The 57240-nt window shown below is 71.1% G+C and carries 54 protein-coding genes; 38 read left to right on the plus strand and 16 right to left on the minus strand.

Going from position 1 to position 57240, the window contains the following annotated elements; genetic code table 11:
* The 8 genes from infB to truB all read left to right on the plus strand — a co-directional run.
* On the plus strand, positions 1-2668 hold a 2668-nt coding region (gene infB, locus G6038_RS11910; RefSeq protein WP_165037872.1), incomplete at its 5' end, for a translation initiation factor IF-2.
* Between the two features lie 105 nt (positions 2669-2773).
* Entirely contained in the window at positions 2774-3064 is a 291-nt protein-coding gene (locus tag G6038_RS11915; protein WP_029543284.1) for a DUF503 domain-containing protein, read from the plus strand.
* Positions 3065-3123: 59 nt separating this feature from the next.
* Positions 3124-3582 (plus strand): 30S ribosome-binding factor RbfA, encoded by a 459-nt coding sequence (rbfA, locus tag G6038_RS11920; RefSeq protein WP_165037874.1) that lies wholly within the window; start codon positions 3124-3126, stop codon positions 3580-3582.
* 7 nt (positions 3583-3589) lie between these two features.
* A complete protein-coding gene (locus G6038_RS11925) occupies positions 3590-4573 on the plus strand; it encodes a bifunctional oligoribonuclease/PAP phosphatase NrnA (RefSeq protein WP_165037876.1) in 984 nt (327 codons plus the stop codon).
* Positions 4574-4659: 86 nt separating this feature from the next.
* The gene (locus tag G6038_RS11930; RefSeq protein WP_346772806.1) at positions 4660-5994 is read left to right on the plus strand and encodes an MATE family efflux transporter; all 1335 of its coding nucleotides are present in this window, start codon (positions 4660-4662) and stop codon (positions 5992-5994) included.
* The gene (locus G6038_RS11935) at positions 5991-7010 is read left to right on the plus strand and encodes a metallophosphoesterase (RefSeq protein WP_346772802.1); all 1020 of its coding nucleotides are present in this window, start codon (positions 5991-5993) and stop codon (positions 7008-7010) included. The genes G6038_RS11930 and G6038_RS11935 overlap by 4 nt, the downstream gene beginning before the upstream one ends.
* Positions 7007-7714: a 4'-phosphopantetheinyl transferase Npt gene (npt, locus tag G6038_RS11940; protein ID WP_165037880.1), complete on the plus strand. Its 708-nt coding sequence runs from the start codon at positions 7007-7009 to the stop codon at positions 7712-7714. The genes G6038_RS11935 and npt overlap by 4 nt, the downstream gene beginning before the upstream one ends.
* Positions 7715-7752: 38 nt before the next feature.
* On the plus strand, positions 7753-8661 hold the full coding sequence (gene truB, locus G6038_RS11945; RefSeq protein WP_165037881.1) for a tRNA pseudouridine(55) synthase TruB: 909 nt from the start codon (positions 7753-7755) through the stop codon (positions 8659-8661).
* Positions 8662-8721: 60 nt separating this feature from the next.
* On the opposite strand, the gene G6038_RS11950 is transcribed toward truB, so the two are convergent.
* From G6038_RS11950 to G6038_RS11965, 4 genes are read right to left on the minus strand one after another with little or no spacing between them, the layout of a single operon-like run.
* Positions 8722-9423, minus strand: coding sequence for a metal-dependent transcriptional regulator (locus G6038_RS11950; protein ID WP_346772803.1), 702 nt, complete (start codon positions 9421-9423; stop codon positions 8722-8724).
* A 9-nt stretch (positions 9424-9432) separates the two neighbouring features.
* Positions 9433-10320 (minus strand): metal ABC transporter permease, encoded by an 888-nt coding sequence (locus G6038_RS11955; RefSeq protein ID WP_165037883.1) that lies wholly within the window; start codon positions 10318-10320, stop codon positions 9433-9435.
* Positions 10317-11078, minus strand: a complete 762-nt coding sequence (locus G6038_RS11960) for a metal ABC transporter ATP-binding protein (protein WP_165037885.1) — start codon at positions 11076-11078, stop codon at positions 10317-10319. Before G6038_RS11960 ends, G6038_RS11955 begins: the two co-directional genes overlap by 4 nt.
* On the minus strand, positions 11075-11986 hold the full coding sequence (locus G6038_RS11965) for a metal ABC transporter substrate-binding protein (protein WP_165037887.1): 912 nt from the start codon (positions 11984-11986) through the stop codon (positions 11075-11077). The genes G6038_RS11960 and G6038_RS11965 overlap by 4 nt, the downstream gene beginning before the upstream one ends.
* A gap of 95 nt (positions 11987-12081) precedes the next feature.
* Between G6038_RS11965 and G6038_RS11970 the strand changes: the two genes are divergently transcribed.
* The 5 genes from G6038_RS11970 (at position 12082) to G6038_RS11990 (ending at position 18639) form a co-directional block, all read left to right on the plus strand.
* Positions 12082-13053 carry a bifunctional riboflavin kinase/FAD synthetase gene (locus G6038_RS11970; protein ID WP_165037888.1) on the plus strand — a complete coding sequence of 324 codons (972 nt, stop codon included), beginning with the start codon at positions 12082-12084 and terminating at the stop codon, positions 13051-13053.
* Between the two features lie 170 nt (positions 13054-13223).
* Positions 13224-13565, plus strand: coding sequence for a YciI family protein (locus tag G6038_RS11975; RefSeq protein ID WP_165037890.1), 342 nt, complete (start codon positions 13224-13226; stop codon positions 13563-13565).
* 591 nt (positions 13566-14156) lie between these two features.
* Positions 14157-15569 carry a WS/DGAT domain-containing protein gene (locus tag G6038_RS32070; RefSeq protein WP_165037892.1) on the plus strand — a complete coding sequence of 471 codons (1413 nt, stop codon included), beginning with the start codon at positions 14157-14159 and terminating at the stop codon, positions 15567-15569.
* A gap of 133 nt (positions 15570-15702) precedes the next feature.
* The gene (rpsO, locus tag G6038_RS11985; RefSeq protein ID WP_003935677.1) at positions 15703-15972 is read left to right on the plus strand and encodes a 30S ribosomal protein S15; all 270 of its coding nucleotides are present in this window, start codon (positions 15703-15705) and stop codon (positions 15970-15972) included.
* A gap of 369 nt (positions 15973-16341) precedes the next feature.
* Positions 16342-18639 (plus strand): polyribonucleotide nucleotidyltransferase, encoded by a 2298-nt coding sequence (locus tag G6038_RS11990; protein ID WP_165037894.1) that lies wholly within the window; start codon positions 16342-16344, stop codon positions 18637-18639.
* A gap of 90 nt (positions 18640-18729) precedes the next feature.
* Here G6038_RS11990 and G6038_RS11995 read toward each other — a convergent pair whose 3' ends face one another.
* The 3 genes from G6038_RS11995 to G6038_RS12005 all read right to left on the minus strand — a co-directional run bounded on the left by G6038_RS11995 (position 18730) and on the right by G6038_RS12005 (position 22021).
* Positions 18730-21456 (minus strand): LuxR C-terminal-related transcriptional regulator, encoded by a 2727-nt coding sequence (locus G6038_RS11995; protein ID WP_206024609.1) that lies wholly within the window; start codon positions 21454-21456, stop codon positions 18730-18732.
* Positions 21457-21547: 91 nt separating this feature from the next.
* Positions 21548-21736, minus strand: coding sequence for a hypothetical protein (locus G6038_RS12000; protein ID WP_165037896.1), 189 nt, complete (start codon positions 21734-21736; stop codon positions 21548-21550).
* 45 nt (positions 21737-21781) lie between these two features.
* A complete protein-coding gene (locus G6038_RS12005) occupies positions 21782-22021 on the minus strand; it encodes a hypothetical protein (RefSeq protein ID WP_165037898.1) in 240 nt (79 codons plus the stop codon).
* A gap of 257 nt (positions 22022-22278) precedes the next feature.
* Between G6038_RS12005 and G6038_RS12010 the strand changes: the two genes are divergently transcribed.
* The 9 genes from G6038_RS12010 (at position 22279) to G6038_RS12050 (ending at position 33752) form a co-directional block, all read left to right on the plus strand.
* Positions 22279-23493, plus strand: a complete 1215-nt coding sequence (locus G6038_RS12010) for a nitrate/nitrite transporter (protein ID WP_346772804.1) — start codon at positions 22279-22281, stop codon at positions 23491-23493.
* Between the two features lie 24 nt (positions 23494-23517).
* Positions 23518-27207 (plus strand): nitrate reductase subunit alpha, encoded by a 3690-nt coding sequence (locus G6038_RS12015; RefSeq protein ID WP_165037899.1) that lies wholly within the window; start codon positions 23518-23520, stop codon positions 27205-27207.
* A gap of 34 nt (positions 27208-27241) precedes the next feature.
* Positions 27242-28918, plus strand: a complete 1677-nt coding sequence (narH, locus tag G6038_RS12020; protein ID WP_165037901.1) for a nitrate reductase subunit beta — start codon at positions 27242-27244, stop codon at positions 28916-28918.
* A complete protein-coding gene (narJ, locus tag G6038_RS12025; protein WP_165037903.1) occupies positions 28915-29613 on the plus strand; it encodes a nitrate reductase molybdenum cofactor assembly chaperone in 699 nt (232 codons plus the stop codon). Before narH ends, narJ begins: the two co-directional genes overlap by 4 nt.
* A 2-nt stretch (positions 29614-29615) precedes the next feature.
* Complete coding sequence (gene narI / locus G6038_RS12030; RefSeq protein WP_165037905.1) at positions 29616-30347, plus strand: respiratory nitrate reductase subunit gamma; 732 nt, start codon at positions 29616-29618, stop codon at positions 30345-30347.
* A gap of 84 nt (positions 30348-30431) precedes the next feature.
* The gene (locus G6038_RS12035) at positions 30432-31799 is read left to right on the plus strand and encodes a pitrilysin family protein (protein ID WP_165037907.1); all 1368 of its coding nucleotides are present in this window, start codon (positions 30432-30434) and stop codon (positions 31797-31799) included.
* Between the two features lie 83 nt (positions 31800-31882).
* Positions 31883-32638 (plus strand): 4-hydroxy-tetrahydrodipicolinate reductase, encoded by a 756-nt coding sequence (gene dapB, locus G6038_RS12040; protein WP_346772805.1) that lies wholly within the window; start codon positions 31883-31885, stop codon positions 32636-32638.
* Positions 32635-33111, plus strand: coding sequence for a hypothetical protein (locus G6038_RS12045; RefSeq protein ID WP_165037909.1), 477 nt, complete (start codon positions 32635-32637; stop codon positions 33109-33111). The genes dapB and G6038_RS12045 overlap by 4 nt, the downstream gene beginning before the upstream one ends.
* Positions 33112-33269: 158 nt before the next feature.
* The gene (locus G6038_RS12050; protein WP_165037911.1) at positions 33270-33752 is read left to right on the plus strand and encodes an NAD(P)H-dependent oxidoreductase; all 483 of its coding nucleotides are present in this window, start codon (positions 33270-33272) and stop codon (positions 33750-33752) included.
* A gap of 37 nt (positions 33753-33789) precedes the next feature.
* Here the strand turns inward: G6038_RS12050 and G6038_RS12055 are convergent, their stop codons facing one another.
* The gene (locus tag G6038_RS12055) at positions 33790-34227 is read right to left on the minus strand and encodes an SRPBCC family protein (RefSeq protein ID WP_165037913.1); all 438 of its coding nucleotides are present in this window, start codon (positions 34225-34227) and stop codon (positions 33790-33792) included.
* A 60-nt stretch (positions 34228-34287) separates the two neighbouring features.
* The gene (locus G6038_RS12060; protein ID WP_165037915.1) at positions 34288-34815 is read right to left on the minus strand and encodes a toxin-antitoxin system HicB family antitoxin; all 528 of its coding nucleotides are present in this window, start codon (positions 34813-34815) and stop codon (positions 34288-34290) included.
* A 116-nt stretch (positions 34816-34931) separates the two neighbouring features.
* Between G6038_RS12060 and thyX the strand changes: the two genes are divergently transcribed.
* The 6 genes from thyX (at position 34932) to G6038_RS12090 (ending at position 43114) form a co-directional block, all read left to right on the plus strand.
* On the plus strand, positions 34932-35687 hold the full coding sequence (thyX, locus tag G6038_RS12065) for an FAD-dependent thymidylate synthase (protein WP_165037917.1): 756 nt from the start codon (positions 34932-34934) through the stop codon (positions 35685-35687).
* Between the two features lie 49 nt (positions 35688-35736).
* Positions 35737-36645 carry a 4-hydroxy-tetrahydrodipicolinate synthase gene (dapA, locus tag G6038_RS12070; RefSeq protein ID WP_165037919.1) on the plus strand — a complete coding sequence of 303 codons (909 nt, stop codon included), beginning with the start codon at positions 35737-35739 and terminating at the stop codon, positions 36643-36645.
* Positions 36642-38459, plus strand: a complete 1818-nt coding sequence (locus G6038_RS12075; RefSeq protein WP_165037921.1) for a ribonuclease J — start codon at positions 36642-36644, stop codon at positions 38457-38459. The genes dapA and G6038_RS12075 overlap by 4 nt, the downstream gene beginning before the upstream one ends.
* A gap of 76 nt (positions 38460-38535) precedes the next feature.
* Positions 38536-39159 (plus strand): TIGR03085 family metal-binding protein, encoded by a 624-nt coding sequence (locus tag G6038_RS12080; RefSeq protein ID WP_165037923.1) that lies wholly within the window; start codon positions 38536-38538, stop codon positions 39157-39159.
* A gap of 90 nt (positions 39160-39249) precedes the next feature.
* Entirely contained in the window at positions 39250-41916 is a 2667-nt protein-coding gene (locus tag G6038_RS12085) for a DNA translocase FtsK (RefSeq protein WP_206024610.1), read from the plus strand.
* Positions 41917-42127: 211 nt separating this feature from the next.
* The gene (locus G6038_RS12090; RefSeq protein WP_165037924.1) at positions 42128-43114 is read left to right on the plus strand and encodes a TerC family protein; all 987 of its coding nucleotides are present in this window, start codon (positions 42128-42130) and stop codon (positions 43112-43114) included.
* Positions 43115-43140: 26 nt separating this feature from the next.
* Here G6038_RS12090 and G6038_RS12095 read toward each other — a convergent pair whose 3' ends face one another.
* Both G6038_RS12095 and G6038_RS12100 read right to left on the minus strand, forming a co-directional pair.
* Positions 43141-43425: a YciI family protein gene (locus tag G6038_RS12095; RefSeq protein WP_165037926.1), complete on the minus strand. Its 285-nt coding sequence runs from the start codon at positions 43423-43425 to the stop codon at positions 43141-43143.
* A gap of 42 nt (positions 43426-43467) precedes the next feature.
* Positions 43468-43995, minus strand: a complete 528-nt coding sequence (locus G6038_RS12100) for an amino-acid N-acetyltransferase (protein WP_206024611.1) — start codon at positions 43993-43995, stop codon at positions 43468-43470.
* 132 nt (positions 43996-44127) lie between these two features.
* On the opposite strand from G6038_RS12100, the gene pgsA reads away from it, so the two are divergent.
* The 5 genes from pgsA to G6038_RS12125 all read left to right on the plus strand — a co-directional run bounded on the left by pgsA (position 44128) and on the right by G6038_RS12125 (position 47693).
* Positions 44128-44784, plus strand: a complete 657-nt coding sequence (gene pgsA, locus G6038_RS12105) for a CDP-diacylglycerol--glycerol-3-phosphate 3-phosphatidyltransferase (protein WP_165037928.1) — start codon at positions 44128-44130, stop codon at positions 44782-44784.
* Between the two features lie 4 nt (positions 44785-44788).
* Positions 44789-45289 (plus strand): CinA family protein, encoded by a 501-nt coding sequence (locus tag G6038_RS12110; protein WP_165037929.1) that lies wholly within the window; start codon positions 44789-44791, stop codon positions 45287-45289.
* A gap of 145 nt (positions 45290-45434) precedes the next feature.
* Positions 45435-45833 carry a helix-turn-helix transcriptional regulator gene (locus tag G6038_RS12115; protein ID WP_165037931.1) on the plus strand — a complete coding sequence of 133 codons (399 nt, stop codon included), beginning with the start codon at positions 45435-45437 and terminating at the stop codon, positions 45831-45833.
* 194 nt (positions 45834-46027) lie between these two features.
* The gene (locus G6038_RS12120; RefSeq protein ID WP_165037933.1) at positions 46028-46843 is read left to right on the plus strand and encodes a PspA/IM30 family protein; all 816 of its coding nucleotides are present in this window, start codon (positions 46028-46030) and stop codon (positions 46841-46843) included.
* A gap of 40 nt (positions 46844-46883) precedes the next feature.
* Complete coding sequence (locus G6038_RS12125; protein ID WP_165037935.1) at positions 46884-47693, plus strand: hypothetical protein; 810 nt, start codon at positions 46884-46886, stop codon at positions 47691-47693.
* Between the two features lie 15 nt (positions 47694-47708).
* On the opposite strand, the gene G6038_RS12130 is transcribed toward G6038_RS12125, so the two are convergent.
* Genes G6038_RS12130 through G6038_RS12140 form a run of 3 tightly spaced genes read right to left on the minus strand, consistent with a single transcriptional unit; the run spans position 47709 to position 49610 of the window.
* Complete coding sequence (locus G6038_RS12130; RefSeq protein ID WP_165037937.1) at positions 47709-48314, minus strand: energy-coupling factor transporter transmembrane protein EcfT; 606 nt, start codon at positions 48312-48314, stop codon at positions 47709-47711.
* Complete coding sequence (locus tag G6038_RS12135; RefSeq protein ID WP_165037939.1) at positions 48311-48991, minus strand: ABC transporter ATP-binding protein; 681 nt, start codon at positions 48989-48991, stop codon at positions 48311-48313. Before G6038_RS12135 ends, G6038_RS12130 begins: the two co-directional genes overlap by 4 nt.
* Before the next feature lie 22 nt (positions 48992-49013).
* Positions 49014-49610, minus strand: coding sequence for a biotin transporter BioY (locus G6038_RS12140; protein WP_165037941.1), 597 nt, complete (start codon positions 49608-49610; stop codon positions 49014-49016).
* Between the two features lie 217 nt (positions 49611-49827).
* Here G6038_RS12140 and G6038_RS12145 point away from each other — a divergent pair, with 217 nt between their 5' ends.
* Together G6038_RS12145 and G6038_RS12150 are read left to right on the plus strand one after the other, a co-directional pair.
* Positions 49828-50001 carry a hypothetical protein gene (locus G6038_RS12145; RefSeq protein WP_165037943.1) on the plus strand — a complete coding sequence of 58 codons (174 nt, stop codon included), beginning with the start codon at positions 49828-49830 and terminating at the stop codon, positions 49999-50001.
* A gap of 149 nt (positions 50002-50150) precedes the next feature.
* Positions 50151-50870: a PIG-L deacetylase family protein gene (locus G6038_RS12150; RefSeq protein WP_165037945.1), complete on the plus strand. Its 720-nt coding sequence runs from the start codon at positions 50151-50153 to the stop codon at positions 50868-50870.
* Here G6038_RS12150 and G6038_RS12155 read toward each other — a convergent pair.
* The gene (locus G6038_RS12155) at positions 50852-51757 is read right to left on the minus strand and encodes a diacylglycerol kinase (protein WP_165037947.1); all 906 of its coding nucleotides are present in this window, start codon (positions 51755-51757) and stop codon (positions 50852-50854) included. The genes G6038_RS12150 and G6038_RS12155 overlap by 19 nt on opposite strands.
* Positions 51754-53376 carry an FAD-binding oxidoreductase gene (locus G6038_RS12160; protein ID WP_165037949.1) on the minus strand — a complete coding sequence of 541 codons (1623 nt, stop codon included), beginning with the start codon at positions 53374-53376 and terminating at the stop codon, positions 51754-51756. The genes G6038_RS12155 and G6038_RS12160 overlap by 4 nt, the downstream gene beginning before the upstream one ends.
* Before the next feature lie 20 nt (positions 53377-53396).
* Between G6038_RS12160 and G6038_RS12165 the strand changes: the two genes are divergently transcribed.
* From G6038_RS12165 to G6038_RS12175, 3 genes are all read left to right on the plus strand, one after another.
* Entirely contained in the window at positions 53397-54014 is a 618-nt protein-coding gene (locus tag G6038_RS12165; protein WP_165037950.1) for a TetR/AcrR family transcriptional regulator, read from the plus strand.
* Positions 54011-55546 carry a glycerol-3-phosphate dehydrogenase/oxidase gene (locus G6038_RS12170; protein ID WP_165037952.1) on the plus strand — a complete coding sequence of 512 codons (1536 nt, stop codon included), beginning with the start codon at positions 54011-54013 and terminating at the stop codon, positions 55544-55546. The genes G6038_RS12165 and G6038_RS12170 overlap by 4 nt, the downstream gene beginning before the upstream one ends.
* An 83-nt stretch (positions 55547-55629) precedes the next feature.
* Entirely contained in the window at positions 55630-57171 is a 1542-nt protein-coding gene (locus G6038_RS12175) for a protein kinase (RefSeq protein ID WP_165037954.1), read from the plus strand.
* Positions 57172-57240: the final 69 nt, after the last annotated feature.

The raw sequence follows: 57240 nt of genomic DNA on the forward strand, positions 1-57240 counted from the left end.
GCCCGAGGCCGCAACCCCCGCGCCGAGCCCGGCTCCGGCTTCGCGCCCCGACGCACCCGGCCCCAAGCCCGGCGCTCCGCGCCCGGCTGCCCCGAAGCCGGCCACCCCGCAGGCTCCGGCCGCGCAGGCCGCTCCGCAGGCTCCGGCCGCTCCGCAGGCTCCCGCCGCCCCGCAGGCTCCGGCTCCGGCTCCGGCTCCGCAGGCTCCGAGCGCCGGCCCCAAGCCGGGCGGTCCCCGTCCCGGCCCGAAGCCGCCGCGCGTCGGCAACAATCCGTACTCGTCCGCACCCGCGGAGCGGCCCGCGCCGCGTCCCGGCGCGCCGCGTCCGGTTCCCGGTCAGGGTCGCCCCGCGGCCGGTCCCGGCGGTGCCCGTCCGGCTCCCGGTCAGGGTCGCCCCGCGGCCGGTCCCGGCGGTGCCCGTCCGGCTCCCGGTCAGGGTCGCCCCGCGGCCGGTCCCGGCGGTCCCCGTCCGGCTCCCGGCCAGGGCGGTCCCCGGCCGTCCCCCGGCTCGATGCCCCCGCGTCCGAATCCGGGCGCGATGCCGCAGCGTGCTGCGCGTCCCGGCCCGACCGGTCGTCCCGGGCGTCCCGGCGCACCCGGCGGACGTCCGGCCGGCGGTGGCGGTGGCGGCGGTTACCGCGGTGGCGGTGGCGGTGCTCCCGGCGCCGGTGCCGGCGCCGGTGCCGCCGGTGGTTTCCGCGGTCGTCCCGGTGGCGGTGGCGGCGGCGCCGGCCGTGGTGGCCGCGGCGGAACCGCGGGTGCCTTCGGTCGTCCCGGTGGCGCTCCGCGCCGTGGTCGCAAGTCGAAGCGGCAGAAGCGGCAGGAATACGATTCGATGCAGGCACCGTCGGTCGGCGGTGTGCGGCTGCCGCGCGGCAACGGCGAGACCATCCGTCTCGCCCGCGGCGCGTCGCTGTCCGACTTCGCGGAGAAGATCGACGCGAACCCGTCGGCCCTGGTCCAGGCGCTGTTCAACCTCGGTGAGATGGTCACGGCCACTCAGTCGGTGAACGACGAGACCCTCGAGCTGCTCGGCTCGGAGATGAACTACAACGTTCAGGTCGTCAGCCCCGAGGACGAGGACCGCGAGCTGCTCGAGTCGTTCGACATCACCTACGGCGAGGACGAGGGCACCGAGGAAGATCTCGTGCAGCGTCCGCCGGTGGTGACCGTCATGGGTCACGTCGACCACGGCAAGACCCGCCTGCTCGACACGATCCGCAAGGCCAACGTCCGCGAGGGCGAGGCCGGCGGCATCACCCAGCACATCGGTGCCTACCAGGTGATGACCCACCTCAACGGCGAAGACCGGCTGATCACCTTCATCGACACCCCGGGTCACGAGGCGTTCACCGCCATGCGTGCCCGCGGCGCGAAGTCGACCGACATCGCGATCCTCGTGGTCGCGGCCGACGACGGCGTCATGCCGCAGACGGTGGAGGCGATCAACCACGCGCAGGCCGCGGACGTGCCGATCGTGGTCGCGGTGAACAAGATCGACAAGGAGGGTGCGAACCCCCAGAAGATCCGCCAGCAGCTCACCGAGTACGGCCTGGTCACCGAGGAGTACGGCGGCGACACCATGTTCGTCGACATCTCGGCGAAGCAGGGCCTGAACATCGACCAGCTGCTCGAGGCCGTGCTGCTCACCGCGGACGCGTCCCTCGACCTGCGGGCCAACCCGGACATGGAGGCGCAGGGCGTCGCGATCGAGGCGCACCTCGACCGCGGCCGCGGCCCCGTGGCCACCGTCCTGGTGCAGCGCGGCACGCTGCGCGTCGGCGACTCGATCGTCGCGGGCGACGCGTACGGCCGTGTCCGCCGAATGGTGGACGAGCACGGCGACGACGTCCTCGAGGCGTTTCCGTCGCGTCCGGTCCAGGTCATCGGCTTCACCTCGGTGCCCGGCGCCGGTGACAACCTCGTCGTCGTCGAGGAGGACCGCATCGCACGGCAGATCGCGGACCGCCGCAATGCGCGCAAGCGCAACGCGCTGGCCGCCAAGAGCCGTAAGCGGATCAGCCTCGAGGACCTCGATGCCGCGCTCAAGGAGCACAACGAGCTCAACCTCATCCTCAAGGGCGACAACGCCGGTACGGTCGAAGCCCTCGAGGAGGCCCTCATGGGCATCGAGGTCGGCGACGAGGTGCGCCTGCGGGTCATCGACCGCGGTGTCGGTGGTGTCACCGAGACCAACGTCAACCTGGCCGCCGCGTCGAACGCTGTGATCATCGGCTTCAACGTCCGCGCCGAGGGCAAGGCCACCGAGCTCGCCAACCGCGAGGGCGTCGACATCCGCTACTACTCGATCATCTACCAGGCGATCGACGAGGTGGAGAAGGCCCTCAAGGGCATGCTCAAGCCGATCTACGAGGAGGTCGAGCTCGGCCGCGCCGAGATCCGGGCGATCTTCAAGTCGTCCAAGGTCGGCAACATCGCGGGCTGCATGGTCCAGTCGGGTGTCGTCAAGCGCAACGCGAAGGCCCGTCTGCTCCGCGACAACAACGTGGTCGCCGAGACGGTCACCATCTCGTCGCTGCGGCGCGAGAAGGACGATGTGACCGAGGTGCGGGAAGGCTTCGAGTGCGGTCTGACGGTCACCTACTCCGACATCAAGATCGGTGATGTGATCGAGGCGTACGAGCTGCGCGAGAAGCCGCGCGACTGACGCAGCCGGACACAACCGACGGCCTCGTCGGCGGCGGTGGGCGAGATGATCGCCCGCCGCCGTCGGCGTGCCGGAGGACCGGCACCGGACGACACCGGAGGGTGGATGTATCTCGGGGCACTGGAACTGGACGTCCTGCTCGGTGACGTGCGCTCGCTCAAGCAGAAGCGGTCCGTGATCCGGCCCGTGCTCGCCGAGCTGCGGCGGATGGCGGTCAGCGCCGCCGAGACCGGCGACCAGGACCTCTACCGTCGCGCCGAGATCGGCGTGGCGGTGGCCGCGTCGGCGGTGCCCTATCTCAACGAGGTGCTCGACACGTGCGAGCGGCTCGTCGCCGGCCGCCCGGAGTTGCAGCTGCTCTCCGTACGGCGAAGAATTTTCGGTCCGGAGGACTGACCGGACCGGGGGAACAACATGTGGTCGCCGCCGGCGGCCGGGGAGAGGAACCGACTGACATGGCCGATCCAGCACGGGCACGTCGACTGGCCAAGCGCATCGCCACGATCGTCGCCACGGCCATCGATCACGAGATCAAGGATCCGCGGCTGACGTTCGTCACCGTGACCGACGCGAAGGTCACCGCGGATCTGCACGACGCCACCGTCTACTACACCGTCCGCGGCGAGGACCTGGACACCGAACCCGACCTGGCCGCGGCCGCCGCAGGCCTGGAGAAGGCCAAGGGCGTGCTGCGCTCGAAGGTCGGCGCGGGCACCGGGGTGCGATTCACCCCCACCCTGACGTTCGTCACCGACACCGTGCCGGACACCGCCCGGCACATGGAGGAACTTCTCGAACGGGCACGTGCCGCCGACGAGGAACTCGCCAAGGCCCGCGAGGGCGCCGCTCCCGCCGGCGAGCCGGATCCCTACAAGGAACCACGGGCGCGTCCCGACGACGGTGACGACCTGTAGCGCACCGATGGCCGAGTCGATGCAGGCCGCCACGGCGGTCGATCTGCGCGACGCCGTCGCGCTCCTCGAGGACGCCACCTCGGTGACGATCCTCTGCCACGTCCAGCCCGACGCCGACACCTTCGCCAGCGGCCTGGCGCTCGGCACGGTGCTCGAGCGGCGCGGCATTCCGGTGCAGGTGGCGTTCGCGTCCCCGGCGGCCGTCCCCGCCTCGATGCGCGACCTGCCCGGCGGGCACCTGCGGGTGCCCGCCGGGCAGGTGCGCCGCGAGGTCGACCTGCTCGTCACCGTGGACTGCGGCACGGCCGGCCGGCTCGGGCATCTCGCGGACCGGCTGGCCGGAGCGAAGCGCACCCTGGTGATCGACCACCACCGCTCCAACACCCGGTTCGGCACCCACAACCTGATCGACGAGGCCGCCGAATCCACTACCGCCGTGCTCGCCGAGCTGTTCGACGAGTGGGGCGTGGAGATCGACGCGGACCTCGCCCACTGCTTGTACGCGGGGCTGGTCACCGACACCGGCTCGTTCCGGTGGGGACGCGCCGGGGGGCACCGTCTGGCCGAGCGCCTGCTGGCCACCGGCATCGACGGGGCCGCCATCACGCGACGGCTCCTCGACACGCATCCCTTCGGGTGGCTGCCGATGCTGGCGAAGGTGCTCGCGTCGGCGACGCTCGTGCCCGACGCCGCCGGCGGACGCGGACTCGTCCACGCGACGGTGTTGCGCGCCGATTCGGCGCACCTCGGCGCCGAGGAGGTCGAAAGCGTCATCGACATCGTCCGGACCACCGCCGAAGCGGAGGTCGCCGCCGTGTTCAAGGAGTGCGGCCCGGACGTGTGGACCGTGTCCCTGCGCTCGAAGAACGACATCGACGTCTCCGTCGCCGCCACCGCCCTCGGCGGCGGCGGGCATCGGTTCGCCTCCGGATACACCGCGTACGGCGACCGCGACCGGGTCGTCACGGCGCTGCGCGCAGCGCTGGACTGACGGTGCCGGCGCCACAGCCGCGGGACACCGCCGGCCCGGAACCGGACGCGCCCCCGCACGTCGTTCCCGAGGCCACCGCCCGGCGCATCCTCGGGCTCGCGGTGCCGGCCCTCGGGGTGCTCGCCGCCGAGCCGCTGTACCTCCTGTTCGACCTCGCCGTCGTCGGCCGGCTCGGCGCGCTCGCGCTCGCGGGCCTCGCCATCGGCGGCCTCGTCCTCGCCCAGGTCAGCACCCAGCTGACCTTTCTGTCCTACGGGACCACGGCCCGCGCCGCCCGCCTCCACGGCGCCGGCCGGCGCGACGCCGCCGTCGCCGAGGGCGTGCAGGCCACCTGGCTCGCGCTCGGTGTCGGTACCGCGATCCTGCTCGTCGGGCAGGTACTGGCGGATCCGGTGGCCGCGCTGATCGCCGGGGACCCGGACATCGCCGCCGCCGCGGTGTCGTGGCTGCGGGTCGCCCTGTTCGGCGCGCCGCTGATCCTCGTCGGGCTCGCCGGCAACGGCTGGATGCGAGGCGTGCAGGACACCGCCCGCCCGCTGCGGTACGTGCTCGCCGGGCTCGCGCTCTCGGCGGTGCTGTGCCCGCTGCTCGTGCACGGCCTGCTCGGCGCCCCCCGCTGGGAACTCGCCGGTTCCGCCGTCGCCAACGTCGCCGGACAGGGCCTCTCCGCGGCCCTGTTCGTCGGGGCACTGCTCCGGGCCGGTGTGCCGCTGCGGCCCCGTCGCGCGGTGATCGTGGCGCAGTTGCGCCTCGGCCGCGATCTGATCGCCCGCAGCCTCGCCTTCCAGGCGTGCTTCCTGTCCGCGGCCGCGGTGGCCGCCCGCTTCGGTGCCGCGGCCGTCGCGGCGCACCAGGTGGTGCTGCAGCTGTGGAACTTCGTCGCGCTCACCCTCGACTCGCTCGCCGTCGCCGCGCAGGCCCTGGTGGGTGCGGCGCTCGGGGCGGGGGCCCGGTCCGGCGCGAAGCGCCTGGCGTGGCGGATCACCGCGTGGTCCACGGTGTTCGCCACCGGCCTGGCCCTGGTGTTCCTGCTCGGCGGCGATGCGATCCCGGCGCTGTTCACCGGCGATCCGGCGGTCCTCGAGCAGATCGACGTCGCCTGGTGGTTCTTCGTCGCGCTCATGCCCGCCGCCGGAGTCGTGTTCGCGCTCGACGGGGTGCTTCTCGGCGCCGGCGACGCCGCCTTCCTGCGCACCGCCACGCTCGCGTCCGCGCTGTTCGGCTTCCTGCCCGTCGTCTGGTGCTCGCTGGTGTGGGGCTGGGGACTCGCGGGTATCTGGACGGGGCTTACGGTGTTCATCGTGTTCCGCATGGCGGCCGTCGTCTGGCGGACCCGGTCGGGGCGGTGGGCCGTGACCGGTGCGGACCGGCAGATCCGGCGCGAGACGGTACGGGACGAGACAGAAGGGGAGGACCGGTGACGGGGAAACTCTGGGCGGTCAGCGACATCCACGTCGGACATCGAGGCAATCGCCCCGTCACCGAGGATCTGCACCCCGAATCCCCGGACGACTGGTTGATCGTCGCCGGCGACGTCGCCGAGAAGTCCGACGACATCCGCTGGGCGCTGTCGCTGCTGCGCAGCCGTTTCGCGAAGGTGATCTGGGTTCCCGGCAACCACGAGCTGTGGACCACCGCCAAGGACCCGGTGCAGATGCACGGCGCCGCCCGGTACGACTACCTCGTCACGATGTGCCGCGAACTCGACGTGCTCACCCCGGAGGACCCGTATCCTGTGTGGCACGGGGAGGGCGGGCCGGTGACACTCGTGCCGATGTTCCTGCTCTACGACTACTCGTTCCTGCCCGAGGGCACCACGACGAAGGCCGAGGGCCTGGCGCTCGCCCGCGAACGCAACGTCGTCGCCACCGACGAGTTCCTTCTCTCGCCCGACCCGTACGTCACCCGCGACGTGTGGTGCCGCGTGCGGCTCGACGACACCCGCAAGCGCCTCGACGCCCTCGACCCGGCGCTGCCGACGGTGCTGATCAACCACTTCCCGCTGGTCCGCGAACCCACCCGGATGCTGTTCTACCCGGAGTTCTCCCTGTGGTGTGGCACCACCGAGACCGCCGACTGGCACCTGCGCTACCGCGCGTTGTGCGCCGTGTACGGGCACCTGCACATCCCGCGTACCACGTACTACGACGGCGTCCGCTTCGAGGAGGTCTCCCTCGGCTATCCACGGGAATGGCAGCGCCGGGGTCTGCCCGAGCCGCTGCTGCGCCAGATCCTGCCGGTGCCGGAGTATCCGCCGGGATCGCTGAACAAGTGGGGTGGGCACTTCCGGGTGACCCCCGAGATGGAAGCCGAAGTCGAGAAGATGCGCGCCGAGCGCACCGCACAGAACACGCGCGCTGAGCGCACCGCACAGAACACGCGCGCTGAGCGCACCGCACAGGACACGCGCGCCGGGCGCGCTGGGGAGCTGCGATGACCGACCCGACGACCTCGACCCGCACCGGGCTGATCACCCGGATCCTGCCCGACGGCATCGCCGCCGCTGAGTTGTTCGAGGACCCGCCCGGCCTGCGGCCGCACCCGCAGGAGGAGGCGCTCGTCGCCCGTGCGGTGGAGAAGCGGCGCCGGGAGTTCGCCGGGGCGCGGCACTGCGCACGGCTCGCCATGCGCCAGCTCGGGATGGAGCCCGGGCCGGTGCTCAAGGGCGACAAGGGGGCGCCCGTATGGCCGCGGGGAGTTGTCGGCAGCCTCACCCACTGCGACGGCTACCGCGGCGCCGTCCTGGCCTACGCGCTGCAGGTGCGGTCGCTGGGGATCGACGCCGAACCGCACGGCCCCCTGCCCGACGGGGTGCTCGAGGCGGTGTCCCTGCCGCAGGAGCGCACCTGGCTCGCCGGCACCGAGCCGAGCCTGCACTGGGACCGCCTGCTCTTCTGCGCCAAGGAGGCCACCTACAAGGCGTGGTTCCCGCTCACCGGGCGCTGGCTGGGCTTCGAGGACGCCCACATCACGTTCGAGCGCGACGGCGCGGCCGCCGTACCGGGCGCGTCCGCGTCGGGTACGTTCCGTTCCGACCTGCTCGTACCCGGCGACACCCGCCAGGGTGCGCCGCTGTCGGCGTTCGACGGGCGGTGGTTGATCGCCGACGGGCTGGTGCTCACCGCGATCGTCGTGCGCTGACACCGGGGCCGCCGCGGCAGGTGGCAGAATCGGGCCCCGTGTCTGCCTCCGAGAACCCCGCCCTCGCCCGTGCCGGCCTGCTCGTCGTCGACAAGGACCCGGGCATGACCAGCCACGACGTGGTGGCCCGCTGCCGGCGGCTGCTCGGCACCCGCAAGGTCGGTCATGCCGGCACCCTCGACCCGATGGCGACGGGCGTGCTCGTGCTCGGGGTGGAGCGCGCGACGAAGATGCTGGGCCTGCTCGCCCTCACGACCAAGGCGTATTCGGCGACGATCCGGCTCGGGCAGAGCACCGTCACCGACGACGCCGAGGGCGAGGTGCTCGCGACCACCGACGCCTCCGCCGTCGCGGACGAGGCGATCGAGTCGGCCGTCGCCGCGCTCACGGGGGAGATCTCCCAGGTGCCCGCGAGCGTCAGCGCGATCAAGATCGACGGCAAGCGCGCCTACGCCCGGATGCGCGAGGGGGAGGCCGTCGAACTGGCGGCCCGGCCGGTCACGGTCTCGCGGTTCGAGGTGCTGTCCCGGCGGACCACCTCGCACGAGTTCGTCGATCTCGACGTCGAGGTGGAGTGCTCGTCCGGCACCTACATCCGGGCGCTGGCCCGCGACCTGGGGACCGCGCTGGGTGTCGGCGCGCACCTGACCGCGCTGCGGCGCACCCGGGTCGGCCCTTTCGGGCTCGAGCACGCCCGCACCCTTGCCCAGCTCGAGGAGAGTCCGACCGTGAGCCTGGACATCGACGCAGCCGTCCGAACCGCGTTCCCGTGCCGCGACGTCACCGAAGCGGAGGCGGGACTGCTGGCGAACGGCCGGTGGCTGGATCCGGTGGGAATTCCCGGTGTGTACGCGGCGATCGACCCGTCCGGCCGGGCCGCGGCGCTGCTGCAGGAGAAGGGCAAGCGGGCCTCGGCGGTGTTCGTCGTGCGCCCGGCCACCATGTAGCGGTGTGTCCTTCTTCGGGCTGCTCCCGCCGCTCGAAGGACACACCGGCGGCGCAGCCGCCTACACCAGCCAGATCGCGTCGGCCGCGGGATGCCCGAGGTCGACCGTGGTGCCGCCGTCGCCGCCGATGCGGACCGAGACGGTGCCCGCGAAGTCGCGGCGTTCGACGACCCGGATGTCGGTGTCGAGGGCTATGCCCACGTCGTCGAAGTAGCGCAGCATCGCCGGGTCCGCGTCCGAGATACGGGCGACGCGGCCGTGCTCGCCGTCGACGAACGCGCTGAGCTGCCGGGCCGGGGGAGTGGGGATCGTGCCGTCGTCCGCCGGGATCGGGTCGCCGTGCGGGTCCCGCTCGGGATGGCCGAGTTTGGCGTCGATGGCGGCGACGAGGCGGTCGGAGACGGCGTGCTCGAGGACCTCGGCCTCGTCGTGCACCTCGTCCCAGCCGTAGCCGAGTTCCTGGACCAGATACGTCTCGAGCAGACGGTGCTTGCGGACCATGGCCACGGCGGCCGCGCGCCCGGCCTCGGTGAGGGAGATCGCGCCGTAGCGGGCGTGGTCGACGAGGCCCTGATCGGCGAGCTTGCGGACGGCCTCGGAGACGGTCGACGCCGACACCCCGAGCTTCTCCGCGAGCAGCTTCGTCGAGACCTTCTCGCCCGACCATTCCCGCACGGTCCAGATGATCTTGAGGTAGTCCTGCGCGACCGGCGTCAGCGTGTCCGCCGTCGCCACCTCGGTCGTCCCGCTTCTCTCGCCCACGGGGACAGCTTAGGCAAGTCTCACCGCGGATTCATCCGCGTCGCGCAGCCGCGCCCGCCGTCGCAGCGCCCCCGTGATCAGTCCCTGGTGCGGCGAGAAGAGGTAGGCCACCGTGAACACGACGGCCTGCGCCAGCACGACGACACCGCCGGTGGAGGCGTCGGTGTAGTAGCTGACGTACACCCCGGCCGCCGATGTCAGCGCAGCCAGGGTGGGGGCGAGCACCAGCATCCGCGACAGCCGTTCGGTGAGCAGGTACGCCGTCGCGCCGGGGATGATCAGCATCGCCACGACGAGGATCACCCCGACGGCCTGGATGGCGGCGACGATGGTGACCGCGAGGAGAGCGAGCAACAGGGCGGACAGCCGGGCCGGGGAGATCCCGAGGGCGTGGGCCTGCCCCCGGTCGAACGCGAACAGGGTCAGGTCGCGGCGCTTGGCGATCAGCACGACGAGCACCATTACCGCGAGGGCGGTGACCTGCCACATGTCCTCGGTGGCCAGGCCCAGCAGGTTGCCGAAGAGCACGTGGTGCAGGTCCACCTGGCTCGGGTTCTTGGAGATCAGGACGACGCCGAGGGCGAACAGCGTCGTGAACACCACGCCGATCGCGGCGTCCTCCTTGACCTTGGTGGTGCTGCGCACGAGCCCGATCAGGGCGACGGCGGCCCCGGCGAACAGCAACGCGCCCAGGGCGAACGGCGCCCCCACCAGGTAGGCCAGTACCACCCCCGGCAGCACGGCGTGGGAGACGGCGTCGCCCATCAGCGACCAGCCGATGAGCACGAGCCAGCAGCTGAGCAGGGCACACACGGCCGTGGCGGCCACCGCGACGACGAGCGCACGCTGCATGAAGCCGTACTGCAGCGGTTCGACGATCAGTTCGACGAGGTTCATAGCGCCTCCTGGGGAACGTGGGGGGCCAGGGGATCGACGCCGAAGGCGCGGGCGAGGTTCTCCGGCCGGAGCACCTCCTCCGGGGCGCCGTGGACGAGGATGCGACGCTGCAGCAGTGCGGCCTCGTCGCACAGTGTCGACAGCCCGGCGAGATCGTGGGTGGCGACGAGGATCGTGTGCCCGGAGCCGGCGAGATCCCGGATCACGCCGGTCAGCGCCGCCTCGGTGCGTTTGTCCACCCCGGCGAACGGCTCGTCGAGCAGCAGCAGGGGAGCGCCCTGGGCGATGGCACGGGCGACGAAGACCCGCTTGCGCTGACCGCCCGAGAGCTGCCCGATCTGCCGGTGCGCGTAGCCGGCCATGTCGACCCGTTCGAGCGCGGCCCGGACCGCGGCGTGATCGGCAGGCCGCGGCCGGCGCAGCCAGTTCTGGTGGCCGTAGCGGCCCGTCATCACGACTTCGCCCACACTGATGGGAAAGTCCCAGTCGACGGCCTCGCTCTGCGGCACGTACGCGACGGCTCCGGCCTTGCGGGCGGTGACGGTGTCGGCGCCCCCGATGGCCACGGTGCCGGCGCTCGGTCGCACGATGCCCATGATCGCCTTGAAGAGGGTCGACTTGCCCGAGCCGTTGGTGCCGACGAGCCCGCACACCCGGCCGGTGGTGAGGGTCAGGTCGACGCCGTCGAGGGCGGTGACGGTGCGGTAGTGCACGCTCAGGCGGGAGACGGCCAGTGCGGGGGCGGGTGTCGCGGTCATGGGCGCAGCCCTTCGGTAATGGTGCGGACGTCGTGCCGGAGCAGCTCGAGGTAGGTCGGCACGGGGCCGTCCGGCTCGGAGAGCGAGTCGACGTACAGCGTTCCGCCGAACCGGGCACCGGTGTCCTCGGCGACCTGCCGCTGGGCCTTGTCCGAGACGGTGGACTCGCAGAACACGGCGGGCACGGCGTTGGCCCGGACGAAGTCGACCGTGCGGGCGATCTGCTGCGGGGTGCCCTGCTGGTCGGCGTTGACCGCCCACAGGTAGGCCTCGCTCAGGCCGGCGTCGCGGGCCAGGTAGCTGAAGGCGCCCTCGCAGGTGACCAGCGCTCGGTGATTCGGTGGCAGCACGGCCAGGTCGGCGACGAGCTGTTCGTGCACCGCCTGCAGTTCGGCGCGGTACGCCGCGGCGTTGGCGGCGTAGTCGGTGGCGTGCTCGGGGTCGAGCTCGGCGAACGCGGCGGCGATGTTGTCGACGTACGTCTGGGCCGCCAACGGGGACATCCACGCGTGCGGGTTGTGCCGCCCCGCGTAGGCGTCCTCGCCGATCGGCAGCGGCGGGACGCCTTCGCTGAGGACGGCGTGGGCGGCGTCGGTGTCGGCGAGGAACTGTTCGAACCAGCGCTCGAGGCCCAGGCCGTTGTCGAGGACGAGGTCGGCCCGGGTGGCGTAGCGCAGATCGCCCGGAGTGGGCTCGTAGCCGTGGACCTCGGCGCCGACCTTGGTGATCGACTCGACCCGCAGGTGTTCCCCGGCGACGTTGCGGGCCATGTCCGCGAGCACCGTGAAGGTGGTCAGCACCAGGGGACGATCGTCGTCGGAACTCTGCGCCGAGCCGCAGCCCGCCAGGACCGCCGCGGCCGCGAACACCACGGCAATTTTGCGGAGTCCAACGAAAATGTTCGGCATACCGAAATTATGGCGGTGTGCTGTCGGCGTTGTCCATGCGACGTCCCGGGCGAGCCGGAGATGACCGTCCGGGCGCCGGGTCGTAGGCTGCGCTTGTGCAGAGATGGCGAGGTCTCGACGAAATTCCTGCGGATTGGGGTCGTTGTGTCCTGACGATCGGGGTGTTCGACGGTGTGCACCGCGGGCACCAGCAGCTGATCGCGCGGGCGGTGAAGTCGGCGAAGGAACGCGGCACGGCCAGCGCCCTGATGACATTCGACCCGCACCCGATGGAGGTCGTGCGGCCGGGCAGTCACCCGGCGCAGCTCACGACCCTGGCGCGGCGAGCCGAACTGGCGGAGGAACTCGGCATCGACGTCTTCTGCGTCATGCCGTTCACCCCCGAGTTCATGAAGCTGTCCCCGGAGCGGTACGCCCACGAGATCCTCGTCGAGCGGCTCCACGTGGCCGAGGTCGTCGTGGGCGAGAACTTCACCTTCGGCAAGAAGGCCGCCGGCAACGTGGACCTGCTGCGCACCATCGGTGAGCGCTTCGGCTTCGCCGTTCAGGGCCTGACCTTGCTCAGCGAACATGCGGTGACGTTCTCGTCCACCTACATCCGCTCGTGCGTCGACGCCGGCGACGTCGCCGCCGCGGCCGACGCGCTGGGCCGCCCGCACCGCGTCGAGGGCGTCGTGGTGCACGGGGACGGCCGCGGCCGCGATCTCGGCTTCCCCACCGCGAACGTCGCGCCGCCCATGTACTCGGCCATTCCCGCGGACGGCGTCTATGCCTGCTGGTTCACCGTCCTCGGCCCGGGTAGCGGGGGGCTCGGCACCGTCACGCCGGGGGAGCGGTACCTCGCCGCCGTGTCGGTGGGCACCAATCCGACCTTTTCCGGGCGCACCCGCACCGTGGAGGCGTTCGTCCTCGACGAGGAGGCCGACCTGTACGGCCAGCACGTCGCGGTCGACTTCGTCGAGCGGCTGCGCGGCATGGAGCGGTTCGAATCGGTGGAGGCCCTCATCTCGGCGATGCACCGCGACGCCGAGCGGGCCCGCGAGGTGCTCGAGCGCGCTCGCGGCTAGGGCGTGTCGACCACGTGCTCGATGCCCGCGGTGTCGCCGCCGCGGTGAGCGCGGTGGTGGAGCAGGCCTGTTCCGCCCGTCGGGGGTGGGGGAGCAAGTCTTGTGCGCAGCGCGCCCGCGTCGGCAAGGATGGGTCCGATCCCTGAAACGGGAAAGAAGGCGTCGACGCGATGACGAAGTACCTGATCTCGTTCCCGAGTGGCGCCATGGTCGTTCCCGACGAGGGTCTGCAGGCAGTGTCGGATGCGGCGCACGCGGTGGTGGAGGAGGCGAAGGACGCCGGCGTCTGGGTGTTCGGCGGTGGAATCGACGAGAGCGTTCCGCCGGTCCTGGTCGATGGGGATGGCACGGTGACCGAGGGCACGTACCCGCAGACGAAGCAGCTCGAAGGCGGCTACGCGGTACTGGAGTTGCCCTCCCGCGAGGCGGCACTGGAATGGGCTGCGAAGATCGCGGTGGCCTGCCGGTGCGCGCAGGAGGTGCGCGCATTCCAGTACGATCCCGCCAGCTGACGGGGGTTCGACCTCCCGGGAATCGCATTCGGCTTCGGCCGCACCCCTTCGCGCCCCAACGCCGTCCACAGGTGGCAAGACCGGCACCGCCGCCACGTGCACCGCGACCGGCTCGCTCGCTCGGGGGCGCCCTGGACCCGTTCATGACGACCACACACTGTTCAACCGGTGGGCGGAGGACGGCACCTGGGAGAAGCTGCCGGGGGCCGGGGGCGGAAGCAGGCCGACGCAGTCGGCAGGATCGACTGGATCGTGCCGATCGACTCGGCGATCGCACGCGTGCATCAGCACGGCACCACCCTTGCCCGGGACGCGGCGGGCTCTGCCGAATCACAGGAATCCGCGGGCCGAGCCGCCTGATCCCGCGATAGTCCGGTCCCGCGGTCGTCCGGTCCCGTGGCGGGCTGACCAAAGGTGCATCTGGTCGCGGATAGGCGTGGAAGGCCGCTGGGCATGGTCGTCACCGGCGAAAACGTGAACGACACCGCGATGACGGCCGCGGTCCTCGAAGACATTCGCGTGCCGACGTGATCAACACGGCCTGGGGCCGTTCCGGCCCGGGCCCCGCCCCGATCGGGGACAATTCCCGGTGTGTCGATACGTCACTGGCGACACGCGCGCCTCACCTGGGCGGACGCCGCCAACTATTACGAGTCGAAATCGGGCCGGCCGACCGACTGGTCCGCATTCGTCGTGTTCGACGAGCGGGACGGTGCGATCCGCGGCCCCGAGGACGCGTCCGCTCACCTGCGCTCCCGGGCGCATCTGGTGACCGTGCTGGACCGGCGCATCGTCGAGGCGCCCGGCCGGCTGGACTACCCGTACTGGGTGCGGGCGCAACTGCCGCCCGAGCAGCGCATCGAGTACCACGAGTGGGCCGGCGGCTCGTTCACCGCGTGCATCGACGCCATCGCCGACCTCTGCGCGGACCCGCTGGACGTCCGGCGGTGCGCGTGGCGCCTGCACGTCTTCGTCGCGGTGTCCGACCCGGACGATCCGGCGGCGACCGTGACGGTCGTCGTGCTGCAGGTCAGTCACGCCGTGATGGCAGGCTCGGCGCTGCCCGCCTTCCTCGGCGCGCTGTTCGGCGCGGACGGGCACCCGCTGCGCGTTCCCGGCCTGGCGCCGGCGGCGGCGCGACCGCACCACGTCGCCGCAGCGGTCTCGGGTGTCGCGCGCTTCGCCCGCTGGTACCTGCAGTTCGGCGCGGTCCTGGTGCGGCGCGCGGCGTCGGCGCGGTCCGCGGACACCCCGGCGGTCCCGTTTCCGGCGGCGCGGTCCGCAGCGGTGCTCGCCCGGGCTCCCGGGCCCGACCGGGTGATCCGGATCGTCCGCCCCGACCTCGGCAGTCTCGTCGGCCGGACCTACACCGTGACGGCCATGGGCGTGGCGGCGGTGTCCCTCGCAATGCAGCGCTACTTCGGCGAGCGCGGCCGGCCCGTCGTCGATGCCCACGTCGCGGTTCCGGTCGCGCTCGGCGCGGCCGGTGCCGCGCTGGGCGTCAATCGGCTGACTGCCGCGATTGTTCCGTTGTGTACCGACGTCGCCGATCCCCGCGACCGGGTGGCGGCCGTGGCCGACGCGCTCGCCGGCGAACGGCGGGTCGCGACGTCCCCCGAGGTGCTGCGCCGCCTCGCGGGTGCGGGTGCGGTGCCGTATCCGCTGTACCGCCGGGTGGCGGACCGGCGCGACCGTGCGGCGTCGGCGGGCGGGGTCGCGGCACCCGCCGAGACCGCGGTCACCAGTGTCGACTGCGGCGCCGACGCCGGCTGGACCTACGGCGGCGGAACGTTCCGTTTCGTCGCAGGCATCCAGTCCCTCCGGCCGGGCATGGGTCTGGTGCACTCCTTCAGCCGGGCCGGCGAATCGCTCGCCGTCACGGTCATGAGCTCGCCGCTGCTGATGCCGGACCTCGATCGGTACGCGACCCTCCTCGAGGAGGGGTTCGCCGAGGTGATCGAGGCCACCGGCGGCCGCCGATCCGGCACCGGATCCCACCGCTGAGGGCGGTCGGGGACGGCGCGCGCACCTCTGGTACGCTCATCCGCTGGTGTGTGCTGCGGTTCGCGGTGGCTGCACCGACGGGCCTCGGCCCGTTCCACGAAGCGCGCGGACGTCATCGATCAGGAGTATCCCAGTGGCATTGACCACCGAGCAGAAGAAGCAGATCCTCGGCGAGTACGGCCTCCACGAGACCGACACCGGATCGCCCGAGGCGCAGGTCGCGATGCTCACCAAGCGCATCCAGGACCTGACCGAGCACCTGAAGCAGCACAAGCACGACCACCACTCCCGCCGCGGCCTGCTGCTGCTGGTCGGTCGTCGTCGCCGGCTGCTCAAGTACGTCGAGAAGGTCGATGTCAACCGCTACCGTTCGCTGATCCAGCGTCTGGGTCTGCGCCGATAGGAGCGCAGCGAAGCGACGACGCGCTCTGCGTTCGCTGATCTTTCCGATAGCCAACGAGGCAATGCTTAGACTGAGCCTCGTTGGCTATCGGTGTTTGGCCGCTGTGCGGCCGGAGGTGGGTGACGTGCCCACCGGACACCGGCAGCGGCACCCGCGGACGGCGACACCGCCCGCGGAACCGTATGCACCGAAGGTGTCGGTCTTCGGTAGTGACCTTCCGGACCCGGTCCGGACGGTTTCGATCGACGACCGCCTCCGCACGCTCGGCCCGTGAGACGCGGGCACGGGCGATCGGTGCGCAGCCGCAGCCACGAGGGTTGTGGCGCCCGCGCGGGTACGGCGAAGACGAGAGGGAAGAGAAGAGTAGAGATGACCAGCAATTCAGCAGTCGAGATCGACGAGGGCGTGTTCGAGTCCGTCGCAGTCCTCGACAACGGGTCCTTCGGCACCCGCCAGATTCGTTTCGAGACCGGCCGCCTCGCCCAGCAGGCCGCCGGCTCCGTCGTCGCGTACCTCGACGACGAGACCATGCTGCTGTCGGCGACGAGCGCCAGCAAGCAGCCCAAGGAGCACTTCGACTTCTTCCCGTTGACGGTGGACGTCGAGGAGCGCATGTACGCCGCGGGCCGCATCCCCGGCTCGTTCTTCCGTCGCGAGGGCCGGCCCTCCACCGACGCGATCCTGACCTGTCGCCTCATCGACCGCCCGCTGCGCCCGTCGTTCGTCGACGGCCTGCGCAACGAGATCCAGGTCGTGGTGACGGTGCTCAGCCTGAACCCGAACGACCTGTACGACGTCGTCGCGATCAACGCCGCGTCGGCGTCCACCCAGATCGCCGGCCTGCCGTTCTCCGGCCCGGTCGGCGGCGTGCGGGTCGCGCTGATCACCTCCGAGGAGAACAAGACCGGCCAGTGGGTCGCGTTCCCGACGGTCGAGCAGCTCGAGAATGCCGTGTTCGACATGGTGGTCGCGGGCCGCATCGTGGGTGGCGGCGACAACCCCGAGACCGCCGACGTCGCGATCATGATGGTCGAGGCCGAGGCCACCGAGAACGTCGTCGAGCTGGTCGCCGGCGGTGCGCAGGCACCGACCGAGACCGTCGTCGCCGAGGGCCTCGAGGCTGCCAAGCCGTTCATCGCGCGGCTGTGCGTCGCCCAGCAGCAGCTCGCCGCCGCGGCCGCGAAGCCCACCGGTGACTTCCCGGTGTTCCCGGCCTACGAGACCGACGTGTACGAGGCCGTCGAGGCCGCAGCGTCGACCAAGCTGGCCGAGGCGCTGACCATCGCCGGCAAGCAGGAGCGCGACGAGCGGACCGACGAGGTCAAGGTGGAGGTCCTCGAGCAGGTGGCCCCGAATTTCGAGGGCCGCGAGAAGGAGATCGGCGCGGCGTTCCGCTCGCTCACCAAGAAGCTGGTCCGGCAGCGGATCCTGCGGGACAAGTTCCGCATCGACGGCCGCGGCATCACGGACATCCGCGCCCTGTCCGCCGAGGTCGCGATCGTGCCCCGGGCCCACGGCTCGGCGCTGTTCGAGCGTGGCGAGACCCAGATCATGGGTGTCACCACACTGGACATGGTGAAGATGGCGCAGCAGATCGACTCGCTCGGTCCCGAGACCAGCAAGCGGTACATGCACCACTACAACTTCCCGCCGTACTCCACCGGTGAGACCGGCCGCGTCGGCTCCCCGAAGCGCCGCGAGATCGGCCACGGCGCCCTCGCCGAGCGGGCCCTGATCCCGGTCCTGCCCAGCCAGGAGGAGTTCCCCTACGCGATCCGTCAGGTCTCCGAGGCGCTCAGCTCGAACGGCTCCACCTCGATGGGCTCGGTGTGTGCCTCGACGCTTTCGCTGCTCAACGCCGGTGTGCCGCTCAAGGCCCCGGTCGCGGGCATCGCGATGGGTCTGGTCTCCGACGAGGTCGACGGTGAGACCCGCTACGTCGCGCTGACCGACATCCTCGGCGCCGAGGACGCGTTCGGTGACATGGACTTCAAGGTGGCCGGCACGAAGGATTTCGTCACCGCGCTGCAGCTCGACACCAAGCTCGACGGGATCCCGTCGCAGGTGCTCGCCGGGGCGCTGTCGCAGGCGCACGACGCCCGCGCCACCATCCTCGAGGTGATGGCCGAGGCCATCGAAACCCCGGACGAAATGAGCCCGTTCGCTCCCCGGATCACCACCATCAAGGTGCCGGTGGACAAGATCGGCGAGGTCATCGGCCCCAAGGGTAAGATGATCAACTCGATCACCGAGGAGACCGGCGCGAACATCTCCATCGAGGACGACGGCACGGTGTACGTCGGTGCCGCCGACGGCCCTTCCGCGCAGGCCGCGATCGACAAGATCAACGCCATCGCGAACCCGCAGCTGCCGAAGGTGGGCGAGCGCTTCCTGGGCACCGTGGTCAAGACCACGGCGTTCGGTGCGTTCGTCTCGCTGCTGCCGGGCCGCGACGGCCTCGTGCACATCAGCAAGCTCGGCAACGGCAAGCGCATCGCCAAGGTCGAGGACGTCGTCAACGTGGGCTCGAAGATCCGCGTGGAGATCGCCGACATCGACAACCGCGGCAAGATCAGCCTGGTGCCGGTGCCCGACGAGGACACCGCCGACGCCTCGGGTGAGACACCCGCGGCTCCGGCCGAGTCCGGCGACACCGCCGAGAGCTGACACTCGGCTTCCGCCCGCCCGTGTCTCCGTCTGTCCTCTGGGTGGACGGGGCGCGGGCGGTCGCGCGTTCTCCCGCCGGCGCGGCGCGTGCTACGACCCCCTTGGTGTCCTCGGGGTGCCGGCGCCCGACAACAGTCCGAGTTCCCGCGCCCGCACCACCGCCTGGCGGCGACTCGTGGCACCGAACTTGCGGTACAGAGACTTCAGATGTGCCTTGACGGTGTTCACGGACACGAAGAGCTCGTCGGCGATCTCGGCATTGCTCATCATGGTGGGCAGGAGCAGGAGCACAGCCCGTTCGCGAGTGGTCAACGGCTCGAGCAGTTGTGGGGCCTCGGACCGGTGGGCAGTCCCGCCCAGCTTGCCGATCAGCATCGAGACGAAATCGTGGTGGGCGTCGTCGACGCGGTTGTGTCGTTCCAGCAGTGTTCGGACCCGGTCACCGGCCAGGAGGAACGGCCGCGCGATTCCTTCGGGTGCGGCCACCGCGAGGGCATGTGCCAGGGCAACCTCGGCTTCGCCGTCCCCGCGCAGCCGATCGTGTGCGAGTGCGGCGAGCAGCCAGGCATCGACGGTCGGCCCGTTGTCGATCGGCGCTCCCCCGAGCAGCGGTGCCACCAGTTCCAGGCATCGGCGCGGTTCGTCGGTCGCCAGGTACGACCGCGCCACGAGGACCACACGGTGCGCGCCGGGGCGCGCGAGGTCCGGTCGTCCCTTCTCGGCGGACAGCAGCGCCGCAACCTCGTGGGCCCGTCCTTCGGCCAGCAGAATCTCTGCCTCGACGAGTTCGTACCACTCGGCAAGGAAGCGCGGGATGGCCCAGTCGGACATGCGCTGCCGCAACTGCCCCAGGTGCGCCCGTGCCGTCGGCGGGTTGTCCGCCGTGAGGGCGAGCCGTGCCTGTACGAGCCCGAAGCTGGTTTCGGTGTAGCGGTCGCGGAACTCGCCCAGGCTCGTGTGTCCCCGCTCGACCGCAACCGAACAGGCCTCGATGTCCGCCTCGAGCAGGCGGATCATGGACTCGGCCAGCAGCGCTGTGGCCGACGGCGGCAGGAAGGTCCATCCCAGCTCGTCGGCGACCGCCAGCCCGAGATCGACCTCTCTGCGTGCCGCCCGCAACCGGCCGGCCATCGCCATCAGCACGGCTGTGTTGCCGTGCAGGTGCAGCGCGAGTACCGGAGTCATCGCCGACCTGGCGGCCAGCGCCGATATCGTGGACGCGAGCATCGCCTCGGCGGCGTCGAGCTCTCCGGACCACAGCTTGCCCATCGCGAGGACGGTGCCGGCGGCGATCCGGTACACGGGCGCGGCCGGCATGTCCGCCGGTGAGACCCCCTCGAGTTGTCGGATCGCTTCTCGTGCGGCACCGACCTGCCGCGACGGATCTGCCTTCATCCAGGCGAGCACCGCATCGAGAGTGACCAGGACCGTCTCGGTGAGCCGCGCGTCGGCGGGTGGGAGCGGATCGAGCAACTCGCGGGCGCGGGCCATGTGGGTGGCGACGCCGACCGGATCGTACTCGGCATACGCGGCGACCGCGGCGGCCGCTGCCACCTCGGCATGCCCCCCGACCAGGTCGGCAGGTGCGTCCCGCAGCAGTGCCACCAGCGCCGGACGCTCCGGGCCCAGGATCTCCGCTCCCGCCGCTCGCAGGACGAATCGGGCAAGTCCGAGCCAGTCCTCGGCGGCGCGCAGGTGGCGGGCCGCCTCGAGGAGTTCGCCGTGGTCTGCGAACCACCCGGCGGCACGCCGGTGCAACACGCGGCGGCGCTCGGGATCCTGGGTCTTGAGGCGGTGTCGCAGCAGGTCTCCGAACAGTTGGTGATAGCGGTACCACGCCCGCCGGTGGTTCAACGCGACGACGAAGAGGTTGTCCCGTTCGAGCCGGACCAGAAACTGCTGGCCGTCCGTGCGCCCGGTCAGGGTGTCGGCCAGTTCGGCCGAAATCCGTCCTACGACGCACGTGTCGAGCAGGAACCGGCGCAGTGCCGGATCCTGGTTGGCCAGAACCTCTTCCGCGAAGTAGTCGGCGACCGACCGTTCGTCCCCCGCAAGCGCCTCCACGGTGGCCCCCACATCGTTCGAGGTCCGGAGCGACAGGGCCGCGAGCCGCAGGCCGGCTGCCCATCCCTCGGTCTTGGCGAGGAGGGTCTGCATCTGAGCGGGTTCGAGGATGACATCGTGGTCGGCCAGTAGCTGTTTCGCCTCGGCGGCATCCAACCGCAACGTTTCCGATCGGATCTCGGTCAGCTGACCGCTCAGGCGGAGCCGTTGCAGGGGCAACGCCGGATCGCTGCGAGTGGCGATCACCAGTCGCACGTTACCGAGTCCCCTGCGGACGGCCGCCGCGAGCGACTCCACGGCCGGCGTCCCGGCGAGCAGGTGCATGTCGTCCAGCACCAGGACGACGGGATGGGGAAGCCGGCCACACGCATCGGCGAACACGGAGACGAAGCGGGGGTCGAAACTGGGTGGGACCCGCATCGTCGCCAGCAACGAATCGGCGGGGAACCCGCCGACGGCGCGGAGCGAGTCCAGGACCCGGCTCCAGAACTGCGTCGGTTCGGCGTCCTCACATTCCACCGAGAGCCATGCCACAGGCCCGGGGTGTGCCGCAGCCCAGGATGCCAGCAACAGTGTCTTGCCCGACCCGGCCGGCGCCGACACGAGCACGGTGCCGGCGTTCACCCCGTCTTCGAGGATGCGTTCGAGTCGCGCGCGCCGCACCACCCGGTCGGGAAGCCGGGGCACGAGACAGCGCACCATCGACAACGTGGGAACATGCTCGTCCTGCGCGCCGGCCGGTGGCCCCGTCATGGGGCGAGAGTAGTCCTGCGCGGCGGCCGGTGCCCTCGTCACGGGACAAGTTCGGTGGTCCGCGGTGAACGGACGCGGATCGGACGCCGGGTCACGCGCCCGGCGAGCCGGTGACGGATCGACCGCCCTCCGGCGCCCGCGACGGTTCCCCCGCCGCGCGGTCGGACCCGGGAAAGGTGTCGTTCCCGTAGTCGAACATCGCGAGGATCCGGGTCTTGATCTCTTCGGTGGTCATCGTGCCGGTCGGGACGCGGCCACCCGCGGCCTGTCGTGTGCTCATGGGGTCCTTTACGAGCTTCTGGTAGGGGTCGTCGAGGGCCGAGGGTCAGGCCCGGATCATCAACGCGGCGGACGCCAGGGCCGCAGTCGTCGCCGCCGCAGTGAGGACGCCGGCGAGAACGGAGCCGGTGTACGCCCCCACAGGTACCGAGGCGGCCGCTGCGGCGCCGAGGACGACGGCGGGAATCGGCAGCGGCCAGGGCAGGTCGTGGCGGGACGCACCGTCCCTGCGCGACGTCGCGTTCTGCGAGCGGGTCCGGACGGTAGGGGGAGTGTGTGCGGTCATCGTCGATCCACTTCGTTCGATCGGGACGCGGGTACGCCTGACATTCGGCCGCGAGTGAATCCGCGGTCGATTCCGACGGTAGGCCGCGCCCCTGTGCGGCGCCTCACCCCTGGAGGGTGAAACCGCAGGCCGCGGGTGAACACCCGGCCGCGAACAGGAGGAGCACCCGTTCCTGCCGCGGCTCCGGGGCGGAGCGGGCCGTGGGCATTTTTCCTCGAATTCACCCCGCGTGCGCGTATCGATGATTCGCTGGAGCCGTGACCGCTTCAGTGGGTGTTACCGGAACGCGGCGGAGTTCGAACCTCGCGCTGGCAACGTGGGTCTCGGCGATCAACTTCTGGGCATGGAACATGATCGGCCCCTTGTCCACGACGTATGCGGGCGACCTCTCGCTCAGCAGTACGCAGGCCTCGATCCTCGTCGCGACGCCCATCCTCGTTGGATCTCTCGGGCGCATCGTGGTGGGCTCGCTCACCGATCGTTACGGCGGTCGCGTCATGTTCATCGCGATCTCGCTGGCCTCGATCATCCCGGTCCTCGCCGTCGGTGTGGCCGGCAGCGCCGGCTCCTACCCTCTGCTACTCGTCTTCGGCTTCTTCCTCGGCATCGCCGGAACGATCTTCGCGGTGGGTATCCCATTCGCGAACAACTGGTACGAAGCGTCCAGGCGGGGCTTCGCGACCGGCGTCTTCGGGGCCGGCATGGTGGGGACGGCGCTGTCCGCGTTCTTCACTCCGCGGTTCGCACAGTGGTTCGGGCTGCTGGCCACCCACGTCATCGTCGCCGCGGCACTCGCCGTCACGGCGGGGGTGTGCCTCCTCGTGATGCGTGATTCGCCGCAGTTCCGCCCGAACACCGACGCGGTTGCGCCGAAGCTGGCTGCTGCGCTGAGACTCCGCGTGACCTGGGAGATGTCGTTCCTCTATGCGGTCGTCTTCGGTGGCTTCGTGGCCTTCAGCAACTACCTCCCCACCTACATCAAGACGATCTACGGTTTCTCCGCTGTCGACGCCGGCGCGCGGACAGCGGCGTTCGCTCTGGCCGCAGTGCTGGCCCGGCCGATCGGGGGTGCCCTGTCCGACCGCATCGCCCCGAAGTACGTCGTGCTCGTGTCGTTCGCCGGGACGGCAACGATGGCCGCGATCGCGATCACCCAGCCGCCGCCGGATGTGTGGTCCGCGGCGACGTTCATCCTGCTCGCGATCTTCCTCGGCATCGGCACCGGTGGTGTCTTCGCGTGGGTGGCGCGCCGCGCGCCCGCCACGTCCGTGGGATCGGTCACCGGCCTCGTTGCGGCCGCCGGCGGGCTCGGCGGGTACTTTCCGCCGCTCGTCATGGGCGCCACCTACGACTCCGCCGACAACGACTACACCGTCGGTCTGCTGCTGCTCGTGGCGACCGCGCTCATCGCGCTCGTCTACACCGCGGTGAAACTGCACGCGCACGAGTCCGTGCAGGCCGACAGCCGCTGACGATTCCGTCCCGAAGGAGTGCATGTGACCATCCACCACACCGGCGGCCCGGTCGAGGACCTGCTGCGGCGCAGCGGGCGGTTCTTCGTCTCGGGTGACGCCTCCGACGACGGCCGGACCGTGCTGCGTCACGGCGGCCGCGAAGGCGACATCTTCTACCGGGACCGGTGGAGTCACGACAAGGTGGTCCGGTCCACCCACGGCGTCAACTGCACCGGCTCGTGCTCGTGGAAGATCTACGTCAAGGACGGGATCATCACGTGGGAGACGCAGGAAACCGACTATCCCACCGTGGGGCCCGACCGCCCCGAGTACGAACCGCGCGGCTGCCCCCGCGGCGCTGCGTTCTCGTGGTACACGTACTCGCCGACGCGGGTGCGGTACCCGTACGCCCGCGGTGTGCTCGTCGAGATGTACCGCGAGGCCAGGGCGCGGCTCGGCGATCCCGTTCTGGCATGGGCCGACATCCAGGACGATCCCGACCGGCGCCGCCGCTATCAGCGGGCCCGCGGCAAAGGCGGCCTGGTCCGGGTGACGTGGGCCGAGGCGACCGAGATGATTGCGGCGGCGCACGTGCACACCGTGCGGGAATACGGCCCCGACCGGGTCGCCGGCTTCTCGCCGATCCCCGCGATGTCGATGGTGTCCTTCGCTGCCGGTTCCCGGTTCGTCGAGCTGATCGGCGGCGTCATGACGTCCTTCTACGACTGGTACGCCGACCTTCCCGTCGCCTCTCCGCAGGTGTTCGGAGACCAGACCGACGTACCCGAATCCGGCGACTGGTGGGATGCGTCGTATCTCATGATGTGGGGATCGAACGTGCCGGTCACGCGCACGCCCGACGCGCACTGGATGGCCGAGGTCCGCTACCGCGGCACGAAAGTCGTGACGGTGAGTCCCGACTACGCCGACAACACCAAGTTCGCCGACGAATGGATGCCGTGTGCAGCGGGCACCGACGGCGCGCTGGCGATGGCGATGGGCCACGTGCTGCTGACCGAGTTCTACGTCGAGCAGCGGGTCCCCTTCTTCGTCGACTACGTCCGGCAGTACACCGACCTGCCGTTCCTCGTGAAACTCGAGGAACGCGACGGCCGGCTCGTGCCGGGCAAGAACCTCACCGCGGCCGACCTCGGTCGGGACGTGGAGAACGCGGCGTTCAAGCCGGTGCTGCTCGACGGTGCGACCGACACCGTGGCGGTTCCGCACGGTTCGCTCGGCTACCGGTACGGCGACGACGGCATCGGCAAGTGGAACCTCGATCTGGGCGAGCTCGTGCCGGCGCTGACCGTCGCGCACCCCGGTGGCATCGACGGCGAGGACGCGGTGACGGTGCACCTCCCGAGCTTCGACACGGTCGACGGGCGCGGGGCGAGCATCGAGCGCGGAGTGCCGGTGCGGCGCGTCGGAGAACACCTGGTGTGCACCGTGTTCGACCTCATGCTTGCGCAGTACGGCGTCTCCCGTCCGGGCCTGCCGGGAGTGTGGCCCACCGGCTACGACGATGCCGCCGTCCCCTACACCCCGGCGTGGCAGGAATGTGTCACGGGAGTTCCCGCCACCCAGGCGATCCGGATCGCGAAAGAGTTCGCGCGCAACGCGGAGGAATCCGGTGGCCGGTCGATGATCATCATGGGTGCCGGCATCTGCCAGTGGTTCCATGGTGACGCGACCTACCGGGCGGTGCTGGCGCTGCTCCTTCTCACCGGGTCGATGGGCCGCAACGGTGGTGGCTGGGCCCACTACGTCGGCCAGGAGAAGTGCCGGCCCGTCACCGGCTGGGCTGCGATGGCGATGGGCACCGACTGGAGCCGGCCGCCGCGACAGATGGCCGGTACGTCGTACTGGTACGTCCACACCGACCAGTGGCGCTACGACGGGTACCGCGCCGACGCGCTGGCGAGTCCGCTGGGCCGGGGCCGGTTCCGGGACAAGCACACGATGGACGTGATGAGCTCCGCGGTCGCGATGGGATGGACCCCGTTCTACCCGCAGTTCGACCGCAACACCCACGAGATCGCCGACGAGGCGCGGGCCGAAGGCGTGGACATCCCCGCATACGTCGCCCGGAAACTCGCGAGCGGCGAGGTGAAACTGTCGGTCACCGACCCGGACAACCCGCGCAACTGGCCGCGGGTGCTCAACGTGTGGCGGTCCAACCTGCTCGGCTCGTCCAGCAAGGGCAACGAGTACTTCCTGCGGCACCTGCTCGGGACCGACTCGAACATCCAGGGCGTGCCGACCGGTCCGGACCTGCGTCCGCACGATGTCGAATGGCCGGACGAACTGCCCGAAGGCAAGCTCGACCTGCTGATGTCGATCGACTTCCGGATGACGTCGACCACCCTGTTCTCCGACGTGGTGCTGCCCGCCGCGACGTGGTACGAGAAGGGCGACCTGTCGAGCACCGACATGCACCCCTACATCCACGCATTCAGTCCCGCGATCGATCCGCCGTGGGAAACTCGTTCCGACTACGAGGCCTTCGGCGCCATCGCGAAGGTGTTCAGCGCGCTGGCGGCGAAGCACCTCGGAACCCGCACCGACATCGTGCTCGGCACCCTGCAGCACGACACCCCGGGCGCGATGGCATATCCGTCGGGCACGGAGAAGGATTGGCGCGTCACCGAGGAGGTGCCGGTGCCGGGCAAGACCATGGGCCCGCTCGCGGTGGTCGAACGGGACTACGCCGCGATCGCCGACAAATGGTCGACCCTCGGGCCGCTCGTCGACACCCTCGGCCTGACCACCAAGGGCGTCACGACCCGTCCGGTGCAGGAGGTCGCGGAACTCGCCGCGAAGTTCGGTGTGATGAATTCCGGTGCAGGGGAGGGTCGCCCGGCGGTCACGAGTGCCGAACGCATGGCCGATGTCATCCTCGCGCTGTCGGGCACCTCGAACGGCCGGCTCGCCGTCGAGGGCTTCCGTGAACTCGAGAAGCGCACCGGCCGCCGGCTCGTGCACCTCGCCGAGGGCAGCGAAGAACGCCGCATCACCTACGCCGATACCCAGGCCCGGCCGGTCCCGGTGATCACCAGCCCGGAATGGTCCGGCAGTGAGACCGGCGGGCGCCGCTACGCGCCGTTCACGGTGAACATCGAGGAACTCAAACCGTTCCACACGCTCACCGGCCGCATGCACTTCTACGTCGATCACGACTGGATCGAGGAACTCGGCGAGCAACTGCCGACCTACCGTCCGCCGCTGGACATGTCGCGCCTGTTCGGCGAACCCGCCGTGGGCAGCGGCGACGGCGTCGGACTGACCGTGCGGTACCTCACCCCGCACTCGAAGTGGTCGATCCACTCCGAGTACCAGGACAACCTGTTCATGCTGTCGCTCTCGCGTGGCGGCCCGACCATGTGGATGAGCCCGGCGGACGCGGCGAAGATCTCGGTGCGTGACAACGACTGGGTCGAGGCCGTCAACCGCAACGGCGTCGTGGTGTGCCGCGCGATCGTCTCACACCGCATGCCCGAAGGCGTCGTGTACGTCTACCACGCGCAGGAACGCACCATCGACGTGCCGCTCACCGAGACCACCGGCACCCGCGGTGGCATCCACAACTCGATCACGAGGATCCTGATCAAGCCCACACACCTGGCGGGTGGCTACGCGCAGACGTCGTTCGCGTTCAACTACCTCGGCCCCACCGGAAATCAACGCGACGAGGTGACGGTCGTGCGCCGCCGGTCGCAGGAGGTCACGTACTGATGTCGACGCCCACGATCCGGGAAGCGAGGCCGGCATGAAGGTGATGGCCCAGATGGCGATGGTCATGAACCTCGACAAGTGCATCGGCTGCCACACGTGCTCGGTCACCTGCAAACAGGCCTGGACCAATCGCTCCGGCACCGAATACGTGTGGTTCAACAACGTCGAGACCCGGCCCGGACTGGGATATCCCCGTACCTACGAGGACCAGGAACGCTGGCGCGGCGGATGGATCCGCGACCGCAACGGCCGGCTGCGGCTGCGCGACGGCGGCCGGTGGAACAAGCTGTTCCGGATCTTCTCGAACCCGAAGATGCCGGCGATCGACGACTACTACGAGCCGTGGACCTACGACTACGAGAACCTCACCAACGCGCCGCTCGGCGACCAGATCCCGGTGGCGCCGCCGCGGAGCCTGATCAGTGGCAAGCCGATGAAGGTCGAATGGTCGGCGAACTGGGACGACGATCTCGGCGGCTCCCCGGAGATCGTGCCCGACGATCCGGTGCTGAAGAAGGTCGGCGAGCAGGTCCGGCTCGAACTCGAACAAACCTTCATGTTCTACCTGCCGCGCATCTGCGAGCACTGCCTGAATCCGTCGTGCGTCTCGTCGTGCCCGTCGGGAGCCATGTACAAGCGCGTCGAGGACGGCATCGTTCTCGTCGACCAGGACCGCTGCCGCGGCTGGCGGATGTGCGTGTCCGGCTGCCCCTACAAGAAGGTGTACTTCAACCACAAGACCGGCAAGGCCGAGAAGTGCACGCTGTGCTACCCGCGCGTGGAGGTAGGCCTGCCCACCGTGTGCGCGGAAACCTGCGTGGGCCGGCTGCGGTACATCGGGCTCGTGCTCTACGACGTCGACCGGGTGCTCGAGGCCGCGTCCGTCGAGGACGAGAAGGACCTCTACGAGGCACAGCGGCAGGTGCTGCTCGACCCCCACGACCCGGAGGTGATCGCCGGCGCCCGCGCCGAGGGCATCTCCGACGAGTGGATCGAGGCCGCCCAGCGGTCGCCCGTGTACGCGCTGATCAACACGTATCGGGTTGCGCTGCCTCTGCATCCGGAGTACCGCACGATGCCGATGGTCTGGTACGTGCCGCCGCTCTCGCCGGTCGTCGACGCGGTGACCCGCGACGGTCACGACGGCGAGGACGTCGGGAACCTGTTCGGTGCCCTCGAATCGCTGCGCATCCCGATCGAGTACCTGGCGGGACTGTTCACGGCGGGCGACACCGACGCCGTCGAAGCGGTGCTGCACCGGCTCGCCGCGATGCGCTCGTACATGCGCGACATCAACCTGGGCCGGGACACGCGGCCGGAAATCCCCGACGCAGTCGGCATGACCGAGGAACAGATGTACGAGATGTACCGATTGCTCGCCCTCGCCAAGTACGACGAGCGGTACGTGATCCCGACCGCCTACGCGGAGGAAGGCCACAAGCTCGAGGAATCCGCCACAGACTGCGCGTTGTCGTTCGAGGGTGGCCCGGGCATGTACGACTCCGGGCCGTTCGGCGAGGCCAGCGGGGGTCCCGTTCCCGTCGCGGTGGAAACCTTCCACGCGCTCCGGCAGCGGCAGACCTCCGAGGGGATGGCGGCGAACGCGTCGAATCCCTCCCGCGTGAACCTGCTCAACTGGGACGGCAAGGGCGTGCCCCAGGGTCTGTTCCCGGCCGGGCATCGAGTCGAGAACCGGGGGAGCGAGCGATGAGGGCCCTGCTGCGCCGTGGGGCGCGCGACACCGCGTCACGGCAACTGCAGCACCGGTTGATCCGGCAGGCGGCGTCGCTGCTGCTGGCGTACCCCGACGATCAACTGCTGTCCCGTCTCGCGACCGTCGACCGGCTTCTCGGGCACATCACCGGGGAACCGGCGGAGCTGCTGGGCCGGACCCTCGCCGCACTGCGCGAGGCCGATCCCTTTGCCGCGCAGGCCGACTACGTCGACACGTTCGACATGCGCCGGCGCTCGACGATGTACCTCACGTACTGGACCGGCGGCGACACCCGCAACCGGGGCGCGGCGATCCACGCGTTCGCGCAGGCCTACCGCGACGCCGGTGCGGAGCCGCCGACCGGGGAAGCGCCCGATCACCTCCCGGTGGTGCTCGAATTCGCCGCGACCGTCGATCCGGACGTGGGGGAGCGGCTGCTCGCCGCGCACCGCGTCCCGATCGACGTGCTGCGGGTCGCGCTCGACGAACGCGATTCCCGGTATGCGGCGACGCTCGAGGCGGTGTGCGCGACGTTGCCTCCCGTCGGCGATCAGGAAGTGCACCGCGCCCGGCGTCTCGCCGAGGCTGGGCCGCCCGCCGAGGCGATCGGCCTGGAACCATTCACCCTCACGGTCCCCCCGCGCCGGACCGCAACAGAATCGGCGCAGACCCGAGCCGAAGGAGCCGGCTGACCATGTCCGCAGGGGAGATCTTCTGGGATGTCGCGCCGTACGTCACCATCGCCGTGGTCGTCGTAGGTACGTGGTGGCGCTACCGCTACGACAAGTTCGGCTGGACCACCCGCTCGTCTCAGCTCTACGAGAGCCGGCTGCTGCGCATCGCCAGCCCGATGTTCCACTTCGGGATCCTCGTGGTGATCGTGGGGCACGTGATCGGTCTGCTCATTCCCCAGTCCTGGACCGATGCGGTCGGTCTGAGCCAGCACGCATATCACGTGCAGGCGGTGACGTTGGGCACCATCGCCGGGATCGCCACCCTCGTCGGGATCCTGTTGCTGATCTACCGTCGCCGCACCCGTGGACCGGTGTTCATGGCGACGACCGCCAACGACAAGCTCATGTACGTCGTCCTCGTCGCCGCGATCATCGCGGGACTCGCCACGACCCTGATGGGTTCGGGTGTCGTGGGGGAGGAGCACAACTATCGCGAGACCGTCTCGCCGTGGTTCCGATCGATCTGGATCCTGCAGCCGCGCGGCGACCTCATGGTGCAGGCACCCCTGTCGTTCCAGCTGCACGCGCTGATCGCCTTGATCCTCTTCGCGCTGTGGCCGTTCACCCGCCTGGTGCACGCCTTCAGCGCGCCCGTCGGATACCTGTTCCGCCCCTACGTGGTCTACCGCAGCAGGGATGCCGCCTCCAAGGGGCAGCTGGTGGGGTCGCGGCCGCACCGCCGCGGGTGGTGACCGGAAGGGGTGCGCGGCGGCGCGTGTAGTGTGAGATGTTCCGTCCAGCACACCCACTCGCCTGTAGGACCGTCGAACATCTTCATGGCCGCCACCCGCCGCTCCGCCGCCGCTCCGTCCGCCGCCGTTTCGTCCGTCGTTGCTTCCGCATCGGTGCCCACCGAGCCCGACGCCGGGGTTCGACGCACCCACCTGCCCGGGGGGCTCCGCGTCGTCACCGAGCACGTGCCCGGCGTGCGTTCGGCCGCCGTCGGCGTCTGGGTGGGCGTCGGCTCCCGCGACGAGCAGCCCTCCGTCGCCGGTGCCGCCCACTTCCTCGAGCACCTGCTGTTCAAGGCCACCCCGACCCGGACCGCGCTCGACATCGCCGAACTCGTCGACGGGGTCGGCGGCGAGCTCAACGCGTTCACCGCGAAGGAGCACACCTGCTTCTACGCCCACGTGCTCGACGACGATCTGCCCCTGGCCGTCGACCTCGTCGCCGACGTCGTGCTGCGCGGCCGGTGCCGCAGCGCCGACGTCGACGTCGAACGGCAGGTCGTCCTCGAGGAGATCGCGATGCGCGACGACGATCCGGAGGATCTGCTCGGCGACGCGTTCCTCACCGCGCTGTACGGCGACCACCCGATCGGCCGGCCCATCATCGGCTCGGTCGAATCGATCGAGGCGATGACCCGCACTCAGTTGCACTCGTTCCACGTGCGGCGGTACACGCCGGACCGCATGGTCGTCGCCGTCGCCGGCAATGTCGATCACGACCACACCGTGGAACTGGTCCGTCGCGCGTTCGCCGGGCACCTCGACCCCGCCACGATCGCCGCCCCGCGCCGTGAGGGCAGTCTCCGCCTGCGTACGACGCCGACACTGAGCATCACCGACCGCGACGGCGAGCAGGCCCACCTGGCGGTCGGCGTGCGATCCTTCGGCCGCCACGACCCCCGGCGCTGGGCCCTGTCGGTGCTCAACGCCGCCGTCGGCGGCGGCTTGAGCTCACGGCTGTTCCAGGAGATCCGGGAGAAGCGCGGCCTCGCCTACTCGGTGTACTCGGGTGTGGACACCTTCGCCGACACCGGCGCGTTCTCCGTCTACGCCGGCTGCCAGCCCGAGAACCTCGGTGAGGTCGCCGCACTCGTCCGGGAGGTGCTCGCGGACGTCGCCGAGAACGGCGTGACCGAGGCCGAGTGCGCCCGCGCCAAGGGTTCGCTGCGCGGGGCTCTGGTCCTCGGCCTCGAGGACACCGGCGCCCGGATGAACCGGATCGGTCGCAGCGAACTGAGCTACGGCACGCACTGGAGCGTCACCGAGACGCTCGAGCGGATCTCGTCGGTGAGCGCGGCGGAGGTCCGCGCCGTCGCCGGCGAGCTGCTGCACCGGCCGTTCGCCGCGGCCGTCGCCGGACCGTATCGCCGGCCCCGGGACCTGCCCGCCTCGGTGCGCGTCCTCGTCGCGTGACCGCGGGCTGAGCACGGTCGAGGTCGTCCGGTTGCGTAGGCTGCTGCGGGACGGCGATCGGACGAGGAAGCGTGGAGAGTCAAGTGAACGCAGCAGCAATTCGGGTGGGTGTCCTCGGCGCCAAGGGCAAGGTCGGGCAGGCGATCTGCGCGGCCGTCGAGGCGGCCGCCGACCTCGAGCTCGTTGCCGCGGTCGACCGGGGCGACAGCCTCGAGGACTTCGTCGCCTCCCGGGCGCAGGTGGTGGTGGACTTCACCCACCCCGATGTGGTGATGGGCAACCTGCAGTTCCTCGTCGAGCACGGGATCCACGCCGTCGTCGGTACTACCGGATTCGACGACGCACGACTGGACCTGGTCCGCGGCTGGCTGGCCGCGAAGCCTGAGGTCGGCGTCCTGATCGCGCCGAACTTCGCGATCGGCGCCGTGCTGTCGATGCGCTTCGCACAGGCCGCCGCGCGGTTCTTCGACTCCGTCGAGGTCATCGAGCTGCACCACCCCAACAAGGCGGACGCGCCGTCGGGCACGGCCTACCGCACCGCGGCGCTCATCGCCCAGGCCCGCGCCGCGGCCGGCGTGGGCCGCAGCCCCGACGCCACCAGCACCGAACTCGAGGGTGCCCGCGGCGCCGACGTGGAGGGGGTGCGGGTGCACTCCGTGCGTCTGGCCGGGCTCGTTGCACACCAGGAGGTGCTGCTCGGCACTCAGGGCGAGACCCTGACCATCCGCCACGACTCGATCGACCGGTCCTCCTTCGCGCCCGGCGTGCTGCTCGGCGTGCGCGAGATCGGGGGCCGGCCCGGCCTCACCGTCGGCATCGACCCCCTGCTCGACCTGTGAGGAGCGACTCGGTCAAGGTCCTCGCGCCGATCGCCTTCATCGTCGTCGCGCTGGGCTTCTACTTCGTGCTGCTCGGCGGGCGCGGGCTCGAACTGGTGCGCTCCGGCAACGCCGCGGCCGTCGGGCTCGGCATCGGCGTGCTGCTGCTGCCGTTGGTGGGCGTGTGGATCGTCTACGCCACCGTGCGGGCCGGTTTCCAGCACCAGCACCTGTCCCGGCGGATCCACGAGGAGGGCCTCGAACTCGACGTGAGCGACCTGCCGCGCCGGCCGTCGGGCCGGATCGACCGTGACGCCGCCGACGCCCTGTTCGAGCGGGTCAAGAAGGAGTGGGAGGCCGACCCGGACAACTGGCGCAACTCCTACCGTCTCGCCCGCGCGTACGACTACGCCGGTGATCGCGGCCGGGCCCGGGAGACCATGCGCCGGGCGGTCGCACTCGAGAAGCTCGAGCGCACGCAGTCCGCGGACTGATCACGCGCCCCGGCGTCGAGCGAATGTATCGTTCATCTCCTCAGCCGTAGCGGGCGATACATTCGCTCGGCCCACGCCCACGCCCACGCCCCAGCCCAAGCCCCGACCGCGGTCGCGGGACACGGACGCCGACCGGTCGGCGACGTACCCTGCAGGGTGTGACCGAGGCCCCCGCCGACGGTGAGCGCACTCTGCTCGTCGTCCACCACACTCCGTCCCCGTCGACCCGCGAACTGCTCGAGGCGGTGCTGGCCGGGGCGCGTGACCCCGACATCGCTGGCGTGCGGGTGCGGACGGTGCCGGCGCTGGGCGCGACCGTGCCGGACGTGCTCGCCGCCGACGGTTACGTGTTCGGCACCACCGCGAACTTCGGATACATGTCGGGGGCGCTCAAGCACTTCTTCGACACCGTCTACTACCCGTGCCTCGACGCCGTCGCGGGCCGGCCGTACGGGTTGTGGGTACACGGCAACAACGACACCGCGGGCGCCGTCGCCTCGGTGCGCAAACTCGTCACCGGCTTGGCGTTGGCGCAGGTCACGGAGGACCTCGAGATCACCGGGCCGATCGACGCGAAGGTTCGTGAACGCTGCTACGAACTCGGGGCGACCGTCGCGGTGTCCGTGTCGGAAGGGTACTGACCGTCCGGGAAGTGCGGGCACCGGACACCGCGCGGCGTCAGAGCTGCTTCTCGACGAACTTCGTCAAGCCCCGCTCGGCGGTCTCCATCGCCATCCTCTGCGCCTTCTTCACCATGAAGCCGGGCAACGGGATCTTCGGATCGATCGTGAGGGTGAAGTCGACGCGGGTGCCGATCTCGGTGGCGGTGAGGGTGTAGGTGCCGTCCTGCTGGTGCTGCTGGTGGCTCTCGACCAGGGTCCAGGACATCGATTCGTCGCCGTTCCAGTAGTAGTCCACCACCTGCTCGTCGTGGAGGCCGATGATGGAGACGGTCATCCGCACGCGGTGCGGGCGGCCGTCCGGGTGGGTGGTCTCGACGACGACGGTCTTGTGGGGCCCGGACCACTCCGGCAGCCGGTCGACCGCGGCGATTCCCGCCATCACGCGACCCGGGTCGGCCTTGATCTCGAAACTGCTGGAACTGCTGACGGCCATGGGCTCACTTCCTCGTCTTTCGGGTGACGTGCGTCGGCAATGTACCGCACGGTCTCCCGCTCAACCGTCCTCGCGCTCGGACGGTTCCGGCGATCCGGACGGACCGGGCGCGGTCTCCTCGGCGCGACGCGTCGCAGCACGCTCGTCGGCGCGGCGCTGATAGCGCATCTGCTCGCGCAGCGCCCCCTGGACGGCCTGCGACACCCACGAGTTCAGTGACACGCCGTTCTGGGCCGCCGCCTCCTCGGCGCGCGCCTTGATCTGCTCGACGAGGCGCAGCGTCACCCGGCTGATGTCCCCGGTGACATCCTCGAAAGATGGTGCAGTGCCAGCGCTTTCGGTCGGCGCGTCCGTGCGCACCTCGAGCACCGCCGCGCTGCCGTCGAGGCGCACGGTCACCACCCGGTCGCCGAGTTCCTTCGAGATCTCCGCCGCCATGTCCGACAGCGCCCCCAGCACGGCCAGGCGGGCCGGCGCGGCGATCGCTGTGGCGAGGGCTGCCGCGGTCCGGCGGGTCTGTTCGTCGCCGAGTTCCGCGGCGGCGACGAGGGACTCGGTGATCGCGTCCAGGTACGGGTCGAGGTTCATGACGCCATACTGATGTCAAAAATGACGTCAGTCAAGGCGTCGACAAGCGGCCCGCGTCCGGTGCCGCCCGCGGCGGCGCTACGGTTCGACTGGATCGACAACCTGGAGGAGAACCGATGGCGCCCGAGCCCGTCACGCTGAAGGTCAGGCTGGTGGCCAAGACCGAGTTCGTCCCGCCCGCCGACGTGCCGTGGGAGACCGACGCCGACGGCGGGGAGGCCCTCGCCGAGTTCGCCGGCCGGGCCTGCTACCAGAGCTGGTCCAAGCCCAACCCGCGCACGGCCACCAACGCCGGGTACCTACGCCACCTGCTCACCGTCGGGCACCTGTCCGTGCTCGAGCACGGCTCGGTGAGCTTCTACATCACCGGCATCTCCCGGTCCTGCACCCACGAACTCATCCGGCACCGGCACTTCTCCTATTCCCAGCTGTCCCAGCGGTTCGTCCGCGGCAGCGACGCGCCGGTCGTGGTCCCGCCGGCCGTGGCGGGGGATCCGCGGCTCGAGGAACTGTTCCTCGCCGCCGCAGAGTCCAGCCGGGCCGCGTACATCGAACTGCTCGACGCGCTCGACGAGAAACTCTCCCATCTGCCCGAGGGGCCGATCCGCGCGAAACAGGCCCGCGAGGCCGCGCGATCGGTGCTGCCCAACGCCACCGAGACCCGCGTCGTCGTCACCGGCAACTACCGATCCTGGCGGCATTTCGTGGCCATGCGCGCGACCGAGCACGCCGACGTCGAGATCCGCCGCCTCGCCGTCGAGTGCCTGCGTCAGCTGCAGGACGCCGCACCGAACATCTTCGGCGACTTCACCATCACCCGCCTGCCCGACGGCTCCGAGGTCGCCGCCAGCGCCTTCGCCGCCGACACCTGACCGGCAGGTGTGTGTGGAACAGCCCCCGTCACGCGGTAGCCTTCTGACCATGACCAACGGTGATTCCGCTTCTGCTGTCGAGCTTCCGTTCGGCACCATCGCCACAGCGATGGTGACCCCGTTCACCGCCGACGGCAAGCTCGACGTGGACGCGGGTGTGCGTCTTGCCGCCTACCTGGTCGACGGCGGCTGCGATGCGCTGGTTCTCGCGGGCACCACCGGCGAATCGCCGACCACCACCGAGAACGAGAAGCTCGAGTTGATGCGCGCCGTACTCGCCACGGTGGGGGACCGCGCGAAGATCATCGCCGGCGCCGGCAGCAACGACACCGCCCACAGCGTCGAACTCGCCCGCGACGCCGCGCGGGCCGGCGCCCACGGCCTGCTCGTCGTCACCCCGTACTACTCGCGGCCGCCGCAGGCCGGGCTCTACGCCCACTTCACGGCCGTCGCGAACGCCACCGACCTACCGGTCATGCTCTACGACATCCCACCGCGCTCGGTCGTGCCGATCGAAACCGAGACGCTGCGCCGGCTGGCGGAGCACCCGCGCATCGTGGCGGTCAAGGACGCCAAGGGCGACCTCAACGCCGGTGCCGAGCTCATCGGCACCACCGACCTGAAGTTCTACTCCGGCGACGACCCGTTGAACCTGCCGTGGTTGTCCGTCGGCGCCGTCGGATTCGTCAGTGTCATCGGGCATCTCGTCCCCGGCCGGCTGCGCGAACTGTACGACGCCTTCCAGGCCGGCGACCTCGCCCGGGCCCGCGCGGTCAACCTGAGTCTCATGCCGATCCTGCGCGCCGTCTCCCGCCTCGGCGGGGTGAGCGCGTCGAAGGCGGGTCTGCGGTTGATGGGTCTCGACGTCGGCGAGCCCCGCCTGCCCCAGGTGGCGCCGACTTCTGCGCAGATCGACGCGCTCGCCGCGGATCTGCACGCCGCCGGGGTGCTCGCGTGAGCCGCCCGTCGCGCGGCCGGGGCCGCGCCACCCGCAACGCCGGACCGCCCAGCGGCCGGCCCGTGCGCCGTACCGTGCAGACCTCGGCCAACACCCAGCGACCCGATCCGCGCAAGGTGGCGGACATGTCGGGGCGCCTCGGCACCCCGCCGAAGGCGCCGGCCAAGGGCCTGCGCGTCGTCGCGCTCGGCGGCATCGGTGAAATCGGCCGCAACATGACGGTCTTCGAGCATCAGGGCCGGCTCCTCGTCATCGACTGCGGCGTTCTCTTCCCCGAGGACCAGCAGCCCGGCGTCGACCTGATCCTGCCGGACTTCCGGCACATCGAGGACCGCATGGACGACGTCGAAGCCGTCGTCCTCACGCACGGCCACGAGGATCACATCGGGGCGGTGCCGTTCCTGCTGCGCCTGCGTCCCGACATCCCGGTCGTGGGCTCGAAATTCACCCTCGCGCTGGTCGCCGCGAAGTGCCGCGAGCACCGGCTGCGGCCCAACCTCGTCGAGGTCGTCGAGGGGGACAAGACCACGCACGGCCCGTTCGAGTGCGAGTACTTCGCCGTCAACCACTCGATCCCGGACGCGCTCGCCGTCGCCGTCCGCACCGAGGCCGGGCTCGTGCTGCACACCGGCGACATCAAGCTCGACCAGTTGCCCCTCGACGGCCGCCTCACCGACCTCGCCGGATTCTCCCGGCTCGGCGACGAAGGCGTCGACCTGTTCCTCGTCGACTCCACCAACGCCGAGGTGCCGGGCTTCGTGATGCCCGAACGCGAGATCGGCAGCGTTCTGGACAACGTCATCGGCAAGGCCACCCAGCGCGTGATCGTCGCGTCCTTCGCCAGCCACGTGCACCGCATCCAGCAGGTCGTCGACGTCGCCGGGCGGTACAACCGCCGCATCGCCTTCGTCGGGCGGTCGATGGTGCGCAACATGCAGATCGCGCAGGACCTCGGCTACCTGCGGGTGCCGGAGGGGCTCGTCGTCGATCTCGACACCGCCGCGACGTTGCCCGACAACCGGCTCGTGCTGATCTCCACCGGCTCGCAGGGTGAACCGCTGTCCGCGCTGTCGCGCATGGCGCGCGGCGAGCACCGCCAGATCAACATCAAGGCCGAGGATCTCGTCATCCTGGCTTCCTCCCTGATCCCGGGCAACGAGAACTCGGTGTTCGCGGTCGTCAACGGCCTCGCCAAGCGAGGCGCCACCGTCGTCACCCAGCAGAACGCGAAGGTGCACGTCTCCGGTCACGCCTCCGCGGGCGAGCTGCTGTACCTGTACAACGCGGTGCGCCCGACGAATGCTATGCCGGTGCACGGCGAATGGCGGCACCTGCGGGCCAACGCGGCGCTGGCCGAGGCGACCGGGGTGCCGCGGGACCGGATCGTGCTCGCCGAGGACGGCGTGGTCGTCGACCTCGTCGACGGGCTCGCGGAGATCGTCGGACAGGTACCCGTCGGCCACGTCTACGTCGACGGCCTGTCCGTCGGCGACGTCGGCGAATCGACCCTGTCGGACCGGTTGATCCTCGGCGAGGGCGGCTTCATCTCCATCTCCGTCGCCGTGGACGAGAACGGTCGCGCCGTGAGCACCCCGGGGGTGTCCGGCCGCGGCTTCTCCGACGACCCGGGAGCGCTGTCCGAGGCCGCGCAGCTCGTGGACAAGGTCCTCAACGAGCTCGCCGCCGAGGGCATCGACGACGCCCACCGCATCGCCCAGGCGATCCGTCGCGTCGTCGGGCGCTGGGTGTCCGACACCTACCGTCGTCGGCCGATGATCGTGCCGACGGTGATCACCGTCCCCGGCCCGGCGTAGCCGCGCCGGCGCGGCCGCAACCTGCCGCGCCGGACGGTCCGGCGCTACCGGACGGTCCGGCGCTACAGTGGGCCGCGTGAGCCTCGCCCGTGACGAACGACACGCACTCGTCCGCACCATGACCCAGACCGGTCCCGACGCCCCCACCCTGTGCGGGGACTGGACCGCCCGGGACCTCGCCGCCCACCTCGTGGTCCGCGAACGCCGGATCGACACGATGCCGGGCATCGTCCTGCCACCCCTGGCCGGGCACACCGAGCGGGTGCGCGCCGGGGCGGCGGGACGGTCGTGGGAGCAGTTGCTCGCCGACATCGAGTCCGGGCCGCCGGTCTGGTCGCCGCTGTACCTCGTCGACGGACTCGCCAATGCCGCGGAGATGTTCGTCCACCACGAGGACGTGCGGCGCGCCGCGCCCGGGTGGGAGCCGCGCCCGCTCGACCCGTCGACCCAGGACCGCCTGTGGCAGATGGCCCGGCAGATCGGCCGGCGCGGCTATCGCGGCACCGACGTCACGGTGGTGTTCGAGCGCCCCGACGGCAGCCGCGCGACGGTCCGGCGTCGCGGGCCGCGCACCGTGGTCCTGCGCGGAGAACCCGCCGAGCTGCTCCTGCATGCGTTCGGCCGCGACGAGGTACGCGTCGAGACGTCCGGGGAGGCAGCCGACGTCGCGGAGGTCGCCGCATCCGGTCGCGGCATCTGATCCGTCCCGGCACCGGTGTGACCACCGCCTGCGCCTGATGCCGGTGTTGCGGATGGTTCGGTTGTGGACATTGCGACTAACCTGACGGGTATGGCAGGAAAGTCGGGCGCCCGCGGATCGTCGTCAACGACCTCACGGTCGAGGTCGGGCGCGCGCGGCTCGTCCGCCGCCGCCGGCTCGTCGTCGCGGACGAAGAGCGGCACCCGCAAGCCCGCCACGACGACCCGCCGGCAACCGGCTGCGCGGCGCCCGGCCCGCGCCGCCACCCCCCGGCGCAAGCCGCCCGCCCGCTCGTCGCGGGGCAGCGTCCTGCACACGCTCGGTCGCGGGATCGGGAGCGGCTGGACGATGATCGCCCGCGGTGTGGGTGCCACCACCCGCACCATGGGCAGGGTGACGGAGGTCGAGCACGGCCACCGCCGCGACGGCATCGCCCTCGGGCTCATCGCCGCGAGCGTCGTCGTCGCCGGCACCGTCTGGTTCGCCGTCGGTGGTCCGCTCGGAGGCTGGCTCGAGACCGCGGTCCGCGCGGTCGTCGGCGGCGCCAGCGCGGTGCTGCCGCTGGCCGGCCTCGTGATCGCCGTCGTTCTCATGCGCACCGAGCCGCGACCGGAGATCCGGCCCCGGCTCGTCCTCGGGTCGCTGCTCGTCGCGCTTCCCGCACTCGGCCTGTGGCACATCGCCTCGGGTATGCCGGACGACGGCCCGGGCCGGGAGGGTGGCGCCGGGTTCGTCGGCTATCTGGTGGGCGGACCCCTCACCGACGGTCTGACGGTGTGGCTGTCGGTTCCGTTGCTGCTGATGGCGGCCGGTTTCGGGATCCTGCTGCTCACCGGCACGACGATCCGGGAACTGCCCGGAATGTTCCGCGATTACTTCGGTCTGCACTACCGGGCCGACGACGAGTACGGCGAGTACGACCCGGATCCTGCCGACGGCTACGACCCGGAGCGCGACCCGACCCTGTTCGACGCCGACGGCTACCCCGTCGAGCGGCGCACCCGGACCCGGCGGCGCAGCCCGGTCGAGAACTACCCCACGGACGAGTTCGACGGCGACGCCCGCACCGAGGTGCTGCCCCTGTGGGAGCCGGATCCGGCGCCCGCCGCGCCGCCGGCGCCCGAACCCGAACCGGAACCGGCGCCCGAACCGCCGCGGGCCCGCACCCGGACCAAGGCGGCCCCGGCACCGGTCCCGCCGGCAGAGGAGCCACCCGCCGACGACAAGCTCGAGCCGCTCGTTCCCGATCGGGTGGTCGAGGGCGACTACACCCTGCCGTCGCTCGGGCTGCTGCTCGAGGGTGATCCGCCCAAGAAGCACAGCTCGGCGAACGATCAGATGATCGAGGCCATCACCGAGGTGCTCGAGCAGTTCAAGATCGACGCCGCCGTCACCGGCTTCACCCGCGGCCCGACGGTCACGCGGTACGAGGTGGAACTCGGGCCGGGAGTGAAGGTCGAGAAGATCACCGCACTCGCCCGCAACATCGCCTACGCCGTGGCGACCGACAACGTGCGACTGCTCGCGCCGATCCCCGGTAAGTCCGCGGTCGGCATCGAGGTCCCCAACTCGGACCGTGAGCTGGTGCGTCTGGCCGATGTGCTCGCCGCACCGTCGACCCGCAAGGACCACCACGCGCTGCTGATCGGGCTCGGCAAGGACATCGAGGGCGACTTCGTCTGTGCAAACCTGGCGAAGATGCCGCACCTGCTGGTCGCCGGCTCCACCGGCTCCGGCAAGTCGAGCTTCGTCAACTCCATGCTGGTGTCGCTGCTCGTGCGCGCCACGCCGGACGAGGTCCGAATGATCCTCATCGACCCGAAGATGGTCGAACTCACGCCCTACGAGGGCATCCCGCACCTGATCACGCCCATCATCACCCAGCCGAAGAAGGCGGCCGCTGCCCTCGCGTGGCTGGTGGAGGAGATGGAACAGCGCTACCAGGACATGCAGGCCAACCGGGTGCGGCACATCGACGACTTCAACACCAAGGTCCGGTCCGGCGAGATCACCGCCCCGCTCGGCAGCGAGCGCGTCTACCGGCCCTACCCGTACATCCTGGCGATCGTCGACGAGCTCGCCGACCTGATGATGACGGCCCCGCGCGACGTGGAGGACGCGATCGTGCGGATCACCCAGAAGGCCCGCGCCGCCGGCATCCACCTGGTGCTCGCCACGCAGCGGCCCTCGGTGGACGTCGTGACCGGCCTGATCAAGACGAACGTGCCGTCGCGGCTCGCGTTCGCCACGTCGTCGCTGACCGACTCCCGGGTCATCCTCGACCAGCCCGGCGCCGAGAAGCTCATCGGCATGGGCGACGGCCTGTTCCTGCCGATGGGTGCCGGTAAGCCGATCCGGATGCAGGGCGCGTTCATCACCGACGAGGAGATCGCGGCCGTCGTCGACTTCGCCAAGAACCAGAAGGAGCCGGAGTACACCGAGGGCGTCACCACGGCGAAGTCGGGCGAGAAGAAGGACGTCGATCCCGACATCGGCGACGACCTCGACGTCTTCGTGCAGGCGGTCGAACTGGTGGTGACGAGCCAGTTCGGTTCGACGTCGATGCTGCAGCGCAAGCTGCGCGTCGGTTTCGCGAAGGCGGGTCGCCTGATGGATCTGATGGAGACTCGCGGGGTCGTCGGTCCCAGCGAGGGGTCCAAGGCCCGGGACGTCCTGGTCAAGCCGGAGGAACTCGACGGCCTCCTGCTCTCGATCCGCGGCGGCGGGGACGGGGAGACGCCGGCGCCGGCGGAGTAGGGCCGTCGGCACGGTTCGATGCCACGACCCGCATGTGGTTGAATGGGAAGAAGTGGAGGGGAGTATCCCCTAACCCGCGGCAGTTCCGTCAACACGTGCGACACCGATGTCGTTCCGGGGCTGCCGACCTCGAAGCCGCACCGTCGAGCTGCGATCCGAGGTGGGAGAGACCTCCGGTGGTTTGCTGTACCTACCGGAGGAATATCTGCCGATGCATGTCACCCCGCTCACCTGGATCGTCACCATCCTGGTGATTCTCGGGCTCTTCGTCTTCGACTTCTACGCCCACGTTCGCAAACCGCACGCGCCGTCGCTGCGCGAGTCCGGCTTCTGGTCGGCGGTGTTCATCGGCCTCGCCGTGGTGTTCGGCGTCGTGGTGTTCGCGATCTGGGGGCCGACGTACGGCGGTGAGTACTTCGCCGGTTACGTCACCGAGAAGGCCCTCAGTGTCGACAACCTGTTCGTGTTCGTCATCATCATGTCGACCTTCGCGGTGCCGCGCGAGTACCAGCAGAAGGTGCTCACGATCGGCATCGTCCTGGCGCTCGTGATGCGCGGGGCGTTCATCGCCGTGGGTGCCGCGGCCATCAACGCCTACAGTTGGGTGTTCTACCTGTTCGGGGCGTTCCTCATCTACACCGCGATCAAGCTGATCCGCGAGCACGGAGACGAGGTCGAGCACGAGAAGGAGCGGGAGAACCGCATCGTCTCGCTGGTCCGCAAGGTGTACCCGACCACCGACGAGTACCACGGCGACAAGCTGTTCACCCGGATCGACGGCAAGCGCTTCGCCACCCCGATGCTGCTCGCCCTCGCCGCGATCGGCTTCACCGACATCCTGTTCGCGCTCGACTCGATCCCGGCGATCTACGGCCTCACCAGCGAGCCCTACCTGGTGTTCACGGCCAACGCGTTCGCCCTGATGGGCCTGCGGCAGCTGTTCTTCCTCATCGGCGGTCTGCTCGAGCGGTTGGTCTACCTGTCCTACGGTCTGTCCGTGATCCTCGCGTTCATCGGTGTCAAGCTGGTGCTGCATGCGCTGCACGAGAACACCCTGTCGTTCGTCAACGGTGGCGAACACATCGCGGTGCCCGAGATCTCGACCTGGCTGTCGCTGGGCGTGATCGTCGGCGTGCTGGTGGTGACGACCGTCGCGAGCCTGCTCAAGACGCGCAACGAGAAGGCCGACCTCACCTGACCTTCCCGCCGCGCCGGTGACGGGCGTCAGCCGTTGAAGACGCCCATCACCGGGAGCCACTCCGTGATCCGGACCTCGTCGACCAGGCCCTGACGGGCGAACGGATCCCGCGCCATGACCTCCCGCACCGCCGGTTCGTCCGCGGCCTCGACGACGATCAGTGCGCCGGACCCGTCGGCCCACGGGCCGGTCGCGCGCACCGTCCCGGCCTCGACGAGTTCGCCGAGCCAGCCCCGGTGGGCGGGCCGGTGCTCGTCGCGGCCGCTCGCGGTGGCCTCGGAGTAGGTGTACTCGACGGCGAACAGGGGCATGGGTCCTCGCATTCGTGACAGGTGGGCGGAAGGGGCGGCGGCTCAGAGCGTGAGCAGCATCCGGGTGTTTCCCAGGGTGTTCGGTTTGACGTAGCTCAGGTCCAGGAACTCGGCGACACCGGTGTCGTACGAGCGGCACATCTCCGCGTACACCTCGGCGGTGACGGGTGTGCCGTCGATCTCGGTGAATCCGTGCCGGCCGAAGAACTCGACCTCGAACGTGAGCACGAACAGCCGTTCCAGTTCGAGTTCGCGGGCGACGTCGATCAGGCGGGACACCACGAGGTGGCCGACCCCGCGACCCTTGACCCGGGGATCCACCGCGACGGTCCGGATCTCGCCCAGGTCGGACCACAGCACGTGCAGGGCCCCGCAGCCGACCACGGTGCCCGGCGTCTCGGCCACCCAGAACTCCTGCACGGACTCGTACAGCGTGACGAGGTTCTTCTCCAGGAGGATCTTGCCCGAGTAGATGTCGACCAGCCGCTTGATCTCCGGGATGTCGCCGGTTCGCGCACGTCGTACGAGGATGCGGTCGTGAGTCTCCTGGTCCGTCGTCCGCGAAGTCATAGTGGTGAACAGTAGCCGGTCGTTCTACCGATATTGTGTCCGTGTGCCGGTCGGATCCCCATGCTCACGTGTCGCCCCGGCGGACCCGGGTCCGCCTCGTCCTGCGGCGCCGTCCGTGGCGCGGAGGCCGGCGTGAGCGCGCCGCATCCGGAGGTGGCCGGAACCGGCGGTGCGGCGGCGGCTCCCGGGCCGCACGCTCCCGCGGCCGCGGAGCCGGTGCCGCTGTGGAACATCGCCAACATCCTCACCATGCTGCGAATCGTTCTGGTGCCGGTCTTCCTCCTGGTGCTGTTCGTCGGCGACGGTCACGACGTCGCGTGGCGCATCGCTGCGACGGGTGTGTTCGCCGTCGCGGCGATCACGGACCGCATCGACGGTCAGCTCGCGCGCAAGTACGGACTCGTGACCGATTTCGGCAAGCTCGCCGATCCGATCGCCGACAAGGCACTCATCGGCGCCGCCCTCGTGGGTCTGTCGCTGCTCGGTGACCTGCCGTGGTGGGTGACCGGCATCATCGCGGCCCGCGAACTCGGCGTCACGGCACTGCGCTTCTTCGTGCTGCGGCACGCGGTGATCCCCGCGAGCCGTGGTGGCAAGGCCAAGACCCTGGTCCAGACCCTCGCGATCGTGCTGTACCTGCTGCCGCTGCCGGAGGCGGCGACACCCTTCGCCGTCGCGCTCATGGGGCTCGCGGTGATCCTGACGGTGGGCACCGGCATCGACTACGTGGTCCAGGCGGTGCGGCTGCGCGCCGGCGTGCACCGCGTCGAGCAACAGCACGGGGAGTGAGGCGGTGCCCGACCCGCTCGTTCCCGGCACCGCGGCCGCGGAGCTGGTCGCCACCCTGGCCGCGCGGCGGCAGACCGTGGCCACGGCGGAATCGCTCACGGCCGGGCTGATTGCGGCGACGATCGCCGGGGTACCCGGCGCCAGCGTGGTGCTACGCGGTGGGCTGATCGTCTACGCCACCGACCTCAAGTCCGCCCTGGCCGGCGTGGACCCGGATCGGCTCGCGGCGGACGGGCCGGTCTCCGAGTCCACCGCCGCGGCCCTGGCCGAGGGCGCAGCGGCTCGCTGCGGAGCCACGTGGGGTGTGGGCGTCACCGGCGTGGCCGGACCGGACCCGCAGGACGGGCAGCCGCCGGGCACGCTGTATCTCGGGATCGCCGGGCCGGGCGGCACGGTGGTCACCCGCCCGCCGGTGCGTGGGGACCGGTGGGACATCCGGGCCGGGGCTGCCCGCGCCGCCGTGTCGGGCCTACTCACCCGCGTGCGCGGCGCCGCGGGGATGTAGTGTCTTGACACCGCGGTACCGGTGGCAGCCGGACCCGTGCGGAGCCGCGCCCGGCAGGGTTTTCGTGCCCGGGCGGGGAGCCGGGAACCCGGCGACGTGCGTCGTGCGTTGACGGGTTGAGCGACGACGGACGAAGGAGGATGGGATGGCGCTGTTGTTGCGTGAGGCAATCGGTGACAGTCTTCGGCGCACCCGCGTTTCGCAGAGCCGCACCCTGCGTGAGGTCTCCAGCAGCGCCCGGGTCAGCCTCGGCTATCTCTCCGAGATCGAACGCGGGCGCAAGGAGGCGTCGAGCGAACTGCTCGCCGCGATCTGCCACGCCCTCGACGTCCCCTTGTCCGACGTGCTCTTCGACGTCAGCGAGTCACTTGCCGATGCGGTTCCTGCCCGCGGCCGGACCCCGGTGGGCGCGGCGGCCAGTCTCGGGGCCGAGCCGAAGTCCCGGGACTCGGACGCCCTGGCCGCCGAGCATGCGGCGCTCGTGGCGCAGGACACGCGTGTGGTGATCCCGCCGCCGGCGGCACGCGCGCTGGCCGCCGCATAACATGGAGGACGGACCGCGCCGGCCTGGCCGGATGCGGCCGAAAGCGACACAATTCGGGTCACCACCGGGGGGTGGCTCGGGACACACGGCGGCCGGGTACGCGGGGATCACACGGCCGACCGGAAACGGTGCGCGAGGGCCGCGCACCGGGTCGCGTTCGCCGCGGCGTACCAGATGGAGGCAGGATCACACCCATGGCTAATCCGTTCGTCAAGGGTTGGAAGTACCTGATGGCGCTCTTCAACTCGAAGATCGATGAGAAGGCCGATCCGAAGGTCCAGATTCAGCAGGCGATCGAGGACGCGCAGCGCCAGCACCAGGCACTGTCCCAGCAGGCCGCGTCCGTCATCGGCAACCAACGTCAGCTCGAGATGAAGCTCAACCGTCAGCTCGACGAGGTCGAGAAGCTCAACGCGAGCGCCCGGCAGGCCGTGCTCATGGCGGATCAGGCCGGCGCCGCCGGGGACACCGAGAAGGCCATCCAGTACACGAACGCCGCGGAGGCGTTCGCGGCCCAGCTGGTGACCGCCGAGCAGTCCGTCGAGGACCTGAAGGTGCTGCACGATCAGTCGCTGCAGGCCGCGGCGCAGGCGAAGAAGGCCGTCGAACAGAACGCGATGGCTCTCCAGCAGAAGGTTGCCGAGCGCACCAAGCTGCTCAGCCAGCTCGAGCAGGCCAAGATGCAGGAGCGCGTGAGCGAGTCCCTGCGCTCGATGGACTCGACGCTCGCCGCGCCGGGCACCACCCCGAGCCTCGACGCGGTCCGCGAGAAGATCGAGCGTCGCTACGCCACCGCGCTCGGATCCGCCGAGCTCGCGCAGAACTCGGTGCACGGCCGGATGCTCGAGGTCCAGCAGGCCACCGTCCAGATGGCCGGCCACAGCCGTCTCGAGCAGATCCGGGCCTCCATGAAGGGCGAGGCGCTGCCCGGCGCGGCGGCACCGGCGAGCCCTGCGATCAACCCCACCAAGGAACCGCCGTCGGCGGCGGGAAGCGCCGGCTCGCAGTAGCGCCGGCGTCGATGGCAGACGGCAGAAACGCGGCAACGCAATGAACACACCCGCACGCGGTCGGACCGGACAGTTCCCCGGTCCGACCGCGGCCGCGCTCCGGGACATGACCGGCAGCGTGGTCGAGGCGGCCCGCCGCTGGAACGACCCCGCGGCCCGGTTGCGCCGTAAGAAGCGCCGCGCCCGTCGTCGTGCCCGCCTCTTCGGTGCCGCCTCCGGAATGAGCGGCGTCGGCACCGCGACGCTGGTGGCCGCGTCGGCTCCCGACTGGACCATCGTCGCCACCGGCGGGACGACCGCCGTGCTCGTCGTGCCCGCCGCGTTCGCGGTGCGTACCTTCCGGCGCCTCGACGCCGTGCCGCTGCCGCCGCCGGCACCCGCCCGCCGGGCCCTGCCGCCGTCGGGTTCCGTCGCGCGGGCCCCGATGGCCCGGCTGGCGAGCGACGAACAGAGTCTCGCCCAGCTGCTGTCGGTGCTGGCCCGTTCCCGCACCGTCGCCGCCGACGACCTCGAGGAGATCGCCGCGGCCGCCCGGGAGGCCTCCGCCGCGCTCGAGGCCGTCGCGGTGGATGTGGTCGCGCTCGAATCCGCCGCCCGGGACAGTGCCGCCGCCGAGGCGCACCTCGGGGCGACCGTCGCGGCCGCCGGAAAGCGGCTCGACACGGGCGTCGACCAGTTCGAGGAACTCGTTGCCGCAGCGGCCCGGCTCGCGGCGGCCCCGGACGGAACCCGCTCGATGGCTCTGCTCGACCGCCAGCGCGCCGAGCTGATCTCGGCCTCGGACCGGCTCGAGAGCTGGGCCCAGTCGTGGCGGGAGATCCAGCAGATCGAGGGCCGCTACCGGTACTGACGTCGTACCGGTGGCTCAGTCGTCCAGGCCGCGGGCGACGAGGGCCTCGCCCATGGCCTCGGCGGTCAGCAACGCCCCCACGACCACGGGCACCGCCAGGGCCCGCAGCGAGAAGCCGAGCCCGCGGGCCTTGCGCGCCTCGGTCACCTGCGCGACGATCCCGCCGAGCATCGGGACGGCCCGGACGGTCATCACCAGCACGAGGCCGACCCGCTCGGGATCCACGCCGACCCGCCGGAACGGGCCCAGCCCCGCCACGATCGCATCGAGCATGTCGCTCACCCGGGTGGTCAGCGTCACCAGCGCGGCGAGGGCCACGGCAACCAGCAGCTGACCGCACACCACCACCGCCCGCTCCCAGCCGGCGAGCAGCACCTGGAACGCCGCGATCACCACGAGCATCCACAGCAGCGGCCGGAGCTGTCGAAGTGCGGGCCGGGGCGGGATCCGCGCCAGCAGGTAGAGCCCGAGCACGACCACCCCGGCCACCGGCACCTGCCACGGCTGCCGCATCCACACCGTGAGCGCGACGATGAGCACGGCGGTGATCAGCAGCTTCGGGCCCGCCGGCGCCCGGTGCAACGGCGACGACGCGCGATGGTACAAGCCCAGGGTGCTCACGCGACCAGCCTGCGGTAGTAGTCGATCGCCGGGGCGGGCGCGTCGTCGGCGACGACGCGCCCGCCGTCGACGACGAGCACCCGATCGAAGCCGGTCAGCAGGTCGAGATGGTGGGTGACCACCACCAGTTGCTGCTCGAGGTCGGCGAAGGTCCGCGCGATCAGCCGAGCGTTGCGCAGATCCAGCAGCGTGGTTGGCTCGTCCGCCACCAGTACCTGCGGCTCGGTGACCATGATCGCCGCGAGGGCCAGGAGCTGCTTCTGCCCGCCGGAGAGCAGGTGACTCGGGTGGTCGTGGTGCCCGGCCAGCCCGAAGCCGGCGAGCACCCGCCGTACCCGCTCCGCGCGCTCGGCCTTGCTCAGTCCGCTGCGGCGCAGGGAGAAGGCGACGTCTTCCGCGACCGTGGGCATCACGATCTGATGGTCGGGATCGGTGAAGACGAATCCCACGCGCCGGCGCACCTCGCGGGCCTTGCGGGCGGTGTCCAGGCCGTCCACCGTGACCGTGCCGGAGGTCGGGATCACCAGCCCGTTGATCATCCGGGCCAGGGTGGACTTGCCGCTGCCGTTGGCGCCGACGATCCCGACGCGGCGCTCGGTGAGAGTCACGTCGACGCCGTCGAGGACGGTGCGCTCACCGTACGCGTGGCCGACCTGCCGGAAGCGGATCTCGCTCATGCGGTCGTGCCCGGCCCGGTGCTCAGCGCGCGGGGTCGGTGGCCGGGAGTGCCGGTGCGGCCGGGCTGAGCAGGGCCGGGTAGGCGCGGTGCACCTGGGCGGCGACGACCGCCGCGACGACAGCCTTGAGCAGGTCACCGGGCAGGAAGGTGGCGTTCGCACTCAGTGCCGCCCACAGCGTGAGGTCGGTCCGTGCGAGCATGCCGGCGATGCCGAAGACGTAGAGCACGACGATGCCGCCGAGGACGTTGACGGCGATGCCCGGCAGCACCCGGTAGCGGGGCAGCATGCGCGCCGAGAGCCAGCCGATCACCGCGACGGCGGGAAGCCAGCCGAGCAGGAAGCCGACCGTCGGCCCGGCCAGCGCCGTGAGGGTCGTGCGTCCCCCGGCGAGCACCGGCAGCGCCAGGCCCAGCACGATCACCGTGGCCACCGACAGCACGCCCTTGCGGGCGCCGAGCAGCGCCCCCGCGAGCATCACGCCCAGCGTCTGCAGCGTGATCGGCACGCCCGACGAGCCGACGGTGATCTGTCCGGGCAGACCCAGAGCGATGATCAGGGCGGCGAACACGGCGATCTGCGCCAGGTCGCGGGCGGGCGTGCGGCGGTTCGAGGACACGATTCTCAGCCTTCTGACGAGGGGACCGAACCTGTCGAGGGTATGTCGCCGCGGCGTGCTCCTTCCCACCACCCCGCTCCGGGCCGGGCCCCGACCAGGGTCGCACCGGCCTCCGGGTAACCACCCATCTTTCCCTGATCTCTGTGTTGACCTGGTGTTTTTCCGTCTGTGGGGTGTCACGATCGACAACGAACGGCAACGACGCAAGGAGAAGACGATGTTCTGGAAGATCGTGGGTGCGGTGGCGCTGGTGTGGATCGCCCTTGTGGTGATCGGGGCGCTCGCGGAGCACCTGTTCGGGATTCTCGTAGTGAGCGCGCTGATCTTCGGTGGCTACATGCTGTACAAGGCCGTGGCCGGCAGCAAGGACGACCACATCACCCACGTGTGAGGTCGCGGCGGCTCAGCGGCGCAGCAACTGGGCGAGCAGCCGGCGACCCTGCCCGAGCGACACGTCGGGCAGCTACGCGTGACCGACGGCGTGGCTGATCGTGGGCAGTGTCGCGACGTCGGGACACAGGGATCGGCGATAGTGGACGAATGGAACCGGTACCGGAGGACTGGCAGCGGGCGCTCGTGATCGCCGCGCACCCCGACGACATCGAGTACGGCGCGGCGTCCGCGGTGGCGCGGTGGACCCGACAGGGCAAGGAGGTGCGCTACGTCCTGGCGACCAGCGGCGAGGCCGGCATCGCGGGCCTGCCGCCGGCGGCGTGCGGGCCGTTGCGCGAGCAGGAGGAGCGGGCATCCGCCCGGGTCGTCGGGGTCGAGGTGGTCGAGTTCCTCGGGCATCCCGACGGCCGCCTGGTGGCGGGGCCGGACCTGCGCCGCGATCTTGCGGCGGCGATCCGGCGGAACCGACCCGAGATGGTGGTGACCGGCAACTTCGGGCTCACGTGGTTCCCCGGCGTCCTCAACAGCGCCGACCACCGTGCCCTGGGGCTGAGCGTGCTCGACGCGGTCGCCGACGCGGCGAACGAGTGGATTTTCCCGGACCTGGCAGAGGAGGGTCTGCCGCCGTGGCCGGGGGTGCGGTGGGTGGCGGTGAGCACCACGTCTCCCACTCACGGAGTGGACGTCACCGACACCGTCGAGGACGGCGTCGCGTCCCTCGCCGAGCACCGCCGCTATCTCGAGGCGCTCGCGCCTGCCCCCGTGCTCGACCAGGCCCGGGCGCAGGTGGAGTCGGCGACAGCCGCTCTGCCCGGGTTCGCGGCGGAACGGGCCGCCGGTTTCGAGCTCTACACGTTCGGGGGCTGACCGCCGGGCACGAGGACGACTCCGGCGCCGGGCACGGCCTCGACGTCCACGGGCAGCGGTCCGAGCGGTTCGCCGTCCGCATAGGCGGAGATGCCGGGACACTCGAGCCGCACCCGCCGGGCGCGGTGCACGCTCACCTCGTCCAGGTCGACGTGGGTGCCGCGATAGACGGTGGGGAACAGGCGCAGCAGGCGGGTCCGGTTGGCCGAGGTCACGATCACGACGTCGAGGAGGCCGTCGTCGAGACGCGCGTCCGGCGCGATGCGCATGCCGCCCCCGTAGGTGGAGGCATTTCCCACGGCCACCATCGTTGCCGCAACGTCGAGGTCGTCGCCGTCCAGCGTGATGCGATACGGCAGCAGGCGCAGATTCGCCAGTTCCGCGACCATCGCGACGTTGTAGCGCAGCCGGCCGCGCGGCCGGCGCATCCGGTTGGCGCGGTCGGTGACCAGGGAGTCGAATCCGCTGGCGAGCACGGTGCCGAACCAGTGGTCCGGCCGTCCGGGCGCCCGGACCCTTCCGAGGTCGATCGTCCGCGTGGACCCGTCGGCGATCACGTCGGCCGCCGCCACCGGATCCGACGGCACGTGCAGGACGCGGGCGAGGTCGTTGCCGGTCCCGGCCGGGACGATGCCGAGCGGAATCCCGGTCTGCGCGAGCGCCTGCCAGGCGAGCCAGACGAGCCCGTCCCCGCCGACCGCGACGAGTGCCGCGGTTCCCTCGGCGACGGCGTGGCGCACCAGTTCGAGGGAGTGTTCCGGGGTGTCGCCGGCGATCTCGGTGACGCGCAGGCCCCGGTCGCGCAGCCGGGCCATGGCGGACCTCGTCGCGCGCGCGGTGTGCGGACCCGCGGCCGGGTTCGTCAGGACGGTGACGGATTCGATCACGGCAGCAGCTTTCCCGGGTTGAGGATGCCGAGCGGGTCGAGTGCGTCCTTGACCGCGCGGAGCAGGCCGGTGCCCAGAGTCCCGATCTCGTCGGCCATCCACGGCCGATGGTCGCGCCCGACCGCGTGGTGGTGGGTGACGGTGCCACCGGCCGTCATGATCGCGTCCGTGGCGGCGCGCTTGGCCGCCGACCACTGCGTGAGGGGATCGTCCGTCTGCGCACACACGACGGTGAAGTACAGGGACGCGCCGGTGGGGTAGGTGTGCGAGATGTGGCACAGCACCAGTGGCGGGGTCCCCTGTTGCTGCAGGGAGGCGGTGAGCGCGTCGGTCACCGCCGTCCGCAGCCGCGCCAGATTGCTCCACGTGGTGGCGGTTTCGAGGGTCTCGGCGAGGGCCCCGACCCGCAGCAGGGCGTCGCGCAGGTGCGGTGCGTCGAACCGTCCGTGCTCCCAAGCGCGGGCCGGGTCTTCTCCGAGGTCGGTGCCGCCCAGGGTCGCGAGCAGCGCGTCGACCTCGGCGGCGCGGGCTCGTACGTGTTCGGCGGAGCCCTCGACGGTGGTCACGGCCAGGCATCCGGTGGGGGCGGTCGCACCGATGTGCTCGTGCAGCGCGAGGTTCGTCGCGGTCTCGGTCTCGTCCGACAGGCGAAGCACGGTGGGGACGGCGCCGGTCTGCACGAGGGTGCGCAGGGCGTCCGCACCCGTGGCGAAGTCGGGGAACGACCAGGCGCGGTGGGCGGTCGCGGCCGGGATCGGGTGGATTCGCACGCCGACCTCGGTGACGATGCCGAACAGGCCTTCGGACCCGAGGAACAGTTGCCGTAGGTCCGGGCCCGCGGCCGAGGCCGGGGCGCGGCCCGCCCGGACGGTGCCGCGCGGGGTGGCGACGACGAGGTGCTCGACCATCTCGTCGAATCGGCCGTGGCCGGCGGAGGCCTGGCCGGAGGATCGGGTGACGGCGAACCCGCCCACGGTCGCGTGGCGGAAGCTCTGCGGGAAGTGCCCGAGCGAGAAGCCGTGGGCACCGAGCAGCTCCTCGGCCTGCGGTCCGGTCGCACCGGCCTGCAGCGTCGCCAGACCGGAGACCGGATCGAGAGCGGTGAGCGCGTTCATCCGTTGCAGGTCCACTGCGACGACGGCCTCGAAGCCGTCGCGCACCGGGTCCAGCCCGCCGACGACGCTGGTGCCGCCGCCGAACGGCACGACGGCGATCGCCTCGTGTACGCAGTAGTCGAGTACGGCGAGCACCTCGTCGTGGCTTCCGGGGCGCAGCACCGCGTCGGGACCGTCCTGCGGGCCGGGGTTCTGTCGCCGCAGCAGGTCCAGGGTGCTCTTGCCGCCGGCGTGACGGAGCCGGGTCGCGTCGTCGTCGGCGACGTGTTCCGGGCCGACGATGCGCCGCAGGCCCTGGTGGTGCCGGGGGTCCAGCCGTGACGGGGTGAGTCGCACGGCGGTCTCGGGCAGCGAGCGGGCGTGGTCGGTGTCCACGCCGAGGGCCTGTCGAAGCAGTGTGCGGACGCCCTCGCCGAGTTCCTTCCGGCGGTCCGCCGTGCCCCACGCGTCCCACTCCATCTCGGCTGCGGCGGTGGGGTGTTGCGGTGTGAAGCTCAGAGTCATGCGTTACAGTGTTACACACAATGTCTATTCGTAACGATGAGATCCGGTCTTCCGGCCCGTCGGCGGCAACCGTCGAGAACCAGATCCTCGACGCCACCCGCTCGTGCCTGCTCGACTTCGGACTGCGGCGCACCACCCTCGCCGAGGTGGCGCGGCGCGCCGGTGTCAGCCGCCCCACGGTCTATCGCCGCTGGCCCGACACCCGCGCCCTGGTCGCGGACCTTCTCACGCGTGAGATCCGCGCCGTCCTGCCGGATCTCCGCGGAGAGGGGCCCGTCCGGCCGCGCGTCGTGCGGGCCGTCGTGACGGCCGTCGACGAGATCGGCACACACCCGCTGTTCGAGAAGATCCTGCGGTCGGACCCGGACCTGCTCATGACGTACATCGTGGACCGGCTCGGGACCAGCCAGCACGCAGTGCTCGAGGTGCTGACCGGGGCGCTCGTCCTCGGCCAGCGCGACGGCACCGTCCGCGCCGGCGACGTCCGCGCGCTTGCCGCGTTCGTGCTGCTCACCGCCCAGTCCGTGGTGCAGTCCGCCGGGATGGTCGCCGAGGTGGTCGACCGGGCGGCCCTGCTGACCGAGCTGGCGCACGCCGTCGACACCTATCTCGCACCCTCCGGGGAGGATCGCCCGTGACCGGACCCGCCCCCAGCGCTCTCGACGCCGCCCGCCGACGCCGGGAACTCGACGACCTCGCCGCCCGGCCCACCGTCGACGTGCTCGTCGTCGGCGGCGGGGTCACCGGCGCCGGCGCCGCGCTCGACGCCGCGTCGCGCGGCCTGAGCGTCGTCCTCGTCGAACGGCACGATCTCGCCTTCGGTACGAGCCGGTGGAGTTCGAAGCTCGTCCACGGCGGCCTGCGCTATCTCGCCACCGGGAACATCGGCATCGCCCGCGAAAGCGCTGTCGAGCGGGGAATTCTCATGACCCACACGGCGCCGCACCTGGTGCGCGCGATGCCGCAGCTGGTGCCGCTGCTGCCGTCGGTCGGCCGCGGCGAGGCCGCGCTCGTGCGCACCGGGTTCCTCGCCGGCGACGCCCTGCGGGTCTCCGCGCACACGCCGTCCACGGTGCTGCCGCGCTCGCGCCGCATCGGCGCGGGGCGCGCCGCCGACCTGGTCCCCGCCGTCCGGCGCGATGGGCTGCGCGGGGGACTGCTCGCCTACGACGGCCAGCTCGTCGACGACGCCCGGCTCGTCGTCGCCCTCGCCCGCACCGCCGCCTCCTACGGCGCCCGAATCCTCACCCGCGTCGACGCGCACTCCGTCACGGCCGACGGCGCCGCCCTGCGCGACACCCTCACCGGCACCGAGGTGCGGGTGACGGCCCGCGCCGTGATCAACGCGGCGGGCGTGTGGGCGGGACAGGTGGATCCGTCGATCCGGCTGCGACCGAGCCGCGGCACCCACCTCGTGCTCGCCGCCGCCGCCCTCGGCAACCCCACGGCCGCGCTCACCGTGCCGATTCCCGGCGCCACCAACCGGTTCGTCTTCGCGCTGCCCGCCCAGCTGGGCCGCATCTATCTGGGACTGACCGACGAGGAGGCGCCCGGCGTGCTGCCCGACGTCCCGCAGGCCACCGACGGCGAGATCGACTTCCTCCTCGACACCGCCAACACGGCCCTCGCCGTGCCCCTGACCCGCGACGACGTCCTCGGCACCTTCGCGGGGCTGCGGCCGCTGCTCGACTCCTCCGCGCCGGGAACCGACACCGGCGGCGGCACCGCGGACCTGTCGCGCCGGCACGCGGTCGTGCGCTCCGAGTCCGGTCCGATCGGCATCGTCGGCGGCAAGCTCACCACCTACCGGCGGATGGCGCAGGACGCCGTCGACGCGGCCGTCGAGACGGCCGGACTGCGCGTCGGGCCGTGCCGCACCCGGCGGCTCCCTCTCGTCGGCGCCGCGCCTGCTGCTGTGCTGCGCACCGTCGCCGCCCCGGCGAACCTGGTGCGGCGCTACGGCACCGAGGCGGCCCTGCTCGCCGCGGACCCGCGCCGACTGGAACCGATCGCCCCCGGGCTCGACGTCAGCCGCGCGGAACTGGAATTCGCCGTCACCCACGAGGGTGCCCTCGACGTCGACGACATCCTCGACCGCCGCACCCGGATCGGGCTCGTGCCCGGCGACCGGGCCCGGGCGCTCGACGCCGCCGGGGATGTGTCGGCCTGACCACCGGAGCGTCCGGCTCGGCACTCTTCACGTGCGCGATATTCTGAGACGGCCGTCGGGCGGGCGCCGCGACGGACTCGGGAGTGGACGACACCGTGGGAGAACTGCAGACCGGCTCCGTGTTCGCCGGGTACCGTATCGAACGCCGCCTCGGCACGGGAGGGATGGGCAGCGTCTACCTGGCGCGGCATCCGAACCTGCCGCGTTTCATCGCGCTGAAGCTGCTCGACCCCTCGGCGACCGCGAACCCGGGCAACCGCAGCCGGTTCCTCCGGGAGGCCGACCACGTCGCGCGGCTCGAACATCCCAACATCGTCACCGTGTACGACCGCGGCAATGTCGGCGACCAGTTGTGGATTGCGATGCAGTACGTGGACGGCACCGACGCGGTGGGTGCACTGCGCAGGGGGCCGATGCCTCCGGGGCGCGCCGTGCACATCGTGTCCGAGACCGCCCGCGCGCTCGATTACGCGCATGCACACGGGATACTGCACCGCGATGTCAAGCCCGCGAACATCCTGCTCGCGCCGAGCGGGGGGAACGAACCCGAGCGCGTCCTGCTCGCGGACTTCGGGATCGCGAAGAGCCTCGACAGCACGGCGGTCACCGAGACCGGCATGCTCGTCGCCAGCCTGCAGTACGCGTCCCCCGAGCAGATCGAGGGGCGGCCCCTCGGCCCCCGGACCGACGTCTACGCCCTCGGGTGCACGCTCTATCAGCTGCTCACGACGCGGCCACCGTTTCCGGGGTCCGAGCCGGCCCATCTGGTCCACGCGCATCTGCATCTGCCCCCGCCGCGCCCCACCGCGGCGCGGCCGGACCTGCCGTCCGCGTTCGACGACGTGATCGTCCGCGCGATGGCCAAGCGCCCCGAGGACCGCTTCCCCACGTGCGGTGCGCTGGCTGCGGCCGCGCGTGCCGCTCTCACCGAGCCGGTCACCGAGCCGGTCACCGCGCCGACCCGGGCGATCACCGCCGCCGAACCCGCCCCCGTGTACGCGGGTCCGACCGCCCCGCCCGGACACCCGATGTCGCGTTCCCGGCGGCCGCTGCTCGTGCTGCTGGGCGCCGCGGTCGTGGGCCTCGCGCTCGTCGGATCGCTGACGTGGATCCTGCCCGGCCGCAACGAGGCGCCGGAGCCGGATGCGCGGGCCGACACCTCGGTCACCGGGCAGATCGACAGCCCCGGTCCGGTGGCGCCGCCTCCCGCGACGGTCACGGTGGAGGTCACCGACCTCCCCACCACGTCGCCCGCACCGACGACCGCGGCCCCGCCGCAGAGCCGCCCGGACCGCATCCCGGTCGCGCAGGCGGACACCCGGGGCTTCGACGACGACATCGGGCCGCGCTGCAACTCGACCGACGAGGCCGTCGCGGTGGCGCGCACGTCGGCGTCGCGGGTCCTGGTGTGCCGCAACGACTCCGATCGCCTCTACTACAAGGGCCTGCGGCTCAGCGACGGTGCCGACATCGAACTGGCCGATGCCGCTCCGGCCGCCGCCGGATTCACCGTCGTGGCCGGACCTGTGCGCTACACGTTCGACGAGGACGAACTGCTGATCATCGACAACGGAACGGTCACCACCCGCGAGCAGGTGCTCCAGTTCTGGTCGGCGTATCCGTGACCGCCGGGGCCGCGGAGCGGCCACCCCGGGGGACTGTCGCCGCCGATCTCCGCGCCGATCGGTGGCCGG

The sequence above is a fragment of the Rhodococcus sp. 14C212 genome (assembly GCF_011058195.1).
Taxonomy (GTDB): Bacteria; Actinomycetota; Actinomycetes; order Mycobacteriales; family Mycobacteriaceae; genus Rhodococcus; species Rhodococcus aetherivorans.

Bases quoted from the DNA above. Each gene is read 5' to 3' on its own strand.
- G6038_RS11915 (WP_029543284.1), top strand. From the start codon at position 2,774: ATGTATCTCGGGGCACTGGAACTGGACGTCCTGCTCGGTGACGTGCGC.
- rbfA (WP_165037874.1), top strand. From the start codon at position 3,124: ATGGCCGATCCAGCACGGGCACGTCGACTGGCCAAGCGCATCGCCACG.
- G6038_RS11925 (WP_165037876.1), top strand. From the start codon at position 3,590: ATGGCCGAGTCGATGCAGGCCGCCACGGCGGTCGATCTGCGCGACGCC.
- npt (WP_165037880.1), top strand. From the start codon at position 7,007: ATGACCGACCCGACGACCTCGACCCGCACCGGGCTGATCACCCGGATC.
- G6038_RS11955 (WP_165037883.1), bottom strand. From the start codon at position 10,320: ATGAACCTCGTCGAACTGATCGTCGAACCGCTGCAGTACGGCTTCATG.
- G6038_RS11960 (WP_165037885.1), bottom strand. From the start codon at position 11,078: ATGACCGCGACACCCGCCCCCGCACTGGCCGTCTCCCGCCTGAGCGTG.
- G6038_RS11965 (WP_165037887.1), bottom strand. From the start codon at position 11,986: ATGCCGAACATTTTCGTTGGACTCCGCAAAATTGCCGTGGTGTTCGCG.
- G6038_RS11975 (WP_165037890.1), top strand. From the start codon at position 13,224: ATGACGAAGTACCTGATCTCGTTCCCGAGTGGCGCCATGGTCGTTCCC.
- G6038_RS11990 (WP_165037894.1), top strand. From the start codon at position 16,342: ATGACCAGCAATTCAGCAGTCGAGATCGACGAGGGCGTGTTCGAGTCC.
- G6038_RS11995 (WP_206024609.1), bottom strand. From the start codon at position 21,456: ATGACGGGGCCACCGGCCGGCGCGCAGGACGAGCATGTTCCCACGTTG.
- G6038_RS12000 (WP_165037896.1), bottom strand. From the start codon at position 21,736: ATGAGCACACGACAGGCCGCGGGTGGCCGCGTCCCGACCGGCACGATG.
- G6038_RS12005 (WP_165037898.1), bottom strand. From the start codon at position 22,021: ATGACCGCACACACTCCCCCTACCGTCCGGACCCGCTCGCAGAACGCG.
- narH (WP_165037901.1), top strand. From the start codon at position 27,242: ATGAAGGTGATGGCCCAGATGGCGATGGTCATGAACCTCGACAAGTGC.
- narJ (WP_165037903.1), top strand. From the start codon at position 28,915: ATGAGGGCCCTGCTGCGCCGTGGGGCGCGCGACACCGCGTCACGGCAA.
- narI (WP_165037905.1), top strand. From the start codon at position 29,616: ATGTCCGCAGGGGAGATCTTCTGGGATGTCGCGCCGTACGTCACCATC.
- G6038_RS12035 (WP_165037907.1), top strand. From the start codon at position 30,432: ATGGCCGCCACCCGCCGCTCCGCCGCCGCTCCGTCCGCCGCCGTTTCG.
- G6038_RS12055 (WP_165037913.1), bottom strand. From the start codon at position 34,227: ATGGCCGTCAGCAGTTCCAGCAGTTTCGAGATCAAGGCCGACCCGGGT.
- G6038_RS12060 (WP_165037915.1), bottom strand. From the start codon at position 34,815: ATGAACCTCGACCCGTACCTGGACGCGATCACCGAGTCCCTCGTCGCC.
- thyX (WP_165037917.1), top strand. From the start codon at position 34,932: ATGGCGCCCGAGCCCGTCACGCTGAAGGTCAGGCTGGTGGCCAAGACC.
- dapA (WP_165037919.1), top strand. From the start codon at position 35,737: ATGACCAACGGTGATTCCGCTTCTGCTGTCGAGCTTCCGTTCGGCACC.
- G6038_RS12085 (WP_206024610.1), top strand. From the start codon at position 39,250: ATGGCAGGAAAGTCGGGCGCCCGCGGATCGTCGTCAACGACCTCACGG.
- G6038_RS12090 (WP_165037924.1), top strand. From the start codon at position 42,128: ATGCATGTCACCCCGCTCACCTGGATCGTCACCATCCTGGTGATTCTC.
- G6038_RS12095 (WP_165037926.1), bottom strand. From the start codon at position 43,425: ATGCCCCTGTTCGCCGTCGAGTACACCTACTCCGAGGCCACCGCGAGC.
- G6038_RS12100 (WP_206024611.1), bottom strand. From the start codon at position 43,995: ATGACTTCGCGGACGACGGACCAGGAGACTCACGACCGCATCCTCGTA.
- G6038_RS12115 (WP_165037931.1), top strand. From the start codon at position 45,435: ATGGCGCTGTTGTTGCGTGAGGCAATCGGTGACAGTCTTCGGCGCACC.
- G6038_RS12120 (WP_165037933.1), top strand. From the start codon at position 46,028: ATGGCTAATCCGTTCGTCAAGGGTTGGAAGTACCTGATGGCGCTCTTC.
- G6038_RS12125 (WP_165037935.1), top strand. From the start codon at position 46,884: ATGAACACACCCGCACGCGGTCGGACCGGACAGTTCCCCGGTCCGACC.
- G6038_RS12135 (WP_165037939.1), bottom strand. From the start codon at position 48,991: ATGAGCGAGATCCGCTTCCGGCAGGTCGGCCACGCGTACGGTGAGCGC.
- G6038_RS12145 (WP_165037943.1), top strand. From the start codon at position 49,828: ATGTTCTGGAAGATCGTGGGTGCGGTGGCGCTGGTGTGGATCGCCCTT.
- G6038_RS12150 (WP_165037945.1), top strand. From the start codon at position 50,151: ATGGAACCGGTACCGGAGGACTGGCAGCGGGCGCTCGTGATCGCCGCG.
- G6038_RS12160 (WP_165037949.1), bottom strand. From the start codon at position 53,376: ATGACTCTGAGCTTCACACCGCAACACCCCACCGCCGCAGCCGAGATG.
- G6038_RS12165 (WP_165037950.1), top strand. From the start codon at position 53,397: ATGTCTATTCGTAACGATGAGATCCGGTCTTCCGGCCCGTCGGCGGCA.